General features: G+C 45.1%; 38 protein-coding genes and 2 pseudogenes. 8 read left to right on the top strand and 32 right to left on the bottom strand.

Annotation, left to right across the window (positions count from 1 at the left end; genetic code table 11):
* The 3 genes from Q4Q57_RS18925 to asnB form a co-directional block, all read left to right on the top strand.
* On the top strand, window positions 1–347 hold a 347-nt coding region (locus tag Q4Q57_RS18925; protein WP_311891710.1), incomplete at its 5' end, for a hypothetical protein.
* A 325-nt stretch (window positions 348–672) separates the two neighbouring features.
* On the top strand, window positions 673–2349 hold the full coding sequence (locus Q4Q57_RS18930; protein ID WP_311891711.1) for a M28 family metallopeptidase: 1677 nt from the start codon (window positions 673–675) through the stop codon (window positions 2347–2349).
* Between the two features lie 604 nt (window positions 2350–2953).
* The gene (gene asnB / locus Q4Q57_RS18935; protein ID WP_006087458.1) at window positions 2954–4618 is read left to right on the top strand and encodes an asparagine synthase B; all 1665 of its coding nucleotides are present in this window, start codon (window positions 2954–2956) and stop codon (window positions 4616–4618) included.
* A 196-nt stretch (window positions 4619–4814) separates the two neighbouring features.
* Here asnB and Q4Q57_RS18940 read toward each other — a convergent pair whose 3' ends face one another.
* The 3 genes from Q4Q57_RS18940 to Q4Q57_RS18950 form a co-directional block, all read right to left on the bottom strand.
* Window positions 4815–5930, bottom strand: coding sequence for a patatin family protein (locus Q4Q57_RS18940; protein WP_311891712.1), 1116 nt, complete (start codon window positions 5928–5930; stop codon window positions 4815–4817).
* Window positions 5931–6165: 235 nt separating this feature from the next.
* A complete protein-coding gene (locus Q4Q57_RS18945; RefSeq protein ID WP_311891713.1) occupies window positions 6166–8283 on the bottom strand; it encodes a TonB-dependent receptor in 2118 nt (705 codons plus the stop codon).
* Window positions 8284–8720: 437 nt separating this feature from the next.
* Complete coding sequence (locus tag Q4Q57_RS18950) at window positions 8721–10511, bottom strand: acyl-CoA dehydrogenase C-terminal domain-containing protein (RefSeq protein WP_311891714.1); 1791 nt, start codon at window positions 10509–10511, stop codon at window positions 8721–8723.
* A gap of 228 nt (window positions 10512–10739) precedes the next feature.
* On the opposite strand from Q4Q57_RS18950, the gene Q4Q57_RS18955 reads away from it, so the two are divergent.
* Window positions 10740–11588, top strand: coding sequence for a D-hexose-6-phosphate mutarotase (locus Q4Q57_RS18955; protein ID WP_311891715.1), 849 nt, complete (start codon window positions 10740–10742; stop codon window positions 11586–11588).
* A 164-nt stretch (window positions 11589–11752) separates the two neighbouring features.
* Here Q4Q57_RS18955 and Q4Q57_RS18960 read toward each other — a convergent pair whose 3' ends face one another.
* From Q4Q57_RS18960 to yceD, 11 genes are all read right to left on the bottom strand, one after another.
* Entirely contained in the window at window positions 11753–12628 is an 876-nt protein-coding gene (locus Q4Q57_RS18960; protein WP_311891716.1) for an NAD(P)-dependent oxidoreductase, read from the bottom strand.
* Between the two features lie 307 nt (window positions 12629–12935).
* Window positions 12936–13415, bottom strand: coding sequence for an acyl-CoA thioesterase (locus Q4Q57_RS18965; protein WP_006081234.1), 480 nt, complete (start codon window positions 13413–13415; stop codon window positions 12936–12938).
* 118 nt (window positions 13416–13533) lie between these two features.
* Entirely contained in the window at window positions 13534–13902 is a 369-nt protein-coding gene (locus Q4Q57_RS18970) for a hypothetical protein (protein WP_311891717.1), read from the bottom strand.
* A 232-nt stretch (window positions 13903–14134) separates the two neighbouring features.
* Window positions 14135–15373, bottom strand: coding sequence for a beta-ketoacyl-ACP synthase II (gene fabF / locus Q4Q57_RS18975; protein ID WP_006087466.1), 1239 nt, complete (start codon window positions 15371–15373; stop codon window positions 14135–14137).
* 237 nt (window positions 15374–15610) lie between these two features.
* Window positions 15611–15844 (bottom strand): acyl carrier protein, encoded by a 234-nt coding sequence (gene acpP / locus Q4Q57_RS18980; protein ID WP_006081231.1) that lies wholly within the window; start codon window positions 15842–15844, stop codon window positions 15611–15613.
* A gap of 164 nt (window positions 15845–16008) precedes the next feature.
* On the bottom strand, window positions 16009–16755 hold the full coding sequence (gene fabG, locus Q4Q57_RS18985) for a 3-oxoacyl-ACP reductase FabG (RefSeq protein WP_006081230.1): 747 nt from the start codon (window positions 16753–16755) through the stop codon (window positions 16009–16011).
* A 9-nt stretch (window positions 16756–16764) separates the two neighbouring features.
* Window positions 16765–17691 (bottom strand): ACP S-malonyltransferase, encoded by a 927-nt coding sequence (gene fabD, locus Q4Q57_RS18990; protein WP_259523701.1) that lies wholly within the window; start codon window positions 17689–17691, stop codon window positions 16765–16767.
* Window positions 17692–17753: 62 nt separating this feature from the next.
* A complete protein-coding gene (locus Q4Q57_RS18995; protein ID WP_006081228.1) occupies window positions 17754–18713 on the bottom strand; it encodes a beta-ketoacyl-ACP synthase III in 960 nt (319 codons plus the stop codon).
* Between the two features lie 9 nt (window positions 18714–18722).
* Window positions 18723–19751: a phosphate acyltransferase PlsX gene (gene plsX, locus Q4Q57_RS19000; RefSeq protein ID WP_220592683.1), complete on the bottom strand. Its 1029-nt coding sequence runs from the start codon at window positions 19749–19751 to the stop codon at window positions 18723–18725.
* Window positions 19752–19766: 15 nt separating this feature from the next.
* On the bottom strand, window positions 19767–19937 hold the full coding sequence (gene rpmF, locus Q4Q57_RS19005; RefSeq protein ID WP_006081226.1) for a 50S ribosomal protein L32: 171 nt from the start codon (window positions 19935–19937) through the stop codon (window positions 19767–19769).
* Between the two features lie 16 nt (window positions 19938–19953).
* Entirely contained in the window at window positions 19954–20478 is a 525-nt protein-coding gene (gene yceD, locus Q4Q57_RS19010; protein ID WP_106650215.1) for a 23S rRNA accumulation protein YceD, read from the bottom strand.
* Between the two features lie 262 nt (window positions 20479–20740).
* Here yceD and Q4Q57_RS19015 point away from each other — a divergent pair, with 262 nt between their 5' ends.
* Entirely contained in the window at window positions 20741–21325 is a 585-nt protein-coding gene (locus Q4Q57_RS19015) for a nucleoside triphosphate pyrophosphatase (protein WP_311891718.1), read from the top strand.
* Window positions 21326–21520: 195 nt separating this feature from the next.
* Here the strand turns inward: Q4Q57_RS19015 and Q4Q57_RS19020 are convergent, their stop codons facing one another.
* Together Q4Q57_RS19020 and rluC are read right to left on the bottom strand one after the other, a co-directional pair.
* The gene (locus tag Q4Q57_RS19020; protein ID WP_311891719.1) at window positions 21521–22237 is read right to left on the bottom strand and encodes an HAD-IA family hydrolase; all 717 of its coding nucleotides are present in this window, start codon (window positions 22235–22237) and stop codon (window positions 21521–21523) included.
* Between the two features lie 22 nt (window positions 22238–22259).
* Window positions 22260–23219, bottom strand: a complete 960-nt coding sequence (rluC, locus tag Q4Q57_RS19025; RefSeq protein WP_105252860.1) for a 23S rRNA pseudouridine(955/2504/2580) synthase RluC — start codon at window positions 23217–23219, stop codon at window positions 22260–22262.
* Window positions 23220–23762: 543 nt separating this feature from the next.
* On the opposite strand from rluC, the gene rne reads away from it, so the two are divergent.
* Both rne and Q4Q57_RS19035 read left to right on the top strand, forming a co-directional pair.
* Complete coding sequence (gene rne, locus Q4Q57_RS19030; RefSeq protein ID WP_311891720.1) at window positions 23763–27194, top strand: ribonuclease E; 3432 nt, start codon at window positions 23763–23765, stop codon at window positions 27192–27194.
* A gap of 153 nt (window positions 27195–27347) precedes the next feature.
* Window positions 27348–28907, top strand: coding sequence for a SulP family inorganic anion transporter (locus Q4Q57_RS19035; RefSeq protein WP_311891721.1), 1560 nt, complete (start codon window positions 27348–27350; stop codon window positions 28905–28907).
* Window positions 28908–29597: 690 nt separating this feature from the next.
* Here Q4Q57_RS19035 and Q4Q57_RS19040 read toward each other — a convergent pair.
* The 3 genes from Q4Q57_RS19040 to Q4Q57_RS19050 form a co-directional block, all read right to left on the bottom strand.
* Window positions 29598–29807, bottom strand: coding sequence for a cold-shock protein (locus Q4Q57_RS19040; RefSeq protein ID WP_011789734.1), 210 nt, complete (start codon window positions 29805–29807; stop codon window positions 29598–29600).
* A 306-nt stretch (window positions 29808–30113) separates the two neighbouring features.
* On the bottom strand, window positions 30114–30929 hold the full coding sequence (rlmA, locus tag Q4Q57_RS19045) for a 23S rRNA (guanine(745)-N(1))-methyltransferase (RefSeq protein ID WP_126492216.1): 816 nt from the start codon (window positions 30927–30929) through the stop codon (window positions 30114–30116).
* A gap of 40 nt (window positions 30930–30969) precedes the next feature.
* Window positions 30970–31812, bottom strand: a complete 843-nt coding sequence (locus Q4Q57_RS19050; protein WP_311891722.1) for a hypothetical protein — start codon at window positions 31810–31812, stop codon at window positions 30970–30972.
* A gap of 1054 nt (window positions 31813–32866) precedes the next feature.
* On the opposite strand from Q4Q57_RS19050, the gene Q4Q57_RS19055 reads away from it, so the two are divergent.
* Complete coding sequence (locus Q4Q57_RS19055) at window positions 32867–33802, top strand: hypothetical protein (protein WP_220592676.1); 936 nt, start codon at window positions 32867–32869, stop codon at window positions 33800–33802.
* Window positions 33803–34032: 230 nt separating this feature from the next.
* On the opposite strand, the gene Q4Q57_RS19060 is transcribed toward Q4Q57_RS19055, so the two are convergent.
* The 13 genes and pseudogenes from Q4Q57_RS19060 to Q4Q57_RS19115 all read right to left on the bottom strand — a co-directional run.
* Window positions 34033–34428, bottom strand: a complete 396-nt coding sequence (locus tag Q4Q57_RS19060; protein WP_283629526.1) for a DUF4019 domain-containing protein — start codon at window positions 34426–34428, stop codon at window positions 34033–34035.
* 115 nt (window positions 34429–34543) lie between these two features.
* The gene (locus tag Q4Q57_RS19065; protein WP_311891723.1) at window positions 34544–35023 is read right to left on the bottom strand and encodes a hypothetical protein; all 480 of its coding nucleotides are present in this window, start codon (window positions 35021–35023) and stop codon (window positions 34544–34546) included.
* 338 nt (window positions 35024–35361) lie between these two features.
* A pseudogene (locus tag Q4Q57_RS22130) lies at window positions 35362–35576 on the bottom strand (IS91 family transposase); the annotation flags it as partial.
* Between the two features lie 996 nt (window positions 35577–36572).
* Window positions 36573–36701, bottom strand: coding sequence for a hypothetical protein (locus Q4Q57_RS19070; RefSeq protein ID WP_259399866.1), 129 nt, complete (start codon window positions 36699–36701; stop codon window positions 36573–36575).
* Window positions 36702–37520: 819 nt separating this feature from the next.
* Entirely contained in the window at window positions 37521–38105 is a 585-nt protein-coding gene (locus Q4Q57_RS19075; protein ID WP_311891724.1) for a DUF6151 family protein, read from the bottom strand.
* A 98-nt stretch (window positions 38106–38203) separates the two neighbouring features.
* A complete protein-coding gene (locus Q4Q57_RS19080; protein WP_311891725.1) occupies window positions 38204–39046 on the bottom strand; it encodes a methylated-DNA--[protein]-cysteine S-methyltransferase in 843 nt (280 codons plus the stop codon).
* 11 nt (window positions 39047–39057) lie between these two features.
* Window positions 39058–39822: pseudogene (locus Q4Q57_RS19085) on the bottom strand (SDR family oxidoreductase).
* A gap of 218 nt (window positions 39823–40040) precedes the next feature.
* Window positions 40041–40460 carry a hypothetical protein gene (locus Q4Q57_RS19090; protein WP_311891726.1) on the bottom strand — a complete coding sequence of 140 codons (420 nt, stop codon included), beginning with the start codon at window positions 40458–40460 and terminating at the stop codon, window positions 40041–40043.
* Window positions 40461–40548: 88 nt separating this feature from the next.
* On the bottom strand, window positions 40549–40956 hold the full coding sequence (locus Q4Q57_RS19095) for a hypothetical protein (RefSeq protein WP_311891727.1): 408 nt from the start codon (window positions 40954–40956) through the stop codon (window positions 40549–40551).
* Window positions 40957–41037: 81 nt separating this feature from the next.
* Window positions 41038–41337 carry a type II toxin-antitoxin system RelE/ParE family toxin gene (locus Q4Q57_RS19100; RefSeq protein ID WP_220592667.1) on the bottom strand — a complete coding sequence of 100 codons (300 nt, stop codon included), beginning with the start codon at window positions 41335–41337 and terminating at the stop codon, window positions 41038–41040.
* Window positions 41325–41582 carry a type II toxin-antitoxin system Phd/YefM family antitoxin gene (locus Q4Q57_RS19105; protein WP_220592666.1) on the bottom strand — a complete coding sequence of 86 codons (258 nt, stop codon included), beginning with the start codon at window positions 41580–41582 and terminating at the stop codon, window positions 41325–41327. Before Q4Q57_RS19105 ends, Q4Q57_RS19100 begins: the two co-directional genes overlap by 13 nt.
* 147 nt (window positions 41583–41729) lie before the next feature.
* The gene (locus Q4Q57_RS19110) at window positions 41730–42059 is read right to left on the bottom strand and encodes a hypothetical protein (RefSeq protein WP_311891728.1); all 330 of its coding nucleotides are present in this window, start codon (window positions 42057–42059) and stop codon (window positions 41730–41732) included.
* Between the two features lie 54 nt (window positions 42060–42113).
* A partial coding sequence (locus Q4Q57_RS19115; RefSeq protein WP_311891729.1) for a hypothetical protein occupies window positions 42114–42562 on the bottom strand: 449 nt, incomplete at its 5' end.

Genomic DNA, 42562 nt, shown 5'->3' on the forward strand with positions numbered 1-42562 from the left:
AAGAAATTCTAACTCAAGAAGAACGCAGGATTTTGAGAAAAAAAGCTGGGAATACAACAGTTACAGTTGAAGATGGAACTGAATACCTTCCTTTAGGAGGTAGCTTTACATCGAGTAAACATCCAGCGCGAGCCATTATAGGTACTGACAGACTTGTCGACAGAGTTAGAGTGCTAGAGCATTGGGTGCTGCATAACGAACAAGTAATAAGACAAGCTTTAGATCTACACAATCGTGACATAGATATTAAGTTAGTATTAGATGAAAACTACATGCCTCAAGTGTTCGAAGTAACAAAAAGAGCACTTCTTAACTTGATACCAAATGACGAAAAAACCATCGCTTAACTGGAATAATTCTGACTTTCAGCCCTTACTTAAACGCATCAGTTTTTTGTTGTTATAGTAAGGGTTGCCCCAAAGTAGTCTGGTGTGATTATCATAGTGGACTAATCCTACGTCTAGCAATTCATCCTTGCCAGTCGCTTAAACATTACCCATGCAACACGCCTCGCCCAAAGGCGTATTGCATAGGGTAAAGCAACATTAAGTAACACATTCACCTTCTTCTCAGCCTTGTGGCTCGCTGCGGCTTGCTTCATGATAAGCCTCACTTCTGATTGATTAACAGAAATCTAAAATTCCTTAATTAAAACAACAGTAGGATTAACCTATGCGACGTCTGTATCCCCTCTGTGCGCTGGCCATGCTCAGTGCCTGTAGTCCGAATTCATCCCAATCCGATGGCAACAGTACTTTGGCTGAACTCAAACCCGTGCAGTTCAATGAAGCACGCTTTAGAAATGATATAAAAGCCCTGTCATCCGATGAATTTGAAGGTCGAGCACCGACTACTCACGGTGAAAAACTCACCTTGGACTATTTGACTAAAGCCTTTACAGAGATGGGACTCAAGGGCGCATACCAAGGCAGCTTTTTACAACCTGTGCCTATGGTCAGCTATACCGCAGATGAAGCGCAGCAAGTCACGCTGGCAGGATTACCCTTTAAATACCGAAAAGATCTGGTGCTCAGCAGTCGTCACGATAACGGTGGCATTAACATTGAGAACGCGCCATTAGTCTTTGTTGGCTATGGAGTGAACGCACCAGAATATGGTTGGAATGATTACCAAGATCTCGACATGAAAGGCAAAATTGCGGTGATCTTAGTCAACGACCCCGGCTTTGCCCGCCCTGACTCGGGTAAGTTCAATGGCAAAGCCATGACCTATTACGGCCGCTGGAGCTATAAGTTTGAAGAGGCCAGCCGTCAAGGCGCCCTTGGTGCACTGATCATCCATGATACTGAGCCCGCCTCTTATCCTTGGTCTGTGGTAGAAAATAGCTGGACTGGGCCACAGCAAGATCTAGTGCTGAGTAAAGCCGAACAAGATAGCCGCATCAAAGTCGAAGGCTGGCTTACATTGGACGCAGCAACCCAGCTGTTTGATAAAGCGGGTTTATCACTGCCGAGCTTGATGGCGCGCGCCGCCGACAGCCCAATCAATGTCCCCCTTGAGCAAACGGCCAGTATCGCCTTTAAAAATAAAGCCGAATACGCGAATAGCTACAACGTAGTCGCCACGCTCCCCGGCAGCACACAAGCCGACGAGCAGATCCTCTACACCGCCCATTGGGATCACATAGGTAAAGACGAGACGAAAGCAGGCGATCAGATTTACAACGGCGCCATGGACAACGCCTCGGGCACTGCCGGCATTCTCGAGGTCGCCAGACAATTAACCGACAATGCGAATCAAGGCCACGGTTTAGCGCGCTCGGTCACCTTTATTGCCACCACAGGTGAAGAACAGGGCTTACTCGGTTCGCGCTATTACGCTGCCAATCCACTTTATCCTATCGACAAAACCGTGGCAGTGCTAAACCTCGACAGCACCAATATCTACGGCAAAACCAAGGATTTTACGATTGTCGGCAAAGGCAAGTCTGAGTTAGAAACTTACCTTATCGATGCGGCAAAACAACAAAACCGCATCGCCATGGGTGAAAAAAATCCCGCTTCGGGCGGTTTCTTCCGTTCAGATCATTTCAGCTTTGCCAAACTGGGCGTCCCAGCCGTCTTTGCCGGCGGCGGTAGCGACCCCGTTGATGAGGCCACGGCTGCTTATAAAACCCAGATGCAAGCCACAATGAAAGGCTGTTATCACAATGTCTGCGATGAATACCATGAAGACTGGGATTTGAGCGGCGCGCTGCAAGATTTGCAAGTCTACTACCAAGTCACGCGCACATTGGGCAACAGCAAAGATTGGCCGGGATACTATCAAGGCACAGAGTTTAATAGCCTGCGCCCAGCCAAAACGACGCTTGTGACAGATGCAAAATAGCAGCTTTTATCAGTGACAGCTTGTGAGAGGCGACTTAGTGAGTCGTCTCTTATTGACGCATGCTAGTCGCACCTGCGAAATAAAGCGCCAGCTGAATAAAGCGCCATCTCAGCCAGCACGGCAAAGCGCCAGACAAGATTGAAAAGCACGTGAACCATTCACGTGCTTTTTTGTTTTCAGCTCACAAACAATGCAGTTATCGCGATAATATCCATCCTGCGACACCATTCTGCATAGGCTTATGCCATTGGTTGATGTCAAACTCGGCGCATTAATTGATTAAAAATAAAACACTTAAGCGAGCCAACTCATTATTTATGGTCTTTTTTAACGGTTTTTCTGTCATCGACACTTTTTTAAAACACATTGTGAATTCCCCAAAACCCCTCACGCCAAATCAGACAATAAAAACAAATCATCAAAAATAACGTAAATTAAATGAATTATTCTCAAATAAAAGCATTAAACATAAACATCTAAATCAACAAAAACACCAATAAACAGATAAAACATCAAAAATAGTGTTTGGCAAATTTATAAATTGCTGGCACATTAAACCTCAATTGAGACATCCTCAAATGACAGACAGTGTGGGAGTTGTACTATGTGTTCAATCTTTTCGATTTTAGATATCCAATCTGATGCCAAAGAACTGCGCCAAGTCGCGCTAGAAATGTCTAAGCTAATGCGCCACCGTGGCCCTGACTGGTCAGGTATTTATGCCAGTGATAAGGCAATTCTTGCCCACGAACGTTTAGCCATTGTTGACATTGAACACGGTGCTCAGCCACTGCTGACCGAAGATGGCAGTTTGATCCTTGCGGTCAACGGCGAAATCTATAACCACAAAGAATTGAAAGCCCAGTTAGGCGATAAGTACAGCTATCAAACCAACTCTGACTGCGAAGTAATCTTGGCGCTGTATCAAGAATATGGCACTGACTTCCTTGATAAATTAAACGGTATCTTCGCCTTTGTGTTATATGACAAAGCCCAGGACAGATACCTTATCGGCCGCGATCACATGGGTATCATCCCGCTATACACAGGCCGTGACGCTGCGGGTAACTTCTATGTTGCCTCTGAAATGAAAGCGCTGATGCCAGTGTGTAAAACGGTAGAAGAGTTCTTACCGGGCCAGTATCTGTATTCAAAAGATGGTGAAGCCGTTAAATACTATAGCCGCGATTGGCAAAGCTATGATGCAGTTAAAGATAACCCAGCCAGCCAAGAAGAATTACGTGACGCATTAGAAGCGGCGGTCAAACGCCAATTAATGTCAGACGTACCCTATGGTGTGTTGCTATCAGGCGGCTTAGATTCATCGATCATTTCCGCCGTGACGCAAACCTTTGCGAAACGCCGCATTGAAGACGATGGCGAAACCAACGCTTGGTGGCCACAGTTGCATTCTTTTGCCGTCGGCCTTGAAGGTGCGCCAGATTTAATCGCTGCCAAAAAAGTCGCAGATGCCATTGGAACTATTCACCATGAGATCCATTTCACCTTCCAAGAAGGCTTAGATGCGATTAAAGAAGTGATCTATCACTTAGAAACCTACGATGTCACCACCATACGTGCCGCGACACCTATGTATTTAATGGCGCGTAAAATCAAAGCCATGGGCATTAAGATGGTGTTATCGGGTGAAGGTGCTGACGAGCTATTTGGCGGCTATTTATACTTCCATAAAGCGCCAAACGCACAGGCATTCCACGAGGAATTAGTCCGCAAACTCGATAAGCTGCATCTGTTCGATTGTCTGCGTGCCAACAAAGCTATGGCCGCTTGGGGATTAGAAGCCCGTGTGCCCTTCCTCGATAAAGAGTTTATGGATGTGGCGATGCGCATCAACCCAGAAGCAAAAATGTCTAAGGATGGTCGTATCGAGAAACACATTCTGCGCCAAGCCTTTGAGCATAAATTGCCAAAAGAAGTGGCGTGGCGTCAAAAGGAACAATTCAGTGACGGCGTAGGCTACTCTTGGATTGACGGTTTGAAAGAACAAGCTGCAGCGCGGGTGGATGATTTACAACTGGCAAACGCGAAATTCCGTTTCCCATACAACACGCCAGAAACCAAAGAAGCCTATTTCTATCGCTGCTTCTTTGAAGAACATTATCCATTGAGCGGCGCCGCTGAAACGGTTCCAGGTGGTAAATCCGTCGCCTGTTCAACGCCAGAAGCGCTGGCTTGGGACGAAAGCTTACGCGGCATTATCGACCCATCGGGCCGAGCAGTACGCTCTGTACACACCTCAAGTTATTAATAGCCTAACGTTAAAGTGCTCAGTTGATAAACTAGGTTAATACGCTAAATTAATAAGCTAAGTGAATCAGCTGGATTGATAAACTGGTTAAGATAGCCAACCACAAAAGCCACCCTAGGGTGGCTTTTGTATTTCGATGCTGTTTACTTTTATTGCTTACTCGTGCACAAAATTGTGTCTTAACTCTAGAATTCAACTAGGCCGACAGCGCACTAAATGGCTTGATTTCAGAGTGAGCTTGAATGTGGGTTTGAGTGTGAGCGTTGGTTTGCACTTGAGTTTGAAAATAAGCATTACTCTGCGTCAACGCCATCGGATCTAAGCTTAAAAACTGCTTTCCGGCATTCATGCCCGCATGGTAATCATGGCGTAAATCGGCATCGGTGCTACCCAACAACTTACTCTGCAAATTTTCAGCGGCAAAAATCTGCACTATCTCCACATCCTCTGGCGGATTAGCGATAAAGTCCAATTCATCCTGATAGGCTTGTTCGTGCTGCACTAAATAATCTATGGTTTTCGGGCAAAAACCAGAAACACAAATCCAAGATTTAAGTTTATGCACCCAAGCCGATTGCGCCTGAAAATCCTCACTCACAGTGCGGATCACCACAATTTTGCGGGCACCACGACGATAGGCCTCACGTACAGGTAAAGGCGCGGCTAAGCCGCCGTCGAGATAAAAATCACTGTCGATACCTTCGCTTGATGCTGCACCGTGAACAGAGGCACTGTTATCAGAGGCGCCATGATCAGCCGCGCCGTTATTACAAGCCTTATCAGTTAGCCAAGGCGTGAGTTTCACCCCTTGTTTATACAAAAATGGCAATGCGCTGGAGGCTTTAAGCAATTCGCGCCACTGGCTTTTACTGCTTGGACTTAAAAAATATCCCTTGCGATCACTGGCATTGGTAGTGGTGATCAGTAGCTGCCGATGACCGAGTGAGGCCGTCGCCGCATTAAGATCTAATTTGAACATCCCTTGTCTAGTCTGCTCAAAATACCAATCTAAATCGACCACATTGCCACCAACTAACCCGCGACCGAGTCGATAGAAGCGTTTATGGCGCGATAAACCGCGGATCAAACGTTTGGCATAACCTTTCTGACGGGCCAAAAAACTGCTGAGATTCTGTGAGCCAGCAGAAGTACCAATAAATAAATCAAAGGGATCGAAGCCGTCATCAAGCCAAGCATCGAGCACGCCTGCGGTGAAAATACCGCGCTGACCACCTCCTTCTGCAATCAGGGCCACCTGTGGGCTAGCGTTAGATTGAGCGTCTTGGGAGGCTAAGTGGCTGAAAGCGTGCATAGTAAAACCTTATCGAATAATTCATATAAGGCGAGTCTAAACAAGCTAAATGAGAAAGGATAACGGATAGAAGCTATCATCTTAATAGGAAAAAACTATTAAGATAGTGTGCAAGCATTAGCCGGTGATGATAACGACAGCAAATACTGGCAGAAATAACGGCAGTGATGAGCAAGGTTAGGCAGGTTAGCTTGTTCGTCATCCTTAACGAACAAGCTGTTTTCACATCAATGCATTAAAACTTATGACTGAGTTCTAACGTGATATTACGCGGCTCACCGGGGAAATGGCCATTACGTTCGCTAAACCCACTGACGGCATATTCTTTGTCGAAGATATTTTTAAGATTTAAGCGAACTTGAGTTTGATCCCACTGAGTCGTCCAGCTCATGTCAAAAATCGTATGGGGCTTCACTATTTGACCATCGAGGCTGAACTGCTCGCCCACATAATCCATACCAAAGGCAATCGCCGAATCGAGTGCATTGATATCGTAACGAGTCCATATCCCCGCTTGATGACGCGGCGCATTGGCAAAGTGCTTACTATCGAAGGTATTGGTTAAACTGTCGTTAGTGACTCCTTTAACCACTTCAGTCTCGTTATAGGCATAGTTTGCCGTAACAGTCAGGTTATCGGTTAAATCCCCCACCAGCGTCCATTCAAGGCCTTGACTGTGTACTTCACCCAAATTAAGTAAAGCGGGAATGCCATCGTCATCGCCAGTATTTAAAGAGTTAGCTTGAGCAACATTTTGTTTTTCAATGCGATATACCGCGAGCGTGGTCATGAACTGGCCATCAAGCCATTCATTTTTCATCCCAAGCTCAATTTGATTGCCCGTTTCTGGATCGAGGAAACCGTCAGCAATATCTTGTGCTTGATCGGTTAAAGATGCTGGATTGAAGCTCTCTGAGTAATTCAAATAAAAGGACATTGAATCGATTGGACGATAATTCAGTCCTGCTCTTGGCGTTATCGCGTTATCGCTGAAGGAGAAACCGGTCTTTTTATCATAGTCATCAAACTGGCTGAAACGCAGACCAGCAATCAATGACCACTGTTCATTAAAGTGCAGATGTTCCTGCACATACACGCCATAGCGGTTAGCGCGAGTGCCATCGGTATTTTTGTCTTGCAGCGTGTAAGTACTTGGGTCAGTTTCACCATAATTAAGGTCAAAAATATTCAGGTTACCCACACCTGTTTTATCCGTCGCCAGCTTGTAGCTGTATTCGGTTTCAACATAGTGATAATCGCCACCGAACAGGAACTCATGTTCAAAACCTAAGGCATCGAATGCATAAACAAAATCATTGGTTAAACTGATTTCATCATTTGCCCGTGCTTGCACTCGGTATTCACGCTTAATGGTGCCATCACCCATAATGGGCTTTTTATTGGCATCTAAGGTCGCCCAACCTCTCGATTCATGATATTGCTGCGTGGAATCATTATTCAGATAACGGATCTGAGTCTTGACAGAGAAGTTATCGGTGAATTGATGATCGAGAATCGATTGCAGCACCAGTGCATCCATCTTCTGGAAGTCACTCTTCTCATTGGCATTATAGGATGGCGCAACAAGGAAATTACCGTCATTATCGACAGGCACGCCGCGCAGTCGATTGCCGCCTAAATCCTGCTTAATGATATCGAAGGTCGTGGTGAGCTTAGTATCATCACTGATTTCGTAGAGTAATCCACCCGCCACTTCAGCATTTTGGCTATCGGCATTATTTCGAAAGCTATCTTCCTGCTGATAATAGGCGCCAAAGCGATAGGCGAGATTGTTGGTTAAGCCGCCGGTCAAATCCAGCGAGCCACCCATCATGTCCTCGCTGCCGGTGCTCAATGTCAGCTCTTTACTCTCAACAAAAGTTGGTTTTTTAGTGACATAGTTGATCATACCGCCGGGTTCACCACCTCCATAAAGTGCCGATGCAGGGCCTTTTAACACTTCAACCCGCTGCACATTAAACAGTTGCGGCACAGAAAATCCCGAATAGGGATCGCCCCTTACCCCATCATAAAAGACGTTGGCATCGTCACGGAAACCGCGAAAGGTCACGCCCGAATAACTGAACTCACTCACGCCAGCGATTGAGCGGTATAAATCAGTAATATTGCGCGCCGCTTGGTCAACAATTAACTGCTCGGTCAGCACTTGCACAGACTGCGGCAATTCCATCACATTGATCGCCGTCTTAGTGCCAACCGTCGTTTCTTTATCGACGTACATTTGCATCGCGCGGCCATGAACGGCAATTCGCTCAGGTGCTGCCAGCTTAACTTGCTCATAGGCTGCAGGCTCAGTCGATGCAGGACTTGCAACGGGTAAGCTCGTAGACAAGGTCTGCTGTGGAGCCTCTTTATCGAGTACGGTTTCAGCGGCGAATGTCGACTGATGTTAAGCGAGTGCAAGTACAATTAATGAGTAGGCGAAACGAGTCTTCACAGAATGTCCCCAGCGCGAGCGCATAAAAATGGCATAAACCAAAGGGTTTACAAATGTATTCAAACGAATTGGCCGTCATTATAAAGAATGATTTACGAATGACAACGATTATCATTTGAATTTACATGAATGTGAAATCTGTTAGGTAAATCCCTAGCGTCAGCTCACATTATCCTTGTGATATTTGGTTATGACTTAAACGAAACAGAGGTTCAGTCGCAAAGACCTTAGATAGAAGTGTTAATGTGGGATAAAAATAAAAACCAGCGACAGTGCGCTGGTTTTTGAGCTGTTCTTAAGCAAGGGCTTAACTCAGCCGATAAGGTGAATGCTTAAAAAATAGCTTCATCCAATTGTGTGAGCATTTCACTCGCCTGCTCAATTTGCTTACGCAGACTGCGACCTTGCACCGCCCAGTAAGCCATATAGAAATCGGCGGTTTTCAATTTAGCTTGGTAAAACGCGGTTTCTTCGGTGCCCTGCTCCAACGCCGCTAATGCAACCGCGGCACTTCTGGCCCACATCCACGCCAGTGCAGTCACGCCGAATAACTCCAGATAAGCCATAGACGCTGCGCCGATAATGTCAGGATTAGTCGCAGCTTGTGCAGCTAAATAACCGCTAGCCTTTTGCAAATCACCCGCACAATCCATTAAACCACTCACGTAAGGTTGCATCGCCGCATTCGTGCTATGTGACTTAATGAACTCAGTCACTAATGCCGACCATTGCTGCATCGCCGCGCCGCGGTCGCTAAGCAATTTACGACCCACTAAATCCAGCGCCTGAATGCCGTTAGTGCCTTCATAAATCAGCGCAATACGGCTATCACGCACAAATTGCTCCATGCCCCACTCATGGATATAACCATGTCCACCAAACACTTGCTGCGCATCCACACAGGCATTAAAACCGCGGTTGGTGATAAAACCTTTCACAACGGGCGTAAACAGGGCTGCTAACTGGGATGCCGCTTTCGCTTTGGCGGGATCGGTATGGCGCTCAGCTTCATCGAGCCACAAAGCTTGTTGTCCAACTAAGGCTCTTGCGCCTTCATTAAAGGCTTTTTGCGACAGCAACATACGGCGCACATCGCCGTGAACCAAAATCGGATCGGCGGCTTTTTCTGGGGCTTTGGCACCGCTTAAAGCGCGGCTCTGTAATCTGTCTTTGGCATAGGCTAACGCATTTTGATAGGCAATCTCAGAGACACCCAGCCCTTGCACGCCCACGCCTAAACGCGCTTGGTTCATCATAGTAAACATGGCGCGCAGTCCTTGGTGCGGCTCGCCAACAAGCTCGCCCAGCGCAGCTTCAAACACCATCACACAGGTGGAGTTACCGTGAATGCCCATCTTATGTTCAAGGCCGCTGGCATATAAAGTGTTCGGCGCGCCTAGGCTACCATCGCCATTCACTAATACTTTAGGTACCGCAAACAGAGATATGCCCTTCACGCCTTCAGGTGCATCCGGCAAGCGGGCTAATACTAAATGCACTATGTTGTCGGTGAGTTGGTGATCGCCTGAGGAGATAAAAATCTTCTCGCCAGTGATAGCAAAAACACCTTCGGATACTGGCACGGCTTTGGTGCGTAATAAGGCTAAGTCGGTCCCGGCGTGGGACTCGGTCAAATTCATTGTCCCAGTCCATTCACCGCTGACCAATTTACTCAAATATTTTTGCTTAAGCGCATCACTGCCGTGGGCATGGATGGCGGCATAGGCGCCATGGGTCAAACCGGGATACATGGCAAAGGCCATATTTGTTGCCGTTTGTATCTCAGTCGCAAAAATCCCCACCACTTCGGGTAGACCTTGGCCGCCATATTCAGGATCGCAGGTCAGCGTTGGCCAGCCATTATCAACAAACTGCTGATAGGCATTATCAAATCCTTCGGGGGTAATCACCCTGCCATCTACCAACTTACAGCCTTGCAGATCGCCGATACTATTGAGCGGCAGCATGACTTCAGTACTAAAGTCAGCCATACCTTGCAGGATAGCATCAACAAGATCTGGATCGATTTCATCGAACCCCTTGAGAGCATCTTGCTGATAAATATGTAACATTTCATTGAGGATAAATTGATAGTCGCGCAGCGGCGCTTGATAGACTGGCATAATCGCTTCCCTTTTCTTGTTAGACTGCAACTCACTAAGTGATCTGACCACTTTAGCTAAATTTGCCGAAAAAGAAAGCACCCCACCAGCCAGCAAAGACTTTTGTTTACACAAACGAACAGCGAAACCGTAAATTGATCGCAACAAAGCCTTATGTTATCGCGGAAAACTTTGTAAGCTAACTGCCTGTTTTTCTGATATGCCAGCAGAGTTAAGGATATTGCTACTATGGGTTCTGTCACTACTAAAAAGCACGCCAACGGGCTCGATTATGTCGAAGTGAATACGGCGTTATGTCAGGCAAGAATTTTTTTGCAGGGCGCGCAAATAGACTATTTTCAACCCGTAGGAAAACCACCTTTACTGTGGGTTTCATCGGCTGACGATTATCAACCCGGTAATGGGATCCGTGGCGGAGTGCCCGTATGCTGGCCTTGGTTTGGCATGAGTAGTGAAGCAAACTTCCCCCAACACGGTTTTGCCCGTACCCGCATTTGGGCGCTGGAATCGGTAGAAATGCGTAATCAGTTAGTGGATTTACGTTTTAGCTTAAAGATCAGTGAGCAAGATAAAATCTATTGGCCGCATAACACTCAGGTCAGCGTGTTATTCACCCTAGGCGACACCCTGAGCATCAGTCTTGTGAATACCAACTTAGGTGATGAAACCGTGACGCTTACCCAAGCGCTGCACAGCTATTTCCCGATTGAGGATATCCACCAACTCAAAGCCAGCGGCTTTAGTGGCTCAAAATACATCGAATTTGCTGAAGGACCTTATCCGCAAACCACGGATGAAGTGCTGTTTGATCGCGAGACAGATCGTGTCTATACCGATCTCAGCCCTGTGCAATTATTGCATACGCCGCAGGGAATAATCGAAGTCAGCCGTGAAAACAGCCAGTCAGCGGTATTATGGAATCCATGGATTGAAAAGTCACGACGCCTTGGCCGGTTTAATCCAGAAGATTATTTGACCATGGTCTGTCTAGAAGCGGCCAATGTTTTAGAAGATAAAGTCGTGCTTGCCCCAAGTGAAACCCACAGTTTAGTGACCCATATTTGCTGGAAAGACTAACGATTTAATATCCTCGTTCTTAAAATCTAGAGCTTAAAATCGAGAGCTTAATTTCTAGTTCTAAATCCTAGCCACAAACGATACACACAAAAATGCCCAGTCCGATTTGCCAACGCAATCGGGACTGGGCATTTTTATCAGTACAAAATCTAAGTTTTATAAGCTTATTTCGCCGATTTCTCTAGGCGCGCTAACAGGCTAGACGTATCCCAACGGTTACCGCCCATGCCCTGCACTTCTGAATAGAATTGATCCACCAAAGCGGTCAATGGCAAGTGTGAACCATTGCGGCGGGCTTCTTCTAAGGCGATGCCTAAATCTTTACGCATCCAATCGACGGCAAAACCAAAATCATAGCTTTGGCCCCACATGGTTTTGTAGCGATTTTCCATTTGCCAGCTTTGCGCCGCGCCTTTACTGATCACTTCAATCACTTTCTCGCCATCAAGACCCGCCTTGCGCGCAAACTGTAATGCTTCCGCCAAACCTTGTACCACACCCGCGATACAAATTTGGTTCACCATCTTAGTTAACTGACCAGCACCGACTTCACCTAAACGCTCAGCGCAGCGGGCAAAAGCTTCAATCACAGGCTTAACACGGGAAAATACAACTTCATCGCCGCCAACCATCACAGTCAACACGCCATTTTCGGCGCCCGCTTGACCGCCCGACACCGGCGCATCGAGGAAATCAACGCCCTTTTCTGCTAACACTTGATGAAGCTCACGGGCAACATCGGCCGAAGCCGTAGTATGGTCAACTAACACTGCGCCCTTTTCCATGCCATAAATAACGCCATCACTCCCTAATACCACTTCACGCAGGTCGTTATCATTGCCCACACAAGTAAACACAATATCTTGACCCTCTGCCGCTTCCTTTGGTGTTGGGCAGCAACGTCCGCCATAGGTGTCGACCCAAGTTTGTGCTTTAGCAAAAGTGCGATTATAAACAGTGACCTCATGGCCTTTGTTCAGTAAATGTCTCGCCATGGGATATCCCATTACGCCCAAACCAATAAATGCGACTTTCGCCATGAAGTGCTCCTCAAATAAGTAAACAAGGTGAATCAATTAAAAATAGCTGAATCGAGTTGTATTTCCTCTGTCCAATATGTTACTGCTAAAACCTCAACAACAAATACTAAAAAAATGCCACTGAGTGTTTCAATCTATAGGGTCAATTACGGATGCTTATTTAGGGGAATGGGCAGTAAAAATAATGGCGGAAGTGTAGCATTCATTCCGCATAGCGTCAGGTTGAAATCGGCCCCACAGGCAAACGCACTTTTCGACAGAGACAACAAAGGCGCAATAAGCGCCTTTGTTGATGTAATTTATGGGGCTATTTCACCACATGGGCTTCCATTTCGGCGCCAATCTTTTTACGCATTTCCATCAAGCGCAGTGCAGAATCGCGCAAATGAATATCATGTTCCGTCTGTGGTACCCACTCAGGCACTGGCGTTGGCTGGCCGTGTTCGTCAACAGCCACCATGATCACAATACAGTGGGTAGTCAAATGACGCTCGGAAACCTTAGGATCGCCTGCGCGCACATCGATACCGATATGCATAGAAGTTTTACCCGTATAAATCACCTTAGCGCTGACTTCGACTATATTGCCCACTAAAATGGGTTGCACAAAACGAATCCCGCCCGCATAGGCAGTAATACAATATTTACCACTCCAACCCGCTGCACAGGCATAGGCCGCGAGATCGATCCACTTCATCACAGCACCGCCGTGAACTTTACCACCAAAATTTACATCCGCAGGCTCTGACAAAAATCTCAGGGTGCTTTGTCTATCGATACCAGCCATATAACCTCAACTTATTCAGCCACTGTGGCTCAATGTCTTCGCGCAATAAGCTGAGTTTACGATAGAAATCCCCAATAGCGTAAAGATAATTACGATTGGCCTCGCCAAAAAATTCGATTTAACCAAAGTGACTAATAAGCACGCAGCAAAGCAGTAAACTCGGTAGGGCTAAGCGGTAAAGCCATAGCTGTAGCCCGCTGCTGACAAAGCGAGTGCCCTTTGCAAAAGTGTACACACCTAAGCCAAGCATGAAGTAACCCAGCACTTCAAGACCCGAGGACATATTACTGCCGCCACCGACATTAATCGCCGTCACCAATAAGGCAAACCAGACGACCACGTAAGCGGCGATTGCTAAGGTAAAAGTCTTGATCCCTATGTCCATGTTAGGATGCCAAACTTTAAATTCACCGCGGATCAACTCGGTCAGATTAGCCGTTAATGCGCCGATGAGGGGGACAAGCGGGATCACCGCAGGGTTTAACATGACACACTCCATCAAGATTAAATATATCTGTCATTATCTGTGGCCAATAGAATTAAACAAGCTTGATGAACAAAGGTTAACACTGTGGATATCATAGAGTTACAAAGTGACTTCGCTCACAATGAAAGCGTGAAATAGCGGCATTCAAATCACAATACCGATAGATTTTACCCATAAAAAATGCGCCCTCAGGCGCATTTTTTCACTGTTTTTTACATCACAAGTAAGTGTTTTACACTTTCTTGAACAGTAATGAACCGTTAGTCCCACCAAAACCGAAGGAGTTACACAGGGCGTAATCCATCTTCACGTCACGGGCAGTATGAGCGACAAAGTCTAAATCACAACCTTCATCCGGATTATCCAAGTTAATGGTTGGCGGTACAGCTTGGTCGCGCAGTGCTAATAAAGTGAAAATCGCTTCAACTGCACCAGCAGCACCTAATAGGTGACCCGTCATCGATTTAGTCGAGCTAACCAGTACTTTATAAGCGTGGTCGCCAAATACAGACTTAACCGCTGCCGCTTCCGCTTTATCACCTGCTGGCGTCGACGTACCATGGGCATTGATATAACCAATTTGCTCCAGTGATAACTTAGCATCATTAATAGCATTGACCATAGCCGCCGCAGCACCTGCACCGTCGCTTGGAGGCGATGTCATGTGGAACGCATCACCGCTCATACCAAAACCGACTAACTCGCCGTAAATGGTCGCACCGCGCGCTTTAGCGTGTTCGTACTCTTCCATCACCATCACGCCCGCACCGTCACCGATCACAAAACCATCACGGTCTTTATCCCATGGACGGCTCGCCGCAGTCGGATCGTCATTGCGTGTCGATAATGCTTTCGCAGCACCAAAACCTGCCACGCCTAAAGGAGAAGTGACATCCTCAGCACCGCCGGCCACCATCACGTCGGCATCGCCATAGGCAATGGTACGCGCTGCAAAACCGATATTGTGCACGCCTGTAGTACAAGCGGTCGTCACGGCAAAATTGGGGCCTTTCATGCCAAACATGATCGACAAGTGGCCCGAAATCATATTGATGATAGTGCTAGGTACAAAGAAAGGAGAAACCTTACGCGGACCACCATTCATCAAGGCGCTATGCCCTTGTTCAATCAACCACATGCCGCCCATACCGGCACCAATAGCCGTACCGACACGACCAGGGTTTTCTTTGCTCATATCCAGACCTGAGTCTTGGATAGCTTGGATGCCAGCTGCCATACCGTATTGAATAAAGAGGTCCATCTTACGGGCGTCTTTTTTCGTTACGTATTGCTCAACATCGAAATCTTTTACTGAACCACTGAAACGAGTGGTAAATTCACTGGCATCAAATTTGGTTATCGGTGCAATACCACTCTTACCCGAAAGCAAAGCCTTCCAAGTAGTATCGACAGTATTGCCCACTGGAGTTACTAACCCCAAACCGGTTACCACTACACGACGTTTAGACACGGCAGTCACCTTTAAATGCTAAATTTGTTAGTTCTGATAGATAAAACAAGATTTTCTATCATTAGACAATTTCTTAAATAACGTTTATTTAGAAAAATTCGCCAATCTGCGGCGAGCATCTCGTGGATAACAATTAAAACACGATCCAGAGACGATTGAATGGCACGGGGGCAGAATTTGACGGGGGTAAAACAAAAACAGGCGGCAAAAATGCCGCCTGTCTTCAAGAATTCAGAATTACTGATTCTTAGAAACGTAGTCGATCGCTGCTTGAACAGTAGTGATCTTTTCAGCTTCTTCATCAGGGATCTCGGTATCAAACTCTTCTTCCAGAGCCATAACCAACTCAACAGTGTCCAGAGAATCTGCACCCAGATCGTCAACGAAAGATGCCGCTGGCTTAACGTCTTCTTCTTTAACGCCCAGTTGCTCTACAATGATTTTCTTTACACGTTCTTCGATGTTGCTCATTAGTTTTCTTTCCTATTCAAATTACGCACTTGCGTAAGATTGCGAGTAGTTTATTAGATTTGGCTGACAATGCAAGCTTAGTTTTCGTGGTCTAACCACGAAATTTCACTATCAATTGATACAGATCACTACTCAGTTGCGACAGAAATCCCTGCCATTCGCCCTTAAACCATGTACATGCCGCCATTCACATGCAAAGTTTCGCCTGTGATGTAAGCGGCTGAGTCCGAGGCCAAGAAGAGCACTGCGTTCGCAATTTCTTGCGCTTGCCCTAATCGTTCCATCGGAACCTGTGACATGATAGCTTTTTGCTGCTCTTCGGTCAGCTCATCTGTCATATCGGTCTGGATAAATCCAGGAGCGATAGCATTAACTGTAATTTGACGAGATGCAACCTCTCTTGCAAGAGATTTTGTAAATCCAATCAAACCCGCCTTTGCTGCCGAGTAGTTAACTTGACCTGCATTGCCCATGGTGCCTACCACTGAACCGATATTGATGATTCGGCCAAAGCGCTTTTTCATCATGGTACGCATCACAGGTTTTGATAGTCTAAATAACGATGTCAGGTTAGTGTCGATAATATCCTGCCATTCATCATCTTTCATCCGCATCAGCAGATTATCACGGGTTATACCCGCGTTGTTGACTAGAATATCAACATCACCGGCTTTTTCTTTGATCGAGGCGAATAAATGTGTAACAGATTCACTATCTGTGACATTAAGCACTAAACCAAAACCTTTGTCACCCAGATATTCTTGGATCGCCGCAGCGCCCTTCTCACTGGTTGCGGTTCCAATAACAACGGCACCGGCTTCGACCAGTGTCTCAGCGATCGCACGGCCAATACCACGGCTCGCACCTGTCACCAAAGCCACTTTGCCTGTTAAATTCAGGTTGAAACTCATACAAACTCCTTACTCAGTTAATGCTGCTAATGAAGCAACATCATTAACCGCTTGGGCTGATAGTGATTTATTAATTCGTTTTGCTAATCCTGTCAATACTTTACCAGGACCACATTCCACCAGTTGGGTAATGCCTTTTTGGGCCATTAGCTCAACAGTTTCGCTCCAGCGGACAGGACAATATAACTGACGTACTAATGCATCTTTAATGTCATCAGCAGAGGTGGGTGATGCCACATCAACGTTATTAATCACAGTAATCGTTGGGGCATTAAACTGTACATCATTTAATGCCACGGCCAGTTTATCCGCCGCAGGTTTCATTAATGCGCAGTGTGATGGCACGCTGACAGGTAACGCTACCGCCATTTTAGCGCCCGCAGCTTTACAAGCCGCTGCTGCACGTTCAACCGCGTCTTTTTGACCCGCGATAACCACTTGACCTGGGCTGTTGAAGTTAACTGGGCTCACCACGTCGCCTTGAGCCGCTTCGGCACAAGCATTCGCAATACCCTCGTTATCTAAACCGATAATGGCATACATAGCGCCTGTGCCAGCAGGAACCGCTTGCTGCATCAGTTGACCGCGTAATTCCACCAACTTAATCGCGTCTTTAAAATCCATGACTCCGGCGCACACTAAAGCAGAATACTCGCCTAAGCTGTGACCTGCCAACATGGCTGGCATAGGTTTGCCTGAAGCCACGTAGGCACGCCAAATCGCCACACTCGCCGCTAATAGGGCTGGCTGGGTTTTATCGGTTTCATTTAAGCTTTCAACAGGACCTTGCTGAACCAATGACCACAAATCATAACCTAAGACGTCACTCGCCTCGGCAAAGGTTTGCCCGACAACGGCGTGTGATTCGGCAAGCTCGGCTAACATGCCGAGGGCTTGTGAACCTTGGCCTGGAAATACAAAAGCAACATTTTCCATATTCAAATTACCTATGGCTTACTTAATTTATTGAAAAATCATGTGGAAAACACATGTAGAACTTAGAAGCGAATGAGCGCACTGCCCCACGCAAAACCGGCACCGAAGGCTTCAAGCAGCAGGAGTTGTCCACGCTGAATCCGGCCATCACGCACGGCTTCATCTAATGCGATAGGCACAGATGCTGCTGAGGTATTACCGTGTTTAGCTAAGGTCAATACAACTTTATCAAGACTCATATCGAGCTTTTTGGCGGTAGCATTAATAATACGGAAGTTAGCTTGATGTGGCACTAACCAATCAATTTCTGACTTATCGATATTGTTGATGCGCAGCGTCTCAGTCACAACATGGGACAATTGAGTCACTGCCACTTTAAAGACATCGTTACCTTTCATGGTCATAAAACCGACCGCTTCAGAGGTTTCGCCTTGGCGTGGTGGGAAAGCGCATTTCAATAAGTCGCCTTGGCGACCATCGGCATAAATGTGGGTAGAAATGATCCCTGGCGTTTCAGATGCACCAATCACAACGGCACCCGCACCATCACCAAATAAAATAATCGTTGAACGATCTTCTGGCTCACATAGGCGAGACAGTACATCGGCGCCAATTACTAAGACTTTTTTAGCCGCGCCCGTTTTTACAAATTGATCGGCAACAGATAAAGCATAAACAAAGCCTGAACAAGCCGCAGCGATGTCAAATGCTGGAATGGTATGCACGCCAAGCATGGCTTGGATTTCACAGGCCGCAGCCGGAAAAGCATTTGGTGCACTGGTGGTGCCGCAAACGATCATGTCTAAGTCTGATGCTTCTATGCCAGCCATTTCCAGCGCTTTGAGTGCCGCTTGGTAGCCCATAGTTGAAACGGTTTCATCGAAGGCCGCAATGCGACGTTCTGATATACCTGTACGTTCAACAATCCATTGGTCAGTGGTTTCCACCATTTTTTCCAAATCTTGATTGCTACGCACCTGCACTGGTAGATAACTACCAGTTCCGAGAATTTTTGTATGCATAAGGAGGGATCAGTTATTTATATCTAAAAGAATCGACTCCAAACGATCTTTTATCATTTCAGGGAGTCGACGTTGAGCTTCCGTTACTGCCAAACTAATTGCTTGTAAATAGGCAGTTTCATCCGCATTTCCATGGCTTTTTACAACTATTCCGCGCAATCCTATCAGACTTGCACCGTTATAGTGGTCGGGGTTCATCTGACTAAGGACCGCCTGAATACGTGGGGCGATAAGTTTAGCCAGAAAACGAACAAATAAACCTTGGGTTAGTCCCCGTTTTAACTGATGTACCAATAATTTGGCAATGCCTTCAGAGGTTTTAAGCGTGATGTTACCCACAAACCCATCACAAACAATGACATCCACATTACCGGAGTAGATTTCATCCCCTTCAATAAAACCCGTGTAATTGATTTGTTCTGTGTGTTGCAGTAACTGCGCCGCTTGCTGAACTTGATCGTTACCTTTAATCTCTTCAATGCCCACATTGAGCAAAGCGACTTTTGGCCGAGATTTCTTATCTACCGCTTCGCACAGGACTGAGCCCATCACAGCAAATTGAAATAAGGTTTCCGAGTCACAGGAAATATTCGCGCCCAAATCCAACAAATAAACCGGTTTTTGAGTCACCGCAGGTAAACAACTGACTAATGCGGGTCGATCAACACCAGGCAAGGTCTTCAGCAATACTTTCGCCATTGCCATTAACGCACCTGTGTTACCGGCACTCACACACGCTTGCGCGCGGTCGTCACGCACTAACTCAATCGCCAATCGCATGGAACTGTTTTTACGTGTACGCAAAGCATGCACAGGTCGATCGGACATACTAACGACTTCATCGGTATGAATGATTTCTATGCGTGAAAGTAGATTTGCTTCGGTTTGACGTAGATAGACATCAATTTCAGTCTTGTCTCCGACTAAAATGATTTTAAGAAAAGAATGTAATTTTAGTGCCCGCAAGGCTGCAGGCACCGTGACGTGGGGGCCATGATCACCACCCATTGCATCTAACGCAAGCGTCAGATTCGTCATTAGGAAACCAACAAATTACTTGTTGATTACCTTTTTACCGCGATAGAAGCCATCTGCAGTCACATTGTGACGCATATGGATTTCACCGCTGGTAGCGTCTACAGACAGCTGAGCAGTGCTCAGTGCGTCATGTGAACGGCGCATTCCGCGCTTTGAACGTGATTTTTTGTTCTGTTGTACAGCCATTGGCCTGTCTCCTAGATTACTTGCTCTTCAGTTTTTCTAACACTGCAAACGGATTTGGACGCTCCTCTTGAGCGGGTTCGATCTCGCCTACAACCATGTCTTTAGATCCCGCACTGCAATCAATTTCTTGATGCATTGGGATTATCGGCATAGCGACTATCAATTCATCTTCGATCAATTGATGTAGACGCACTTCGCCAATTTCATTGCACTCAATTGGGTCATACGCATCCGGGAGCTCATCGATTTCTGCCTTAGTCCGGCATGGACCGAAGCAAAACTCGACCGTAACCTCAGTGGTAAATAGTGTCATGCAACGTTGACATATCAGAGTGAGCTCCGTCACAGCCTTCCCTTTCAGGTAGACTATCCCCTGTAAATCTACGCCACATTCAAGCGACACTGCCACATCGGAACAGTCGCCGGCACATAACTCATTTAATCTTTTCAATTGCTGCCCAGGCACTATCCCCTGATAAGAGGAGCAGCTCGAGGCGGCGCGGATAGGATCAATTGAAACCGGTATCTTTACTGTTTGCATAAGGCGCGCATATTATAGTTTGAAAACGCTAGAGTCAAAGAAAAATTACTAACTTAAGTCCCAGTTTGCGACTTAAGCCTTTCTCCAGCCCCAACATTGAAATTGACGGAAGCGAAATAGTACCCAAGCACGAGGTCGCATACAAGCATAAGCCGACTAAAATAGTCGCATTCGCTGAAAAGAAACCGTAAAAGACGAAACTCTTGCACTCTCTAGCGCAGATTGGTCACAATATGAGTCACTCTTTTGCGGATATCCTATTATGCCAACCCCATTAATCTTAGCTTCGACCTCTGTATACCGACAATCTTTACTGCAGAAACTCGGTCTTCCCTTCGAATGCTGTAATCCTGATATTGACGAAACAGCGTATATCGATGAATCGGCCCATGCCTTAGTGCTTCGACTAGCCAAAGCAAAAGCCGTCGCAGGTGCAGAACAATTCCCCGATGGGCTGATTATTGGCTCCGATCAAGTTGCCGTCATTGATGGCAAGATTATCGGTAAACCCCATGATTTTGACAATGCCGTCGCGCAGCTCATCCAAGCCTCTGGCAAGGCCATCACCTTTTATACTGGTCTTGCACTCTATAATGCCGAAACGGGCGCCATGGCCGCCGAGGTTGAACCCTTTACGGTTCATTTCAGGCATCTTAGCCATGCGCAGATTGTCGCCTACATAGAAAAAGAAGAGCCCTACTACTGCGCGGGCAGTTTTAAGAGTGAAGGCTTAGGCATAGCCTTATTTACCGAGCTTGAAGGTCGCGATCCGAATACCTTAGTTGGCTTACCACTGATATTACTGACAGAAATGCTGTTGGCCCAAGGTGTAGACGTTCTCGCTTAACCGGCTTACACGTTAGCTTATTCGTTTACTGAGGTTTTGCTCAGCGTGCTCTGTTTATTAAATCGATTAAGCGCACCCAAAAATGCCGAGCAGCAGATTCGTTTCATTGACGAAAAGATGGGACGTAAATAAAGCTAACCAGCAAGTACTCATGCGTAGCGGCATGTATTGCCGCTTCAGCATTAAATAGCAGTGCTAGAGGTATTGCAGCAATTGCGCAGGAGAGTCAATCAAAGCGATAGGTCCTGCTTGCAGTAACTTTTCGGCACTGTGGGCGCCATAGGTCACGCCAATACTATCAATTCCAGCATTGGCCGCCATGGTCAAATCCAGCAGAGAATCACCCACCATTAGGGCTCGGTTCGGGGCAATATTCAATTCTTTCAGCAAACTTGAGATCATTTCAGGATGGGGTTTACTGTGCACTTCATCAGCGCAGCGTGACGCAACAAAGTATCGACCTAAGCCCGTTTGCGCAAAAACGCGGTCAAGTCCCGCACGGGCCTTACCGGTTGCAACGGCTAATTGATAACCTTGAGCATGTAACTCATCGATTAAAATAGGTGCTTGTGCAAAGAGTGGCGTTGGCGTGGTGTCTAAATGCAAATATTGTGCTTTAAACTCGGCGCGCATCTGCTGATATTGATCATCTTCGCCTTGGCTGAATGCATTTTTAGGATGCTGATGCTGAGAATAGGCAGAAGAAGCGCTGAGATTGAGCCCCTGTGGAAACAGGACTCGCAGCGCTTCTGTCATAGAAAGACCGATGATATCACGAATATCGCTTTCGGTTGGGATAGGTAACCGCAATGCCTTAGCCATATTTTCAATACAGGTGATAATTTTACCAATGGAGTCCATCAGAGTGCCATCCCAATCGAAAATTACTAAATCGTATTGCTTTGTCTTCATCCTTGAAACCTATCCCCGTCGATTACGCACGCTTTAACTTATCGAGTAATTGCGACAAATTTTCATCTAAAGGCGCTGAAACCCGCATCACTTCATCATTTTCTGGATGAATGAACATCAATTCAGCCGCATGTAAAAAGAGTCGAGTTAAACCTAATGCACGCATGCTATCGTCAAACCCTTGCTCGCTGTACTTATCATCACAGGCGATAGGATGGCCAGCAAATTGGCAATGCACCCGAATTTGATGAGTACGTCCAGTGACTGGGCTTGCCTTTACTAAAGTACAACCTTGGTAACGCTGCATAATTTTAAAGCGTGTTTCTGAAGGCTTACCCTCAGCATTAACACGCACTATGCGCTCACCGGATTTTAGGGTGATTTTTAATAAAGGCTGTTTAACGGCTTTATCTTGAGCAGACCATTCACCTTTCACTAAAGCCAAATAGTCTTTCTGCATCTTTTTATATCGAAGCTGATCATGCAGATGTTTAAGCGCACTACGTTTTTTCGCCACCAACAACACACCCGAAGTATCTTTATCGAGACGATGTACTAACTCTAAAAACTTCTGTTGAGGGCGCAGCGAACGCAATGCCTCAATCACACCGTAATCGACACCACTACCGCCATGCACAGCAATGCCTGCAGGTTTATTCAACACGATCAAATGATTGTCTTCGTGCAGAATACGGTCTTCGAGTTGCGAAACTTTGCTTAAGTTCGCCGATGGCGCGGTACGATTATCTGGCTCTGCCACTCGGACAGGCGGAATACGCACTATGTCGCCAATCTGCAATTTATACTCGGGTTTGATGCGTTTCTTATTTACTCGAACCTCGCCCTTGCGGACAATCCGATAGATCATGCTTTTCGGCACGCCCTTCAGCTTGGTCATTAAGTAGTTATCGATACGCTGTTCGAAGTGATCTTCATCAATCGTGATCAACTGAACCTGTTGTGGGGTGGATTCTATATTCATGATGCGCCATCTAATTATAACGGTCGCCATTGTACAACAACTGAGAAGAATAGTGCCTTTCCATTGCTGAATTTTTTGATTATTGCTATATTTCACCAGCGATTAGGGATAAGCCGTGAATAAAGTGTTCACAACGCCCTGATCCCAAGCGGAAAATTTAACGGATAAAAAAACACTTTCCTGATAGCAAGTCATTGATTTGCAAATCGTATAATAAGTAAAAATACCACAAATGCGTTTTTTACGATTAAATCGAGAAAGTCGCCTTACTTTAATAAGGTTTACCCTAGATTTTCCTCCCCCGATTTCGAAGGATATTTTAACTTGTCGTCAGACAAACCGATTCGACTTGGGCATTACCGGAAAGAAACTAAAGAATTTATGGGGTTGGTTGATGTTTTACAACGAATTCCTTGTTTTTGTAATCATTAAAAAATAAGCCATAAATAGGATGCGACACGCAGCGACTGCGTCTAACAGCAATGCGCATCTCTTGCCTAGCCACCAGCCGTGAGGCTCAGTTGACCTACTGCTAGGCCCGTAATGCAGCGAAGCGCGATGTTTGATGACCTCTATTTAAAGAAGAATGACGTCATCATGAAACGTATGTTAATTAATGCAACTCAATCAGAAGAGTTGCGTGTTGCCCTTGTTGATGGGCAACAACTGTATGATCTAGATATTGAAAGTCCAGGTCATGAGCAAAAAAAATCAAACATTTACAAAGGTAAAATTACCCGCGTAGAACCGTCTTTAGAAGCCGCTTTCGTTGACTACGGTGCTGATCGTCACGGCTTTTTACCACTGAAAGAAATCGCCAGAGAATATTTCCCGAAAGGATATTCGTTCCAAGGTCGCCCAAATATCAAAGAAGTGGTCAGTGAAGGACAGGAAGTTATTGTCCAAATTGACAAAGAAGAACGCGGCAATAAAGGCGCAGCCTTAACGACCTTCATCAGCCTTGCAGGCTCTTACTTAGTATTAATGCCAAACAACCCACGTGCAGGCGGGATTTCTCGTCGCATCGAAGGTGATGAGCGTACTGAGTTAAAAGAAGCAATGGCCGATTTAGAAGTGCCAGCGGGCATGGGGCTTATCGTTCGTACTGCCGGTGTAGGCAAAGAATCAGCCGAATTAAAGTGGGACTTAAAAGTTCTGCAACACCACTGGGCTGCTATCACCGAAGCTTCACAAGTTAAAGGCGCTCCTTTCTTAATTCATCAAGAAAGCAACGTGATTGTGCGCGCTATTCGTGACTATTTACGTCGTGATGTAGGCGAGATCCTCATCGACCACCCACGTATTTACGAAGAAGCTAAGCAACATATCGCCTTAGTTCGCCCAGATTTCGTCGAGCGCGTAAAACTTTACGAAGCCGAAGTGCCATTATTTACTCACTTCCAAATTGAATCGCAAATCGAATCAGCCTTCCAACGCGAAGTACGTCTGCCATCTGGTGGGTCGATTGTTATCGACCCAACGGAAGCCTTAACCTCAATCGATATCAACTCTGCCCGTGCCACTAAAGGCGGCGATATTGAAGAGACTGCACTTAACACTAACCTTGAAGCCGCCGATGAAATTGCCCGTCAATTACGTCTACGTGACTTAGGTGGATTAGTGGTGATCGACTTTATCGATATGACGCCTGTGCGCCATCAACGTGAAGTTGAAAACCGTTTACGTGATGCTGTGCACCACGACCGCGCCCGTGTGCAGCTAGGTCGCATCTCGCGTTTCGGTTTGATGGAAATGTCGCGTCAACGTCTGCGTCCATCCTTAGAAGAATCCGCTGCGCACATCTGCCCTCGCTGTCACGGTCAAGGGACGATTCGCAGTACAGAGTCTTTAGCACTGTCGATTTTACGTTTGATGGAAGAAGAAGCCATCAAAGAAAACACCTCGCAAATCGAAGCCATTGTGCCTGTCGATGTGGCGGCATTCTTGTTAAACGAGAAACGCAAAGCCATTCGCATCACAGAGCAACGTCACGATGTCGAAGTATATGTGATACCTGATGCGCACATGATGACGCCAGATTATCGCGTGATCCGTCACCGTAGTGATGATGAAATCAGCGAATCGAGCTATAAGCGTATCGAACAGCCTGAAGCTAAATTGTATGAGCCACGTAAACTGGAACGTACCGCAGCGCCTATTCCGGCATTAAAAGGGTTTGCCGCGCCACAGAAAGTGGAACAAGCCCCATCACCAACGGTGAAAGTTGAAGCGCCACAACCAGGCTTCTTCAGCAAGCTTGTGAGTGCAATCAGTGCCATGTTTGCACCAAGCGAAAAAGCAGAACCCGTAAAAGTTGTTGAAACTAAAACAACCGATACCAGTGCAGCTAACGCTAACCGCCGTAACCGTCGCAACGATACTCGCCGCCCACGTAATGCCCAAGATGCCGACAAAGCAAAAGAAGGCACTCGTGAGCCACGCAGCCGTAATTCGAAAAAACCGGCCGATGCAGCGGTAAATACAAGCGCTCAAGAACGTCCTGTTCGTGAGAAAGAAGAAACTAAACGTCCAGCGCGATCCGAACCTAAGCCACGTGTACAAGCACCAAAAGACGTGGTTGCTGACGTAGAAGCCGATGCACCTAAGCAAGAAGTCGCCCGTGAACGTCGTCAACGTCGTAACATGCGCCGTAAGGTGCGTATCGATAATGGCCATAACACGCCAGATAATGCTATTCCAATTGCACCAGAAGATGCCGCTGAAGTATTAGCTGAGATTGCTGCCGTTAACGCCGCGGCAGCGAGCACTATCAGTGTTGACACTAAAACTGAAGTTGCCCAAGCACCAACTGAAACAAAAGCACCAAGAACACGTCGTCAGCCTCGTAAAGAAACGGCACCTGTTCAAGAAGCAGCAGAAAATATTGCAGTAGAAGAAAAAGCAGTAATGTCTACAGAAACTGAAGCCCCAGCAGTTGAGCCAGTGAAAACAGCTGAACAAACTGAAGTGGTTACAGCTGATGTTGTAGCACCTATGGATGCGATATCGCAAGATAACGACACAATTGATGCTGAAAGCGAAACTGCTGATGATCAAGCAAAACGCGAGCAAAGAGATGGTCAACGTCGTAGCCGTCGTAGCCCGCGTCACCTTCGTGCAGCGGGTCAACGCCGTCGTCGCGACGAAGATGACCAAGGTACATCAACGCCAGCGCAATTCATTCCTAACGATGAATTGGGTGCTGACCAAGAGTATCCAAGCGAAGTCGCCAGTGTCCGTGTAGAAGCGCCAGTTGTTGCAACTAAAACAGATGCAGTGACTGAAACTCAAGTAACTGCTAAGTCCGTTGAAGTAGAAACAGCACAAGCTAGCGAAGCACCTGTTGTTGAAGCTCCTGCAGTCGTTAAAGCTGAAGCGAAAGTTGAAACGCCAGCAAGTGACGTTGCATCAGTCGAAACTCAGCAAGTTGAGACTAAAGCCACTGAAGCGGATGCGCCAAAAACGGTTGAAGTGAAAATTGACGTTGCACCAGTCGTTGAAGCTCCAGTAGCCAGCGTTGCAGTAGAAACTGAAGTGGTTAATGCCCCTGTAGTTGAAAGCCCTGCGGTTACACCAGCTGCGCCAAAAGTTGAAGCGGCTAAAGTTGAAGTGGCTAAGACTGAAACTGCTGTAGAACCAAGCGTTGCACCAAGTGTTGAAGTTAAAGAAGCGATTAAAGCTGCAGCCTCTGCTCCAATGGCAAAACCTGCTGCTATTGCTAAGCCTCAAGCAACAGTGCAAGTGGCCCCAACGACAGTGAATCCGCAAATCACTGACGCCCTTGTAGTCAACAAGCCGAAAGCCGCAAGCCGTTTTGGTTCTATGGTGTCTTCGGATATGACCAAGCCTGTAGTTGAAGTGAGAGAGCAAGTGGCAGTGCCTAAAGGACGCGAGTATGAAAATACTGCAACCGAAGAGTCTACCGCCAAAATTAAACTCACTAACGGTGCTGAGTCGGATATGGCTCGTCCATAACCACTTTAGTTAGTCAGAAAAGCCATGCGATTGCATGGCTTTTTTATTTCTATCGTAAAACTCACACTATATTTAAGGTTTAGCTCAATCCATTTTTTTGTTAGTATTCGCGCCTTATTTTTATCCACACAACAACTTAATAACAGAGGTTCAATGTTTGATCTCATTCGCCACAAAACGTCTAGCCATAAAGCCGATGTGCTTTCAGGGCTAACAGTTGCACTTGCGCTTATTCCTGAAGCGGTCGCATTTGCCTTTGTCGCCCATGTAGAGCCTATGGTTGGACTTTATGCCGCCTTTATTATGGGGCTAATAACGGCACTGATTGGTGGCCGTCCTGGAATGATTTCGGGTGCAACGGGCGCTATGGCCGTTGTCATGGTGTCTTTGGTCGTTGAGCACGGTGTCCAATATTTATTTGCTGCCGTGGTCTTAGCGGGACTTATCCAGATCTCTGCTGGCGTGTGTAAACTCGGTAAATTCATTCGCATAGTGCCCTATCCCGTCATGATTGGCTTTGTGAATGGTCTAGCGATTGTAATTTTCCTCGCCCAGTTAGGTCAGTTTAAAGTTAAGGATGCCAGCGGAAATCTAGTCTGGCTGCCCCAAGAACCATTAATGTTGATGTTAGGTTTAGTGGCTCTGACGATGGCCATTATTTATTTTCTGCCTAAGATCACCACAGCAGTCCCTTCATCATTAGCCGCAATCCTCACTGTGACGACACTGGTCGTAGGACTCGATCTGGATACTCGTAACGTACTCGATTTCCTCAAAACCATGAGTGGTAACGACAATGCGACCATAGCAGGTTCATTACCTAGCTTTGCGATTCCCTCTGTGCCTTTTAATCTTGAAACCTTATATATCATACTGCCCTATTCCTGCATCTTGGCGGCAGTCGGTCTTATCGAATCTCTGCTAACGCTGACTGTGATAGATGAGATGACCAATACCCGTGGCCGCAGCAACAAAGAATGCGTCGGCCAAGGCCTTGGAAACATCACCAGCGGTTTCTTCGGTGCTATGGGTGGTTGTGCCATGATAGGTCAATCTATGATTAACATTAACTCGGGTGGACGCGGCCGATTATCAGGAATTACAGCTGCAGTTGCACTGCTTGCCTTTATCTTATTTGGCGCTTCATTTATTGAGATTATTCCCCTTGCGGCGCTGGTTGGAGTGATGTTTATCGTTGTGCTCGGCACCTTTGAATGGGCAAGCTTTAAGTTTATGGGCAAGGTCCCGAAACACGATGCCTTCGTTATCGTGCTAGTGACAACGGTAACCGTATTTACCGATCTAGCATTTGCGGTATTTGTCGGTGTCATCGTTTCAGCCTTAGTCTTTGCCTGGGAACATGCCAAGCATATCAATGTGACTGAAGAGCAGAACAATCAAGGCTGGAAAGTCTACAAACTCAATGGTCCATTGTTTTTCGGCTCAATCGCAAACTTCCTCGAATTATTTGATCCAGCAAAAGATCCTCAAGATGTGGTTATCGACTTTAAGAACTCTCGAGTTGCCGATCACTCCGCATTAGAAGCAATAGACACGCTCGCTGAGCGTTATGGCAATGCTGGTAAGAAGTTACACTTGATCCACTTGAGCGCTGACTGTAAAGCCCTACTGCATAAAGCGGGTGATCTCATCGAAGTGAATCAACTCGATGATCCTCACTATAAAGTGGCCGATGATAAGCTAGATTCATAATCTAAGTTTCAACAATAAGTGCTAGCTTAAATATGAAATACCAAAGCCTGAATCGCAATGTTCAGGCTTTTTTATTACCATTAATCATTTAACGGTAAAGCTGATTTATATCAATAAGTAACTCCTCATCCCCTCAGTTCTAACACGTCTAAACTTAGTCATGACGAGATTTATAGTTTTGCATTCACCTATGCAGACCTACACCAACAGACTCCAAAGCAGTCATAATGCCTCTGCTAATCCATGCAACGAGAATATGATGGGATAAATGCGTTATCGGCCTAGAATTGAGGTTACGCTTACACTAAATACAGTATCGAGAATACAGTATCGAGAGGTGTAATAGTGTTTAATACAACTGATGCAAACATGGAGGATGAATCGAAAGAGCTTTATTGAAGTTTAACTCTCTAGAAATGATGTGTCTTAGAGATAAAGAGAAAATCTGAAAGTAGGTGCTAACAACTATTACGATAGCTAAGAAGCCAATTGAGCAACCTAAGCTCATTAATCTAGCGGCTATTTATATAACTTTTAACGGAGAAGACTACACAATCCAGAAGACCAGAAAACCAGAAAACCAGAAAACCTACAAAAAAATGTTAAATTTCACACAAACAAAAAGAGCCATGGAATAAACCATAGCCCTTTAATCCATTGCTATCAGCTCTAGGCTAACAGCACTGAAAATTAACCAATGATAGTTACGTTTTCAGCTTGTGGACCTTTTTGACCTTGAGTCACAGTGAAAGACACTTTTTGGCCTTCATCAAGAGTTTTGAAACCGTCAGAGTTGATCGCACGGAAATGTACGAATACGTCTGGACCAGATTCTTGCTCAATGAATCCGAAACCTTTGTCAGAGTTGAACCACTTAACAACACCAGTAACTTGAGACATGATATAAATCCTGTAAATAAAAAATTAAAGCCTTAACGGCGGTGGAGCTGGAAAATGCCGGTATTACTTATGTTTACAGGACGAACTGGTCGTATTGAACACATAAATATAAGCCCAACCTTCAAGCTGATAAGACTATAAACCATTCTAAAGATAAGTCAACACACTGCGACACTTTGGATTATTTATTTTGCCTAAATCTACTTTGCGGTTTTGCAACCGGCTAGCAGAACATTCAGTTCATGCTGCTTAGCATTTACAGTTAAACATTTTAAATAATTTATTTCAATAGCTTAATCTATTCACTTATCTTGAAATGCGATGCACTTCAATTTGGAAATCCAATTCACAGCTTAGTCCTTGCAGAGCAAATGCTTGCTTTTGCGCATCGGTAAACTTCCAAGCGTAAGGCGTCATTTCTAAAAAATGAGCAATGTGATCACTTTTTGTCAGTTCAAGCTGAGAAATTAAGCGTTCCTGATGCAGGCACTCAAAACCAGCAATATACGCAGCAGATACAGGATGCAATCTAGGTTCTGCATATATTTGTTGCTTCAAAGCGAAGTGATGCGAAGGTCCGGGAGAGACTGTGATCAAAACGCCACCATCGGCCATAATGCGTTGTAACTCTTCAACTTTGGAAGGGGCATAAATGCGAATGGCAAGATCGACACTTTGAGAGGCGATGGGCATCTCATAGGCACTTGCCACACAAAATGCTAAATTGGGGTAGCGTTTAGCCGCATATTTAATTGCTGACTTAGAAATATCTATGCCTTGTAAATCACAATCATGGTGCTGACTCAACACATTGAATAAACGCTGGCTGTAGTACCCTTCCCCACAGCCTATATCAAGGATCTGTTTTGCATCAGCACCAAACTCGATCGCGAGTTCATTCACTTTATCACTCAAGCCTTGATAATACCCTTCGTTTAAAAATTCACGCCGAGCAAACATCATCTGCTTGTTATCACCAGGATCTTTTGAGTTTTTCTTCTGTACGGGCAATAAGTTGACATAACCCTCTTTAGCCATGTCAAACTTATGTTGCTGTGGACAACCCCAAGTGCGGTCCGTTAACGTCAGCGGCGCGGAACACAGGGGACATAAATAGTGCATAGTGGACTCTTAACTTTAACTAACTTTGGGCAAGAAAGGTTTACGTTTCGTCTTCCATTAATCGGTCAACCATCTGGATCAGTTCTGGTGGCGCAAGTAACTCATAACACTCTAATTTTCTTAATAACTTGTCTGTGTTATCAGCATCATTAGCGGCGCGACTATAATTGGGACGCTCAAACATATGGGTATAGGTTCTAAATAACCACTGTTGTTTCTGAAGTAACAAGGGATCGAGCCTTAATACCTCGTCGGCAAGGCTAGCCTGACATTGACCAAGCTCCCCACGTAAAAAAGCTTGTAATTCTAACCTAACTTGCTCAATTTCGGTCATGTAAATGGCGAGGGATTCAGATGATGCGGCATAATCGTATTGCCTTGCTAACAGAGCTTTAGCGACCATTAGCGCTTTAGGTTCATGCAAAACACGTAAATCGGCTTCTAAAGGCACTAACTCAAACTTTGAATCCGCTTGTAAAGCAAACGTTAAGCAATTATCTACGACTGAATTATCTTCATCTAAACCATTAGTCATGTCTAAGGTAAAAGATACGCCCCGTCTCAATTCTGCCGCGCAAAATTTTGCAGCAGTGCCCATTCGCGTATAGAGCCGAAAACCTTGCCCAAGACTTCGAGTGATCGGTGTATTAAAGGCCTGTGCAGTTTGCGGTAACGATTCAACTTTAAGACCCATAAACGGTTGAAAACGAATCGCAATATTTTGTGGGATTCCAGCTTCAGCAATAACGATAACCTCTAGTAAAGGCGCACTGAACGCCTGTAACACAATAAAATCACTGATATCGTCGGGTAACCGCAACGTGAGTATCGACGCCTTTTCGGCATCAAGCACCATAGGCTCATTTAAAAATTGATGATACATAAGACATTATTCCCCTGTTCAGCCGCGATTGTACCTTTGAATCTGAATGAAGATCACCAATTAAGTCTTTATATTCTCAAGATAATGACTTAATTACCTTAATGGTGTAAATGTTCATTCGGGGAGTTTCGGTGTTAAGATGTTATTATTCGATAAACTGTCATTTGAATTTAATTATGTCTAATCATTCCCAGCCAAGCATATTTTTGCACGACTACAAAACTAAAACCACTTAACCATTGATTAATAATACAAAAACCAATGTACACACTCCAGTCATGTACACCCATATGTACACTCTTAGTTTAATAAACTTCCAAATTAACTGTTCTGAAACAACAAGATTACGTATAACCTCAATATTCTTTCATGTTAAATCTGTTTTCTCCCAACATTTTTGATTCTCATTTGCAGTCGATATGTGTCATTTCAGATGCAGCTATTTCGATGTTTTATTAACCAAAAACACAAACCGAGCACAATGGGTAATTGACAATATAAACCTGAGAATAAACAGACCGCATTCTACCCAGAGTTCCAATACATAGAAATATAGTGCAGCGTATATTACCCGCTCAATATCATACTAGTGGCCCTTAGCTTTTGTTATCAAATCTGACATAACTTCTGCAGAGGCGGCACAATATAACTACTAGAAAATCAACGTGATGGATCATGAGTCTGTAATGTCATACGATACCCCACTCCACTGTCCTGCATTTGGAACTCAGCAAGTTTAGTGTCGAGTCATCCGGCAAGTGTTACTCTTTTGCCTTTTGATTTGTCAACGCATGCCATTTCAAAAATCTATAAATTTACGAGTTAACAAATAGCAGCTCAGCTAGATCGGTCTCTTTAAATCCATACCCCCAGTTGCCTCAAAATAGCAGCTAGAATATTTGCTTATCCTAGTTGGTGGAATGCTCACATATCGTAAATATTTAATGAGTATAATTTATACAAGTCATTAGTTTTTTCGCCGTTCAGACCAATTAAGCTATAGTCTATTTGAGGATGTAGTAAATAGGTTTCTGAACATGGACATGAGTTTCTTATGTATAACTTACAAATAGTTAGAATTTTTTTGAGTGTTATTCTCTTGATGGGCTTAACAAGTATCCCCATCACTTATGCTAACGATCAGTTCATAATCAATCGTTCAGAATCTAATCATGATGATCGATACAAATATACGTATGACCTTTTACAACTTGTTATTGATGCAACCAAAGCCGATTTTGGCCAAGCATCATTGGAGGTTTCCGATGTCATTATGAGCAGAAATCGCATATTAAGAGAATTGCAAGATGGTCAAAATATTAATGTCATAGCTGAAGCCTCAAGTTTAGAGTGGAATACAAAGCTTATACCAATAAAAATCCCCATACGTAAGGGAATTCAAGGATTTAGAGTTTTCATTATTCAGAAGGAAAATGTGAAATCGTTGGCTCAAATCACCTCTATTATGCAGTTAACTTCTCTTAAAACAGGCTCAGGTAGTCAATGGTCAACTAAAGTTGCCATGCAACAGGCTGGATTTGAGGTCATTGAAAGCGTTCAATATGATAGTTTATTTAACATGCTATCAAAGGGAAGATTTGTTACATTTGGCCGTGGAGTGAATGAAGCTTATCAAGAACTTAAGCAGTTCAATCTACAGTATCCAAATCTAGTGATTGATGAAAACATTTTGCTGCATATCCCTCTTGCGACCTATTTTTATGTTTCACCTAATAAGCCTCACTTAGCCCAGAGAATAGAAGTCGGTCTTCGAAGAATAATCAACAATGGTGAGTTTGAAAAATTATTTTACAAACGTCATTGTGATTTTTTGATAAAAAGCAAAATGAATCAAAGGTTAATATTTAAAATTGACAATCCTCTTATCTCCGAAGCTGAGATGACTTCAATTGTAGGTAAAGATTTTCTACTCAATCCTAAGGATGACTTTTCCATTTTGTGTAAAAAAATCACTGATAATGACGTCTGAAATTTTGAATAGCACTGCAAACGCCTACCAATTAGGTGTCGATTTAGGCCGTTTTAACCACCGTCAAAAAACAAATGTGCTGCATCTGCTTCAATGGTAAAAACATCTGACTTCGGTGAAGAATTTGGGTTGTTCAGTGCAATGACAAATAGATTGTCTGCGCCGTCTAACATCGCCAGCTTTGCTGCGCGGCCTTGTTAGTCCTGCAAGCCTAAGTAAATACACCAAAATTATTTAATGAAGTAACCAACTGGAAGCCACTGCCCACTAGTTTTACTAAGTGTTAATGTTTCAGTTGCTGACTTTTTATTTTCAAATTCGGTTTGAAATTGAATAACTAAGTATTCACCTTCTGGGGCACCAGGAAGCGATGAATATTCTTTAGCGCCTAATTCTGAGCGTAATTCAACTTTACCTAATGGAGTTCGGACGCCTTTAAGTGCTGTGTCCCACTTGGTTTGTGACAATTGTGATTTAAAGAATGAATCAGATTTTTGCCAACTTTCAGTGTAATTACCCGCATCAACGATTTTAAGCCACTCTTTTGCTGCAGTTGAACCAGAAGATTCATTAGCCGAAACAAGAGAAGAAATACACAGTGTTAAGATAAATATTAGTTTTTTCATAATAATTCCTTTTATTCTAAAGTCTAATTATATTGCCATACTTTAAATACAGCTAACACTCGCATTTGCTGCTGGTTTGAAGCACAACGAAAACCAGTACGACACCATGCGCTTATTAGCGTTTTTTTGCATAGGTGGTAACCCACACTTTGCTTGCTTCAAGAATGCCTTGGTTGATTTGATCAACCGTACAGTAATCTTCGTAGTACCAACCGTACATTTGATGTATGCCTAGATTATCCCCGAGATAGTCTTTTGTTTTGCTGTAATAATCATAATTATCAATTTCTTCGAGTAACGTTTTAAACTGTACACGGGGTATTACTGTGCCCGAAGCAATTAATAGTACATGGTGCTCAACTAGCTCTCTTGCAGCCTCTTCTATGGTCGGAATTAATACATCTATTTCTTTTAGGTATTTTTCGAATAGCGTTGAAATACATCCCCATCCCTTTGGATCGCAATCTAATATTTCAAGAAAGACATCTGACCAAATGCCTTTATCTAATTGAGAATTAACATGCTCAATGATGTCTTTGGTGTGCAGTATTCCTGCTGCATATTTAATTGCCAAAAATTCTTCTTGGGTGCTCATGGTTTGTGGCACTAATGTCTTAGTATTTATGCACAGCGCTGTTTGAAGGGCATAAATCGCTCGTTGGACTTGGCCGCTGCCACATCCGTGTAAATGGGTATGAATGATGCTATCGGAATTTGCTTTTTTGCGGTAGCAGTTTTTATACAATTTGGTAGGTAATCACTTGATATTGTTTTAGCTTTCTCATTTTTCACTCTCACTTTCGACTGATTATCGACCTTGGTTGGCAGCATTGGGGCCCCACATTCAGGCTGTCACTCACCCCCTCATCAGCTTAACCCCATAAGGTTGGCTGCTTCTCGCTGTCGGTCATACGCTTCGACTTGAGAGAGTGGTTATCCTAACATTAGTACTGGCTGACTTTGGCAGTTAATCATCACTAATCCTTGCGCTCTTTCAGACCAAAATACTGCAGATGGTCCAACTGGTATTGCAGGCAAAACCACGAACAGTCTTCCTTAACCAAAGGACTCGCCAATACCACCTGCGGCTTATGTAATTGCAACTTGATTTGCGTGAGCTTTTTACGGCGGCAAGCATTGGCTACGTACTGCGTAAAATCACAGTCATTGCATGCAGTACTAACCGGTTAGCAAATTCTGAATGATTTAGTTATTAGTTAAGTGATTTTAGGATAAAGCTAGAACGAGATGATATGCCTAGGTGGTGGCACTCAGATGTATTCAAACTAAAGGTAGGTTTCTCCCCTCACAGTTCTCCGCTTTATAGTGACTCGCTTACCCATAGAGGCAAAATATCGGCCCATTCAACAAAGATCAAAGGATCACAAAATCGATCTATTGAAGTTGGTATATCCGAGCACACCAATTTTTTGAGGTTCTGAGAAAACAAGGAAAATAATCAATTATAATCAACACTATAGATAGCGTTCAAAATTATGAACGCCCCCTAAAAACCCGTTAATAAAACAACAACCAAGCCCTCTAAAATCCTCATATGTAGTGAAGCACTGCGTGTCGCCGCCCCCGCAATCAATCGCGCCGGAAGGACCCGCGATGATAATGGTTCGCATCTGTAGCGAGTTGAGAGTGATTCTCATCATCAAAAGTGTCGCGTTCGGCTTCAATCAAACCGTGAGCATAGACGAGACACAAAATCCGCCCATCAGAAAGTCTAAATTCCTCATAATTGCACATGATCATCGCTCCCTTTCTATCCATGCATGATGACTAATATAGGTAAAGTGGCACTCGGTTAAAATGAGCCGAGGCCTAGACAGCAGCTATTCACCTAAAACCGTCTAAAACCTTGGCTTTTACCCTCTTCACCCTATCGCTAACAATTAACACTAAAGCAACAAATGCGCGCTATTGCATCCTCCACTAGGGTTGATGCAATGACTCGTCTGTAGCCTTACTGCTGCATGGGCTAGAGTGCTCCCAACTTTTTGAGGCTATCTAGGGATTATCTAGGCCGCATCGAAAAACGGTTGAACCATATTGGTGCAACACACTGAACAACACCCATTAAATAGAAACATATCAATAACAATTTAGGTTAAGGCAGCATGAGCCTAAAAACGCGTTCAATCACCCAAAAACAGTGTGCAGATCATCCCAGTTCGCCAGCTTTCGATGACTAAAAACAGGGAGCGGATAACGCCTTCGCAGGATGAGGCCGCGACCGAAACCGTGAGCCGAATAGGAGGTTCCATTTGGGCGCCATCAATTCACCCAAAACAGCAAAAAACCTCACCTTTTGCCCTATCCTTTACGCCCTCAAGTGTTAACACAACAGCAACAAAAGCGAGCCGTTGCATCCTCCTCTAGGGTTGATGCAACGACTAGCCTGTAGCCCTACTGCTGCATGGGTTTGAGTGCTCCCAATTTTTTGAGGCTATCTAGGGATTATCTAGGCCGCACCGAAGAACTGTTAAACCAGAATGGTGTAATATACCTATCTAAAAATAACACACACGTAACAAACAAGACTGAGGAAACGTGCGGTATCCTCCACTCGCCATAGCTGTACAACACGCCTATATCTGCCCTATCAATGCCGGCTGCACCCTCAGACATGAGTAAATGCCTGAACGACTAATACATCTGCAGCTATTAAGCAGCTAACGAACGGAAGCATGCACCTTGATGCCAGGCATCAATACCTATCCGCCCAACTAATCTCCCTGCCTCACAAATACTATTTAGCCAGCGTGAGATCAGCGGACACATCGGCAGGTAAACACAAGGCAGGAACATAGGACCAAGCAGAACAATACGCTTAGATACCGGCCATAATCGACCACTGGCATTAACGTATAGCTATTCAGCGCTCATGATGCGCTTTGGGATTGGATAACACGCCTGCAGGTGAAAAGAGTACAGTTCAAGAACATGCCGCACTAAGCCTGCAACTGGCCATGATGCCATTGTGATTGGGTAATACGTCTGCAGGTGAAGTCGTAGTCCAAGAACAGGCCGAGCTGTAGCGAGGTCCAGCTCCACTGTTTGTGCTCGGAAAATGAAGCTACTTGTTACACGTCACTCTTCAATTTATCCAATTCTTCAGTGTTCAGTATTTTTGGGGTTACACGAGGTAAACCGAAAGAATTAAAAAGAGGAGAGTTTTTATATCTTCCATTGATGCGGTTCGTGACCACGATCCATATAAAGCGAACTAAAACCCCCATAAGTCCACGTTGCTTTGGCTTCGCTTGGCCTAAGGCAGTATCAGTGTTTAAAATTGCAACGTCTGCTCCAAAGTCTTTATCCATTTGCTGCCGGTCTAGGCAGCTGTGAATAAGGCCGATGAATGATGCTTTCCGGCTTGCCATAGTGTTACCAATAGGCGTTCCGCAACATGCGGCATACCAGCGGATCATACCGTTTTCACTGAGTCGTACTGCCGATATAAGATGTTCCCCTTGGTAGAAAAACAGGTGTTGTTGAGACATTTGAACGATCTCAGTTCCGCCTTGTTCATCTAGTACAAAAGGGGCTTTACCAAGAAAATGTGCGAACGCTCTGCAATCCGTGCAATAGCAGATGAGACGATTGGTAGTTCCAATTTTGTTGAGTTGTCCTTTAACAGCACCGCACTTACATTGAATTAGATGCATAGTTATCAACTTTCCTTAGTCAGATTACAAGCAACGCTGTGCTCTTATAACGCCCGCCATCAGCCGAGCGAGGTACAAACGTCGGTTGCATAGCATTGTTATAGCGCAACCGGTTCATCACGCATTTTTTCCCATGTTTGTACCATCAGCTTCTTGGTTGGTCCCCAGCGATACCCCCCCAGCGCACCACTTTGCTGGATAACCCGGTGGCAGGGGATCAGCAAGGCAACTGGATTTGCTCCAATAGCGTTACCAACTGCCCTTGCAGATCGGGGTGCGCCGAGTGTTCTGGCTACTTCGGCATAGCTGACCACAGCGCCGGGTGGTATTTTCAACAAAGCACGCCACACTGCGATCTGAAAATTAGTCCCTGTCACATGGAGCGACAGCGGGCCTTGCACGGAAGCTGTGTCACTGTTAAAAAAAGTATCAATAGCGTGTCGCGTAGATGCCAAGCTTTCTCTGATCGAACTGAGAGGCCAATCGTTATGTAAGTCATCCAGCAACTCCTCCATGCTATTGAAGTCCATGAATGCTGCCCGGCAAACACCACGCAGGGTTACGGCCACAAACATGGGCCCCAATGGGGTCGGATGGACTCCATACTCGATCTGTACGTCCTTACCTCGATTTTTATACTCGCCAGGTGTGACGGCTTCCAGCTGCACAAAGTGATCATGCAACCTTGAACTGCCGCTTAATCCAAGCTCATGTGAGACATCAAGCAAGGAGCGAGAATTATTAAGCAATCCTTTGCCCCGCTCCAATGTCAGGACCTGTAAAAAGCGCTTCGGCGTAGTACCTGCCCAACGACAAAACAGCCTTTGAAAGTGATACGGACTCAGATGCACATGGGCGGCTATCTCTTCAAGGCTGGGCTGATCAATTGCCCGCTCAACCAAATAGGCCATGGCGCTTGCGATTCGGTCATAGTCTGACATGGCCCGGCCTCTCAAACACGATTTATAGATACACCGCCATCGACCAGCATTGCAGATCCCGTGGTGAAGCTGGAGGCATCGGAGGCAAGGTACAAGGCAGATTGGGCAATTTCATCTGGTGTCGCCATACGCTTAAGAGCATGCAGATTATGCACAAATGCCAATGCTTCTGGCGTATTGGCAAACTCACGTCCTGCCGGCGTATCAGTCCCTCCGGGCAAAAGGGCATTGACCCGGATGTTCTGAGGTCCGTGCTCGGATGCCAGCACCTGAGTCAGTCCAATCAATCCCGCCTTACTGGCTGCGTAGGCTGCCATGCCTGGCATACCTGCCGTGTAACCAACGAAAGTAGAGGTGAAAATTAACGAACCTCCTTTTCGGGCAGCCATGGCGGGAAGCTGGTACTTTGCGCCCAAAAATGCGCTGGTTAAGTTGGTCGCAATAACTTGATTCCAGTCCGTGAGCGACATCTCAGGGACAGGGCCCATAGCACCCAGAATGGCAGCATTGTTAAAAGCGATATCCAGGCCACCAAAGTGGCTTACTGCCTTATCTACCAATGCTTTGGCAAAAGCTTCTTCGCTAACATCACCGGCGAGTGCCAGTGCCTGCCCGCCTTCCGTGTTGATTAAGTCCACCAGTTAATCAAGCTCCTTCTGTCGCCTTGCAGCAACCACTACGGCAGCACCTTCTCTGGCAAAAAGCCTCGCGGCTGCGTAGCCAATGCCGGTACTGGCACCGGTAACAATAGCGACTTTGTTGGCAAGTATAGTCATCGTTATTCCTCTAGGATCTGCTTAGTATAAAAGGGCATATGCCCGAACAGATGTCATATTAGAAGGCGAAATGATTACTGCCGACCCGAATCTTGCTGTATTTCAATTGCGCTATAGCGCCTCATTAAAAGGCAAAAATAGTTGATTTAAATAAGCGACACAGGACAAAAACCAACTGTTGTTGTCCTGCTTTAACGACTAGTTAGGTTGCATTTTTCTCATAAATTTGACCATTGCTGTTTTAAACCAATGAAGTGAATAATACCAAAACTTAAACAAATCAATGAACTCCACATCCAAAACTCAGGAGAACGCCCCATAGGAGAGCTGACTAAAAAGAAACCGGCAACACCGCGAAGTAAATAAATAAAAGTGATGAGAATAAGAGCTAAACGAAGTAAAGGTAAACGAACAATTACACCTGCCGCAGAAAATGCGTAAATCGACCAAATAGAGAGAACAAGAACAATACCACTGGTAATTAATGTAGGTTGAATACTACCGAGCTCAGCAAGTAAAGCCATTTGTTCACCCGCACCAAAAAAACGATACCAAGGAGCGCCAAAATAAATACAACCTATATGAAGAATGGCTACAACGGCACTTAATGCACCTGCAATAATTAAGAATACATTCATACTGCGACAGAACCTCCGTGTTAACTAACGCCCCAAGCAGGGCAACTTTTAAGCCGGCTAAAATAAGGAGCGAAGCGACAGGACCAGCTTAAAATTCAACTTCCTCGATAACAAATTGCCCTGTTGATTCGACCCAACTTCCTTCTGGAACATCTAATTGATAGTTACCTAATTCATTGTCAGATATGACAGGAAGCAACGAATTAACCATAAATAATTTTTCGTTATCTTCGTCTAGTTTGAAGCCGCCGTATGTGCCAACAACACTCGTTGCTATAGATTTAGTTTGTTTATCCGTTAACTGCCAGTTAGCGTGCCAATATCTTAGGTCGGCATCTTTCAATTTATTTAGAGGAAAACAACTTTTAAACCAATCAATACTACCAATGAAATAGCAGACAATAGTTAGATCAAAATCAGGGAAGTAAACCTCAGCTTCACCTTCATTTTCGCAACTGCATGGTGTGATACTTTTTACGATTACTCGATATTTCATATTGAATGCTAACATCCCGCGCATGCGCGCGAACTTAGGAACGTCACAGGGGGTGAATACCCCGAATGACGCGGATTGTTATCAGTTTCCAAGCATGAACGCACGAAGCTGTCGCTCCTCTCGCATGACAAAGAGGACGAAAACTCGCTGCTCATCCTCACGATAAAAAATGCGACAGGGTGGAATCACTACCTCTCTGTATACCGAATCCGGGAGCTCAGGAGGAATCCGCCCGGATTTGGGGAAATTCTCCAAACGTTCTGTCTTGTCGAAAACTGCCTTCACGAGATCGCTCGCAGCAGCAGGGTTGTCCAAAGCAATATACTCAGCAATGGCATCAAGTTCTTGAAGGGCTGGCTCTGTCCAGATCACTTCAGCCATTTAGTCATCTTATCTCTGGCTTCACTTTGGCTATACGTTCTTCCCTCAAGTACAGCACGCTCTCCACGAGCGAGCCCCTCAAGCAGCGCAAGCCGACGCTGCATGAATTCATAATCTTGAACATCTACAAGGTATGCAGATGGCTGACCATGCTCTGTAATCAATACGGGCTCTTTCGACAAGTGCAGATCTGCCAGAATCTTTGTCGCTTGACGCTTTAGATTCGTAACTAGCTCAACTTTCATAGGTTCACCCTGTTCTAAATTCAAAGTGACACTATAGTATCACTTTGCGAGCAAGGCAATCCCAGCTAACGCCCGCCACAAACGCGAGCAACGTGTTGCGAGTCGAGCCGCGAAGCGGCGTTTTGATGGCGATTGTTAGAGCACGGTCTAATTGCAACGAATATGATGCACCATTAAATACATACCGTGGTCAGCCTCAGCTTTTGGATCTACCATTTCTTGAGCTTCTGACACAGTACATTCTTTACCTATCTTTTTTACAAATTTGTTTGCTAAATCCATGCGGTCACTATTTGAAGAATGCGGGCTAACTGTATTTAACTCGAAAACGCATAGATAGTGCTGCTTTTTATCGTTTAGCCATTGGGGTTCATCAAAGCACGCAAAGCCAGTTCCAGTATCAAAATTTATTTGTTTATTTGAACAGCCTAGTAAAAACAAGCTAATCAAAATTGTTAAGTATCTGCGTGCTTTCATACGAGTACCCTAACGCTTGTAGTACCTGTCCGACAACCTGCACTTGTTATGTGCTTACCAAATTTCAATTGTTGGATTAAATTCACCAGATTTACCTGAATGCGAAGTGCTCATTTTAATTTTTGAGGGCACAAAGCTATTGCCCTTGTACTCTGGATTAACCTGCATGTTGTCGATTAAGCCTTGTTCTACAAAACGAATAAGTGTTTCCGTGATTTGGTCCTTTATTTCTGGGATTCCAGCAGGCACGTAAACAGAGTTTTGAGGAATATCTTCACCTCCAAATTCAGATGGGAATAAAAGTAATTTGAAAAGCTTGCCTTCCTGAACAAGTGCCATCGTCTTTTCGCGAGAATTTACATGAGAGAAATCCAGTCCTGTATCTGCATTTGCTCCACTCATCCCTAATACCCCAAGAATTGTCATTAGTAACTTCTTCATCTGCGCTCCATTTGCACATAAAACCCGCAACAAGCGAGCAACTTGTTGCGAGTCGTTTTTGA

The organism is Shewanella sp. SP2S2-6 (assembly GCF_031931965.1).
Lineage (GTDB): Bacteria > Pseudomonadota > Gammaproteobacteria > Enterobacterales > Shewanellaceae > Shewanella > Shewanella baltica.

Bases quoted from the DNA above. Each gene is read 5' to 3' on its own strand.
- Q4Q57_RS19090 (WP_311891726.1), bottom strand. From the start codon at position 40,460: ATGAATGTATTCTTAATTATTGCAGGTGCATTAAGTGCCGTTGTAGCC.
- acpP (WP_006081231.1), bottom strand. From the start codon at position 15,844: ATGAGCAACATCGAAGAACGTGTAAAGAAAATCATTGTAGAGCAACTG.
- yceD (WP_106650215.1), bottom strand. From the start codon at position 20,478: ATGCAAACAGTAAAGATACCGGTTTCAATTGATCCTATCCGCGCCGCC.
- Q4Q57_RS19055 (WP_220592676.1), top strand. From the start codon at position 32,867: ATGTATAACTTACAAATAGTTAGAATTTTTTTGAGTGTTATTCTCTTG.
- Q4Q57_RS19015 (WP_311891718.1), top strand. From the start codon at position 20,741: ATGCCAACCCCATTAATCTTAGCTTCGACCTCTGTATACCGACAATCT.
- Q4Q57_RS18970 (WP_311891717.1), bottom strand. From the start codon at position 13,902: ATGTTAAACCCTGCGGTGATCCCGCTTGTCCCCCTCATCGGCGCATTA.
- Q4Q57_RS18960 (WP_311891716.1), bottom strand. From the start codon at position 12,628: ATGGCGAAAGTCGCATTTATTGGTTTGGGCGTAATGGGATATCCCATG.
- Q4Q57_RS19050 (WP_311891722.1), bottom strand. From the start codon at position 31,812: ATGTATCATCAATTTTTAAATGAGCCTATGGTGCTTGATGCCGAAAAG.
- rluC (WP_105252860.1), bottom strand. From the start codon at position 23,219: ATGAATATAGAATCCACCCCACAACAGGTTCAGTTGATCACGATTGAT.
- Q4Q57_RS19020 (WP_311891719.1), bottom strand. From the start codon at position 22,237: ATGAAGACAAAGCAATACGATTTAGTAATTTTCGATTGGGATGGCACT.
- asnB (WP_006087458.1), top strand. From the start codon at position 2,954: ATGTGTTCAATCTTTTCGATTTTAGATATCCAATCTGATGCCAAAGAA.
- fabD (WP_259523701.1), bottom strand. From the start codon at position 17,691: ATGGAAAATGTTGCTTTTGTATTTCCAGGCCAAGGTTCACAAGCCCTC.
- plsX (WP_220592683.1), bottom strand. From the start codon at position 19,751: ATGACGAATCTGACGCTTGCGTTAGATGCAATGGGTGGTGATCATGGC.
- Q4Q57_RS19075 (WP_311891724.1), bottom strand. From the start codon at position 38,105: ATGCATCTAATTCAATGTAAGTGCGGTGCTGTTAAAGGACAACTCAAC.
- Q4Q57_RS18965 (WP_006081234.1), bottom strand. From the start codon at position 13,415: ATGGCTGGTATCGATAGACAAAGCACCCTGAGATTTTTGTCAGAGCCT.
- Q4Q57_RS18930 (WP_311891711.1), top strand. From the start codon at position 673: ATGCGACGTCTGTATCCCCTCTGTGCGCTGGCCATGCTCAGTGCCTGT.
- Q4Q57_RS19080 (WP_311891725.1), bottom strand. From the start codon at position 39,046: ATGTCAGACTATGACCGAATCGCAAGCGCCATGGCCTATTTGGTTGAG.
- Q4Q57_RS18955 (WP_311891715.1), top strand. From the start codon at position 10,740: ATGGGTTCTGTCACTACTAAAAAGCACGCCAACGGGCTCGATTATGTC.
- Q4Q57_RS19100 (WP_220592667.1), bottom strand. From the start codon at position 41,337: ATGGCTGAAGTGATCTGGACAGAGCCAGCCCTTCAAGAACTTGATGCC.
- Q4Q57_RS19095 (WP_311891727.1), bottom strand. From the start codon at position 40,956: ATGAAATATCGAGTAATCGTAAAAAGTATCACACCATGCAGTTGCGAA.
- Q4Q57_RS19040 (WP_011789734.1), bottom strand. From the start codon at position 29,807: ATGTCTCAAGTTACTGGTGTTGTTAAGTGGTTCAACTCTGACAAAGGT.
- Q4Q57_RS19105 (WP_220592666.1), bottom strand. From the start codon at position 41,582: ATGAAAGTTGAGCTAGTTACGAATCTAAAGCGTCAAGCGACAAAGATT.
- rlmA (WP_126492216.1), bottom strand. From the start codon at position 30,929: ATGCACTATTTATGTCCCCTGTGTTCCGCGCCGCTGACGTTAACGGAC.
- rne (WP_311891720.1), top strand. From the start codon at position 23,763: ATGCAGCGAAGCGCGATGTTTGATGACCTCTATTTAAAGAAGAATGAC.
- Q4Q57_RS18950 (WP_311891714.1), bottom strand. From the start codon at position 10,511: ATGCCAGTCTATCAAGCGCCGCTGCGCGACTATCAATTTATCCTCAAT.
- Q4Q57_RS19035 (WP_311891721.1), top strand. From the start codon at position 27,348: ATGTTTGATCTCATTCGCCACAAAACGTCTAGCCATAAAGCCGATGTG.
- rpmF (WP_006081226.1), bottom strand. From the start codon at position 19,937: ATGGCTGTACAACAGAACAAAAAATCACGTTCAAAGCGCGGAATGCGC.
- Q4Q57_RS18940 (WP_311891712.1), bottom strand. From the start codon at position 5,930: ATGCACGCTTTCAGCCACTTAGCCTCCCAAGACGCTCAATCTAACGCT.
- Q4Q57_RS19070 (WP_259399866.1), bottom strand. From the start codon at position 36,701: ATGGAACCTCCTATTCGGCTCACGGTTTCGGTCGCGGCCTCATCCTGC.
- Q4Q57_RS19060 (WP_283629526.1), bottom strand. From the start codon at position 34,428: ATGAAAAAACTAATATTTATCTTAACACTGTGTATTTCTTCTCTTGTT.
- fabG (WP_006081230.1), bottom strand. From the start codon at position 16,755: ATGAGTTTCAACCTGAATTTAACAGGCAAAGTGGCTTTGGTGACAGGT.
- Q4Q57_RS18995 (WP_006081228.1), bottom strand. From the start codon at position 18,713: ATGCATACAAAAATTCTCGGAACTGGTAGTTATCTACCAGTGCAGGTG.
- Q4Q57_RS19110 (WP_311891728.1), bottom strand. From the start codon at position 42,059: ATGAAAGCACGCAGATACTTAACAATTTTGATTAGCTTGTTTTTACTA.
- Q4Q57_RS19065 (WP_311891723.1), bottom strand. From the start codon at position 35,023: ATGAGCACCCAAGAAGAATTTTTGGCAATTAAATATGCAGCAGGAATA.